At 62.8% G+C, this 57,282-nt stretch carries 49 protein-coding genes and 4 pseudogenes (2 of these 53 running past the window's edge); 39 read left to right on the top strand and 14 right to left on the bottom strand.

What is annotated here, in order from left to right; all coding sequences use genetic code 11:
* Positions 1-1,008: the 3' portion of a cytochrome bc complex cytochrome b subunit gene (locus AB4Y35_RS36215; protein WP_368708182.1), read on the top strand. It extends 378 nt beyond the left edge of the window; only the last 1,008 of its 1,386 coding nucleotides appear in the window; the start codon falls outside the window, past its left edge; it ends in the stop codon at positions 1,006-1,008.
* A 75-nt stretch (positions 1,009-1,083) separates the two neighbouring features.
* Positions 1,084-1,809 (top strand): cytochrome c1, encoded by a 726-nt coding sequence (locus tag AB4Y35_RS36210; protein ID WP_368708217.1) that lies wholly within the window; start codon positions 1,084-1,086, stop codon positions 1,807-1,809.
* A 71-nt stretch (positions 1,810-1,880) separates the two neighbouring features.
* On the opposite strand, the gene AB4Y35_RS36205 is transcribed toward AB4Y35_RS36210, so the two are convergent.
* Positions 1,881-2,351 carry an Rrf2 family transcriptional regulator gene (locus tag AB4Y35_RS36205; RefSeq protein ID WP_368696793.1) on the bottom strand — a complete coding sequence of 157 codons (471 nt, stop codon included), beginning with the start codon at positions 2,349-2,351 and terminating at the stop codon, positions 1,881-1,883.
* Positions 2,352-2,778: 427 nt separating this feature from the next.
* Between AB4Y35_RS36205 and AB4Y35_RS36200 the strand changes: the two genes are divergently transcribed.
* Positions 2,779-3,459, top strand: a complete 681-nt coding sequence (locus AB4Y35_RS36200; RefSeq protein ID WP_368696844.1) for a Crp/Fnr family transcriptional regulator — start codon at positions 2,779-2,781, stop codon at positions 3,457-3,459.
* 35 nt (positions 3,460-3,494) lie between these two features.
* On the opposite strand, the gene AB4Y35_RS36195 is transcribed toward AB4Y35_RS36200, so the two are convergent.
* Together AB4Y35_RS36195 and AB4Y35_RS36190 are read right to left on the bottom strand one after the other, a co-directional pair.
* The gene (locus AB4Y35_RS36195) at positions 3,495-4,073 is read right to left on the bottom strand and encodes an SCO family protein (protein ID WP_368696794.1); all 579 of its coding nucleotides are present in this window, start codon (positions 4,071-4,073) and stop codon (positions 3,495-3,497) included.
* Positions 4,070-4,870: a formylglycine-generating enzyme family protein gene (locus AB4Y35_RS36190; protein ID WP_368708181.1), complete on the bottom strand. Its 801-nt coding sequence runs from the start codon at positions 4,868-4,870 to the stop codon at positions 4,070-4,072. Before AB4Y35_RS36190 ends, AB4Y35_RS36195 begins: the two co-directional genes overlap by 4 nt.
* A 370-nt stretch (positions 4,871-5,240) precedes the next feature.
* Between AB4Y35_RS36190 and AB4Y35_RS36185 the strand changes: the two genes are divergently transcribed.
* Positions 5,241-6,437, top strand: a complete 1,197-nt coding sequence (locus AB4Y35_RS36185; protein ID WP_368696796.1) for an NnrS family protein — start codon at positions 5,241-5,243, stop codon at positions 6,435-6,437.
* Positions 6,438-6,472: 35 nt separating this feature from the next.
* Here the strand turns inward: AB4Y35_RS36185 and AB4Y35_RS36180 are convergent, their stop codons facing one another.
* Positions 6,473-7,780: a hypothetical protein gene (locus AB4Y35_RS36180; protein ID WP_368708180.1), complete on the bottom strand. Its 1,308-nt coding sequence runs from the start codon at positions 7,778-7,780 to the stop codon at positions 6,473-6,475.
* Positions 7,780-8,013, bottom strand: a complete 234-nt coding sequence (locus AB4Y35_RS36175) for a DUF2249 domain-containing protein (protein ID WP_368696798.1) — start codon at positions 8,011-8,013, stop codon at positions 7,780-7,782. The genes AB4Y35_RS36180 and AB4Y35_RS36175 overlap by 1 nt, the downstream gene beginning before the upstream one ends.
* Before the next feature lie 471 nt (positions 8,014-8,484).
* Here AB4Y35_RS36175 and AB4Y35_RS36170 point away from each other — a divergent pair, with 471 nt between their 5' ends.
* Genes AB4Y35_RS36170 through AB4Y35_RS36155 form a run of 4 tightly spaced genes read left to right on the top strand, consistent with a single transcriptional unit; the run spans position 8,485 to position 11,368 of the window.
* A complete protein-coding gene (locus AB4Y35_RS36170) occupies positions 8,485-9,513 on the top strand; it encodes a peptidase U32 family protein (protein ID WP_368708216.1) in 1,029 nt (342 codons plus the stop codon).
* A gap of 40 nt (positions 9,514-9,553) precedes the next feature.
* Entirely contained in the window at positions 9,554-10,441 is an 888-nt protein-coding gene (locus AB4Y35_RS36165; protein WP_368696799.1) for a U32 family peptidase, read from the top strand.
* Positions 10,442-10,472: 31 nt separating this feature from the next.
* Positions 10,473-10,952 carry an SCP2 domain-containing protein gene (locus AB4Y35_RS36160; RefSeq protein ID WP_368696800.1) on the top strand — a complete coding sequence of 160 codons (480 nt, stop codon included), beginning with the start codon at positions 10,473-10,475 and terminating at the stop codon, positions 10,950-10,952.
* A gap of 23 nt (positions 10,953-10,975) precedes the next feature.
* Entirely contained in the window at positions 10,976-11,368 is a 393-nt protein-coding gene (locus tag AB4Y35_RS36155; protein ID WP_368696846.1) for a putative zinc-binding protein, read from the top strand.
* A gap of 19 nt (positions 11,369-11,387) precedes the next feature.
* Here the strand turns inward: AB4Y35_RS36155 and AB4Y35_RS36150 are convergent, their stop codons facing one another.
* The 5 genes from AB4Y35_RS36150 to AB4Y35_RS36130 form a co-directional block, all read right to left on the bottom strand.
* Positions 11,388-12,122 carry an anaerobic ribonucleoside-triphosphate reductase activating protein gene (locus AB4Y35_RS36150; protein WP_368708215.1) on the bottom strand — a complete coding sequence of 245 codons (735 nt, stop codon included), beginning with the start codon at positions 12,120-12,122 and terminating at the stop codon, positions 11,388-11,390.
* Position 12,123: 1 nt separating this feature from the next.
* Positions 12,124-12,321: an anaerobic ribonucleoside-triphosphate reductase gene (gene nrdD, locus AB4Y35_RS36145; RefSeq protein ID WP_368696801.1), complete on the bottom strand. Its 198-nt coding sequence runs from the start codon at positions 12,319-12,321 to the stop codon at positions 12,124-12,126.
* Positions 12,322-12,324: 3 nt separating this feature from the next.
* Positions 12,325-14,070, bottom strand: coding sequence for a ribonucleoside triphosphate reductase (locus AB4Y35_RS36140; protein WP_368708214.1), 1,746 nt, complete (start codon positions 14,068-14,070; stop codon positions 12,325-12,327).
* A 358-nt stretch (positions 14,071-14,428) separates the two neighbouring features.
* Entirely contained in the window at positions 14,429-14,761 is a 333-nt protein-coding gene (locus tag AB4Y35_RS36135) for a DUF2249 domain-containing protein (RefSeq protein WP_368696802.1), read from the bottom strand.
* A gap of 90 nt (positions 14,762-14,851) precedes the next feature.
* Positions 14,852-17,146 (bottom strand): nitric-oxide reductase large subunit, encoded by a 2,295-nt coding sequence (locus tag AB4Y35_RS36130; protein WP_368708179.1) that lies wholly within the window; start codon positions 17,144-17,146, stop codon positions 14,852-14,854.
* A 311-nt stretch (positions 17,147-17,457) separates the two neighbouring features.
* On the opposite strand from AB4Y35_RS36130, the gene AB4Y35_RS36125 reads away from it, so the two are divergent.
* Positions 17,458-18,123: a Crp/Fnr family transcriptional regulator gene (locus tag AB4Y35_RS36125; protein WP_368708178.1), complete on the top strand. Its 666-nt coding sequence runs from the start codon at positions 17,458-17,460 to the stop codon at positions 18,121-18,123.
* 566 nt (positions 18,124-18,689) lie between these two features.
* Positions 18,690-19,679, top strand: a pseudogene (nirK, locus tag AB4Y35_RS36120) (copper-containing nitrite reductase); the annotation flags it as partial.
* A 57-nt stretch (positions 19,680-19,736) separates the two neighbouring features.
* Here nirK and AB4Y35_RS36115 read toward each other — a convergent pair.
* Positions 19,737-21,035 carry a TAXI family TRAP transporter solute-binding subunit gene (locus tag AB4Y35_RS36115; protein WP_368708177.1) on the bottom strand — a complete coding sequence of 433 codons (1,299 nt, stop codon included), beginning with the start codon at positions 21,033-21,035 and terminating at the stop codon, positions 19,737-19,739.
* Positions 21,036-21,897: 862 nt separating this feature from the next.
* Between AB4Y35_RS36115 and AB4Y35_RS36110 the strand changes: the two genes are divergently transcribed.
* The gene (locus AB4Y35_RS36110; protein ID WP_368708176.1) at positions 21,898-23,256 is read left to right on the top strand and encodes an MFS transporter; all 1,359 of its coding nucleotides are present in this window, start codon (positions 21,898-21,900) and stop codon (positions 23,254-23,256) included.
* 81 nt (positions 23,257-23,337) lie between these two features.
* Positions 23,338-24,486, top strand: coding sequence for a porin (locus tag AB4Y35_RS36105; RefSeq protein WP_368708175.1), 1,149 nt, complete (start codon positions 23,338-23,340; stop codon positions 24,484-24,486).
* Between the two features lie 781 nt (positions 24,487-25,267).
* On the opposite strand, the pseudogene AB4Y35_RS36100 reads toward AB4Y35_RS36105, so the two are convergent.
* Positions 25,268-25,375 (bottom strand): annotated as a pseudogene (locus AB4Y35_RS36100) (type VI secretion system contractile sheath small subunit); the annotation flags it as partial.
* On the opposite strand from AB4Y35_RS36100, the pseudogene AB4Y35_RS36095 reads away from it, so the two are divergent.
* The 10 genes and pseudogenes from AB4Y35_RS36095 to AB4Y35_RS36050 all read left to right on the top strand — a co-directional run.
* A pseudogene (locus tag AB4Y35_RS36095) lies at positions 25,375-25,665 on the top strand (type VI secretion system contractile sheath large subunit); the annotation flags it as partial. The pseudogenes AB4Y35_RS36100 and AB4Y35_RS36095 sit on opposite strands and share 1 nt — an antisense overlap.
* A 98-nt stretch (positions 25,666-25,763) precedes the next feature.
* Positions 25,764-28,112, top strand: a complete 2,349-nt coding sequence (locus AB4Y35_RS36090) for a type VI secretion system Vgr family protein (RefSeq protein ID WP_368708174.1) — start codon at positions 25,764-25,766, stop codon at positions 28,110-28,112.
* 26 nt (positions 28,113-28,138) lie between these two features.
* Entirely contained in the window at positions 28,139-29,473 is a 1,335-nt protein-coding gene (locus tag AB4Y35_RS36085; protein WP_368708173.1) for a DUF4123 domain-containing protein, read from the top strand.
* Positions 29,474-30,457: 984 nt separating this feature from the next.
* The gene (locus AB4Y35_RS36080) at positions 30,458-30,919 is read left to right on the top strand and encodes a DUF3304 domain-containing protein (RefSeq protein ID WP_368708213.1); all 462 of its coding nucleotides are present in this window, start codon (positions 30,458-30,460) and stop codon (positions 30,917-30,919) included.
* A gap of 145 nt (positions 30,920-31,064) precedes the next feature.
* Positions 31,065-31,571, top strand: a complete 507-nt coding sequence (locus tag AB4Y35_RS36075; RefSeq protein ID WP_368708172.1) for a DUF3304 domain-containing protein — start codon at positions 31,065-31,067, stop codon at positions 31,569-31,571.
* A 2-nt stretch (positions 31,572-31,573) separates the two neighbouring features.
* A complete protein-coding gene (locus AB4Y35_RS36070) occupies positions 31,574-33,079 on the top strand; it encodes a DUF2235 domain-containing protein (RefSeq protein ID WP_368708171.1) in 1,506 nt (501 codons plus the stop codon).
* A gap of 25 nt (positions 33,080-33,104) precedes the next feature.
* Positions 33,105-34,352 carry a hypothetical protein gene (locus tag AB4Y35_RS36065; protein ID WP_368708170.1) on the top strand — a complete coding sequence of 416 codons (1,248 nt, stop codon included), beginning with the start codon at positions 33,105-33,107 and terminating at the stop codon, positions 34,350-34,352.
* Between the two features lie 88 nt (positions 34,353-34,440).
* Positions 34,441-34,731 carry a PAAR domain-containing protein gene (locus AB4Y35_RS36060; RefSeq protein WP_368708169.1) on the top strand — a complete coding sequence of 97 codons (291 nt, stop codon included), beginning with the start codon at positions 34,441-34,443 and terminating at the stop codon, positions 34,729-34,731.
* A gap of 96 nt (positions 34,732-34,827) precedes the next feature.
* Positions 34,828-38,364, top strand: coding sequence for an ImcF-related family protein (locus tag AB4Y35_RS36055; RefSeq protein WP_368708168.1), 3,537 nt, complete (start codon positions 34,828-34,830; stop codon positions 38,362-38,364).
* A 423-nt stretch (positions 38,365-38,787) separates the two neighbouring features.
* A pseudogene (locus AB4Y35_RS36050) lies at positions 38,788-39,258 on the top strand (porin); the annotation flags it as partial.
* 35 nt (positions 39,259-39,293) lie between these two features.
* Here AB4Y35_RS36050 and AB4Y35_RS36045 read toward each other — a convergent pair.
* Positions 39,294-40,241, bottom strand: coding sequence for a LysR family transcriptional regulator (locus AB4Y35_RS36045; protein ID WP_324159610.1), 948 nt, complete (start codon positions 40,239-40,241; stop codon positions 39,294-39,296).
* A 172-nt stretch (positions 40,242-40,413) separates the two neighbouring features.
* Between AB4Y35_RS36045 and AB4Y35_RS36040 the strand changes: the two genes are divergently transcribed.
* From AB4Y35_RS36040 to AB4Y35_RS36015, 6 genes are all read left to right on the top strand, one after another.
* Positions 40,414-41,460 (top strand): 4-hydroxythreonine-4-phosphate dehydrogenase PdxA, encoded by a 1,047-nt coding sequence (locus AB4Y35_RS36040; RefSeq protein WP_368708167.1) that lies wholly within the window; start codon positions 40,414-40,416, stop codon positions 41,458-41,460.
* Between the two features lie 82 nt (positions 41,461-41,542).
* Complete coding sequence (locus tag AB4Y35_RS36035) at positions 41,543-42,715, top strand: L-rhamnonate dehydratase (RefSeq protein ID WP_368708166.1); 1,173 nt, start codon at positions 41,543-41,545, stop codon at positions 42,713-42,715.
* A 2-nt stretch (positions 42,716-42,717) separates the two neighbouring features.
* Positions 42,718-43,635 carry a dihydrodipicolinate synthase family protein gene (locus tag AB4Y35_RS36030; RefSeq protein ID WP_368708165.1) on the top strand — a complete coding sequence of 306 codons (918 nt, stop codon included), beginning with the start codon at positions 42,718-42,720 and terminating at the stop codon, positions 43,633-43,635.
* Between the two features lie 101 nt (positions 43,636-43,736).
* Positions 43,737-45,029, top strand: coding sequence for an MFS transporter (locus AB4Y35_RS36025; RefSeq protein ID WP_368708212.1), 1,293 nt, complete (start codon positions 43,737-43,739; stop codon positions 45,027-45,029).
* A gap of 80 nt (positions 45,030-45,109) precedes the next feature.
* Positions 45,110-46,057, top strand: coding sequence for a YncE family protein (locus AB4Y35_RS36020; RefSeq protein WP_368708164.1), 948 nt, complete (start codon positions 45,110-45,112; stop codon positions 46,055-46,057).
* Positions 46,026-47,000 (top strand): amidohydrolase, encoded by a 975-nt coding sequence (locus AB4Y35_RS36015; protein WP_368708163.1) that lies wholly within the window; start codon positions 46,026-46,028, stop codon positions 46,998-47,000. The genes AB4Y35_RS36020 and AB4Y35_RS36015 overlap by 32 nt, the downstream gene beginning before the upstream one ends.
* Positions 47,001-47,040: 40 nt before the next feature.
* Here the strand turns inward: AB4Y35_RS36015 and AB4Y35_RS36010 are convergent, their stop codons facing one another.
* Positions 47,041-47,550 (bottom strand): MarR family winged helix-turn-helix transcriptional regulator, encoded by a 510-nt coding sequence (locus tag AB4Y35_RS36010; RefSeq protein WP_368708162.1) that lies wholly within the window; start codon positions 47,548-47,550, stop codon positions 47,041-47,043.
* A 140-nt stretch (positions 47,551-47,690) separates the two neighbouring features.
* Here AB4Y35_RS36010 and AB4Y35_RS36005 point away from each other — a divergent pair, with 140 nt between their 5' ends.
* The 11 genes from AB4Y35_RS36005 to AB4Y35_RS35955 form a co-directional block, all read left to right on the top strand.
* Positions 47,691-49,391, top strand: coding sequence for an AMP-binding protein (locus AB4Y35_RS36005; protein ID WP_368708161.1), 1,701 nt, complete (start codon positions 47,691-47,693; stop codon positions 49,389-49,391).
* A 19-nt stretch (positions 49,392-49,410) separates the two neighbouring features.
* Positions 49,411-50,583 (top strand): thiolase family protein, encoded by a 1,173-nt coding sequence (locus AB4Y35_RS36000; protein ID WP_368708160.1) that lies wholly within the window; start codon positions 49,411-49,413, stop codon positions 50,581-50,583.
* A complete protein-coding gene (locus tag AB4Y35_RS35995; protein WP_368708159.1) occupies positions 50,580-51,005 on the top strand; it encodes a Zn-ribbon domain-containing OB-fold protein in 426 nt (141 codons plus the stop codon). The genes AB4Y35_RS36000 and AB4Y35_RS35995 overlap by 4 nt, the downstream gene beginning before the upstream one ends.
* A complete protein-coding gene (locus tag AB4Y35_RS35990; protein WP_368708158.1) occupies positions 51,002-51,757 on the top strand; it encodes an SDR family NAD(P)-dependent oxidoreductase in 756 nt (251 codons plus the stop codon). The genes AB4Y35_RS35995 and AB4Y35_RS35990 overlap by 4 nt, the downstream gene beginning before the upstream one ends.
* 54 nt (positions 51,758-51,811) lie before the next feature.
* Positions 51,812-52,219 (top strand): cupin domain-containing protein, encoded by a 408-nt coding sequence (locus tag AB4Y35_RS35985; RefSeq protein WP_368708157.1) that lies wholly within the window; start codon positions 51,812-51,814, stop codon positions 52,217-52,219.
* Between the two features lie 16 nt (positions 52,220-52,235).
* Entirely contained in the window at positions 52,236-53,342 is a 1,107-nt protein-coding gene (locus AB4Y35_RS35980) for an Ldh family oxidoreductase (RefSeq protein ID WP_368708156.1), read from the top strand.
* Positions 53,339-53,737 carry a RidA family protein gene (locus AB4Y35_RS35975; protein ID WP_368708155.1) on the top strand — a complete coding sequence of 133 codons (399 nt, stop codon included), beginning with the start codon at positions 53,339-53,341 and terminating at the stop codon, positions 53,735-53,737. Before AB4Y35_RS35980 ends, AB4Y35_RS35975 begins: the two co-directional genes overlap by 4 nt.
* Positions 53,738-53,804: 67 nt before the next feature.
* On the top strand, positions 53,805-54,677 hold the full coding sequence (locus AB4Y35_RS35970; protein WP_368708154.1) for a fumarylacetoacetate hydrolase family protein: 873 nt from the start codon (positions 53,805-53,807) through the stop codon (positions 54,675-54,677).
* Complete coding sequence (locus tag AB4Y35_RS35965; protein ID WP_368708153.1) at positions 54,674-55,429, top strand: SDR family NAD(P)-dependent oxidoreductase; 756 nt, start codon at positions 54,674-54,676, stop codon at positions 55,427-55,429. The genes AB4Y35_RS35970 and AB4Y35_RS35965 overlap by 4 nt, the downstream gene beginning before the upstream one ends.
* A 22-nt stretch (positions 55,430-55,451) precedes the next feature.
* The gene (locus AB4Y35_RS35960) at positions 55,452-57,032 is read left to right on the top strand and encodes an FAD-dependent monooxygenase (protein WP_368708152.1); all 1,581 of its coding nucleotides are present in this window, start codon (positions 55,452-55,454) and stop codon (positions 57,030-57,032) included.
* Positions 57,029-57,282: the beginning of a VOC family protein gene (locus AB4Y35_RS35955; protein WP_368708151.1), read on the top strand. 673 nt of this gene lie beyond the right edge of the window; the window shows 254 of its 927 coding nt (coding positions 1-254); its start codon is at positions 57,029-57,031; the stop codon falls past the right edge of the window. The genes AB4Y35_RS35960 and AB4Y35_RS35955 overlap by 4 nt, the downstream gene beginning before the upstream one ends.

Below are 57,282 nucleotides of genomic sequence, written 5' to 3'. Positions count from 1 at the left end.
CTCGTGTGGATCTTCGGCTGCGCGATCTTCCTGTGCCTGATGGCCGAAGCGTTCTTCGGCTACCTGCTGCCTTGGGGCCAGATGTCGTTCTGGGGCGCCCAGGTGATCGTGAACCTGTTCTCGGCGATTCCCTTCGTTGGCCCGGACCTCTCGCTATGGATTCGCGGCGATTACGTTATCTCCGACGTTACGCTCAACCGCTTTTTCGCGTTCCATGTGGTTGCCATTCCGCTCGTGCTCATCGGGCTCGTGGTCGCGCACATCATCGCGCTGCACGAGGTGGGCTCGAACAACCCGGACGGCATCGAGATCAAGGAGAGGAAGGACGCGAATGGCGTGCCGCTCGACGGCATTCCGTTCCACCCGTATTACTCAGTGCATGATTTCCTCGGCGTGTGCATCTTCCTGATTGTCTTCGCGGCGATCGTGTTCTTCGCGCCGGAGATGGGCGGCTACTTCCTCGAGGCGAACAACTTCGTGCCGGCCAACCCGCTGCAAACACCGCCCGAAATCGCGCCGGTCTGGTACTTCACGGCGTTCTACGCGATGCTGCGCGCCACCACCGACCCGTTCAAGATCGTGCTGATGATCGTGATCGCGCTGCTCGGGCTGCTCGCGCTCGTGCGCGCCCGCGGCAAATGGCGCGCCGGGCTGCCGGTGCTGGCAGTGCTCGTGATCCTCGCGATGTACTTCACCGAGTCGAAGTTCTGGGGCGTGGTGGTGATGGGCACGGCGGTGATCTCGCTCTTCTTCCTGCCGTGGCTCGACCGCTCGCCGGTGAAGTCGATCCGCTACCGGCCGCTGTTCCACAAGGTGTTTCTCGGCATCTTCGTGGTGGCGTTCTTCATTCTGGCGTTCCTCGGCACGCGACCGCCATCGCCCATGGGCACGCTGATCGCCCAGATCTGCGCGCTCGTCTATTTCGCTTTCTTCCTCGGCATGCCGTTCTGGACGCCGCTTGGCACTTTCAAGCAGCCGCCCGAGCGCGTGCGATTCAAGTCCCATTGACCAACGAGCGAAGAGAACATGAATATGAAAAGGAAACTGCTTTCTAAACTGACGCGTAGCGTGGCTGCTTCGGCCATGTTCGCACTCGCTTTAGGTGCTGCGGGTGCGCCGGCGACGGCACAAGAGACGATTGCGCTCGATCACGCCCCCGAAAAGGCGAATGATCTTGCCTCGCTCCAGCATGGTGCGCAGCTGTTCGTGAACTATTGCCTGAACTGCCACAGTGCGAACCTGATGCGCTACAGCCGGCTGCAGGATCTCGGCATTTCACAGAAACAGATCGAGGCGAATCTGCTGTTTTCGGCCGACAAGGTGGGCAGCACGATGAGCGTCGCCATGCGAGCGGACGATGCCAGAAACTGGTTCGGCGCCGTGCCACCGGATCTTTCGGTGGAGGCACGTTCGCGCGGGAGCGACTGGCTCTATACGTACCTGCGCAGTTTCTACCGCGACGACACGCGGCCCACCGGCTGGAACAATCTGGTATACGAAAATGTGAGCATGCCGCACGCGCTGTGGCAGTTGCAGGGCGTTCGAACCGCGAAGTTCGAAGATACGATCGACAAGGACAGCGGGGAAAAGGCCCACCGCTTCACGGGTTACCAGCAGGTGACACAGGGAAAACGCTCGCCGGCGGATTACGATGCCGACGTGGCCGATCTGGTGGCCTATCTCGGCTGGATGTCCGAGCCGGAGCAGCGCACACGCAAGCAACTCGGCGTGTGGGTGTTGCTCTTCCTGGGCGGCATGACTTTCGTGGCGTGGCGGCTAAACGCCGCGTACTGGAAGGACATCAAATAACGAAAAGGCAGTTTTCTTTGCCTCGAACCGGCGCTGATCAGGCTATGAACGATAGCGGTGATCAGCGCCCGTCACGTCGACGGTTGCCGCATTGGCGAGTGATTGACTGGACGGCCGATGAGAAGGTGCGCCAACTCGCCCTGGTCGGACGCGAGGTCGGCGAGCGTGCAGCGATCGAGCACGTCGAAATACGCGCGCGTGGCAGCCCAGAATGTCGAACGAAGTCCGCAGGCCGCAGTGGTCGCGCTCGTGCCGTGCTCCGTGCCGAAGCGTTCGGCCAGGTCGAAATCCTGCTCCATCGTGCGCACGACTTCGCCTACCGTAATCAGCACCGCAGGGCGGCCAAGGCGCAAGCCGCCCGCGCGGCCTCGTGACGTGCGGAGATAGCCGGCCCTGCCGAGCGTATGGACGATCTTCGTCAGATGATTGCGTGAGATGCCGAATGCCACGGAAATCTGGTTGACCGTGAGGAGTTCGTCACGGTGAACGGTGGCGTAGACCAGCACCAACAGACCATATTTGGTGAAGCCTGTAAGCCGCATAATGATTTTCTAACGTTGATTGGCGATAAAGGCGCAGTTTCTTTCAGCCGCAATGTGGTGAATCGCTTCCGGATGAAAGGTTGGTGCATAGATAGTATGGCTGCATCGACCACAGAGAAAATGCTACGGCTCAATGTTTCCGCGAGTTGATTCAATTGAGCATTGGCATGACGGCCGCACTGGCGCGAGGGCTTCGGTGAGAGCGCATGCAGGTGCATGCATACCGTTCGAAGTGAGGGATAGCTGTTTGATGGCGGACAAATATAGCCACACTCGCACGCGCGACAATACAAAAGTTACCCCAAAGCATTGATCGACTGCCATGTCTTTGATTACCGATTCCCCTACGTGCGCCCAATTGGCGAAAGCAGCGGCTGAAACAGATAGCCAATTGCAATCCAAAGCTGCGACTGGCCGGAGTAGCCCGGTGAGGGTAGGCAAGATTCGCATCCAGGACTTCCTTTCGAAGATGCCGCTGTTCAATGAAATGTCGGCGGAAGAACTCGATGTGCTGGCACTGGGCACCACCGAGCTGCGGGTGGCGCGCGGCGCGACGATATTTCGCCGCGGCGATCCCTGTCTGGGTTTTCATACGGTCGTCTATGGGCTGATCAAGCTGAGTTTCAGCTCTCCCGTCGGCGAGGAGAAGATCGTTCGTCTCGTCGGGCCGGGCGACGGCTTTGGGGAGGCGCTGATGTTCATGGACAAGCCCTATATCGTGTCCGCGCAGGCGTTAGCCGACACCTTGCTCCTGTATGTGAAGAAGTCGGTGGTCGTATCGGAGCTCGAGCAGGATCCGGCCTTTGCACGCAAGATGCTGGCTGGTCTCAGCATGCGTCTTCACAACCTGATGCGCGACGTGGAGGCGTACTCGCTCCAGTCCGGAACGCAGCGCGTAGTCGGCTATCTCCTGAATCTCGTGGACGACACCTGCGAGAGCGCGCAGCAAGTGCGGCTCGAAACGGGCAAGCGAACGATCGCTTCGCGGCTCAACATCACGCCCGAGCATTTTTCGCGCATCTTGCGTGACCTGAGCGTGCGGGAACTGATTGAAATAAAGGGCCGGGAAATCACCATTCCCGATGTCGCGCGTTTGAGGAAGGGATGACCGAGCGCGCGTGCGCCGTCGCGCGCGTAGCGGCCCTAGTGACCCGTGGAGCGCGCACGCACTGCGGAAACAAACGCCGGGTCGACTTTGCCGATGACCGACGTCCGCGCAACGATACGTCCGTTCTCGTCCAGAAGCGCAATCACGGCATTGTGGCTGAAGTCGCTGTTCGTGCGCTGCCGGTAAGCGACACCGAGCGCCGCGGCAAACGCCATCAAGTCTCCCGCCGTCGAGCGCGTCAGGCGCCAGGACGCCGCGTCCAGCCCGTGCGCCTTTGCCATCGCTGCGAGGTTCACGACGTCGTCGTGTTGCGGATCGATGCTGACCAGCAGCACGGAAGGAACGCCTCGATCCTGCGCGCTTGCCGCGCGGCGAACCTGGTCGATGGTGTCGATCGTCAAGGGGCAAGCCGCCGAGCACGCCGTATAGAACATGCTGACGATGACCGGCTGGCCGCGCATCGACGCGAGGTCGAATTGCCGCCCTTGCTGATCCTGTAGTGTGAGCGACGTCTGGTACAGCGAATCTCCAGGCAGCGAGAGCGATGACGTGGCTGCGAAGGCCGCCGGCGTACTCAAAAGAATTGCGCAAAGCAAAAGAATGAAGCGCTTCATGATCCACCCTTGTCGTCGATGTTCATATCCTTGACGCAGCGGAAACCTACGCTGCGACTGCTGTCGGCCGGTTTCAGTGCCGAGAGGGCAGCGACGCGCATCATCAGCGTGTAGTCGCTGCGGTCGAGGAACGCGAGCGCTGCGCCGCCACAGAGCCGGAGTTCGCTGTTGTCGCCTGAATTGCGCGAGTCCGCGTTCGCGAATAGCGCGGCATAGTCGTCCACCCATTCGCCGGTCAGCGCATGCATGCCGTGCAGCCCATAGACATTTGGGCGTTGATGAACGGGCGTCATGTGCGGCGAACCGAAAGTCGCCATCAGGTTCGCGAGCAGCCGCGCTTGCCGGTCGGTGTCGTGGCGTGCGTCGCGAAGCTTTGCGTCTGCCGCTGCCGCGTATTCCCATTCGATCCACTGCGGCAGCCGTGCCTGCTCCGATGCGCAGTAGGCACGCGCCGCAAACCAGCTAACCCCTGTTACGGCTTCATCGGCTGGAGCGTCGGGGCCGGGATTCAAAGGTCCGGACCAGTGCGAAAGATATCCGGGGGTGGCAAACAGGACGGCGACGCGGTCGCGACGCCAACGCGGTTCGCCGCTGACAAAGGCGAGGAAATCCGCATTCGTCACGAGCCTTTCCCGCATGCGAAACGGTGCGACGACGCGTTTGTCACGGGTGTCGTCGGCTAGTTTGATAGCACTACGGAATGATCCACCCGGCACTTCGACATAGCGCGTGTCGGCCAGTGCGCACGAAGCGGCGAGGGAGAGCGTCACGGCGAGAAGGAGCAACCGGAACCGCATGAACAGCTTTCCTCCGAACAAAAAGCTCAGCGACAACGGATCACGGCGTTATTGCGCCGAAGTGCTGCAATGTCGTCAATCGCCTGAATGCAACTGTGCCCGGCGGTGGCAGTGAATGGCATCCATCACGGAGCAAAGGATGAATCATACTTTCGGCAGCCGTATACCCCGCGTCAAGCGGGATAAAGAAAATACTTAACACCGCTTCAGGAATACACGTCGCGTGTTCGCCGGTTGTTGCAGACGATCGCACGAAACGCAGGCACAGGGGGTTGCGCGGCAGCAAATGCAGCTTCGGTGCGAGGGGACATCATGTATCGCGGCCGTTAAAGCAACGAATCATCTCGGGCTTCATGTGGGAGAGTTTTCCGTGGTTCAATTTCTCAAGATCGAAGAGCCGCCGCGCACACCCGTGGCCGTGCAAGGCTTCGCACTCTGGCGACTGGGTTTCCGTCCCTTCTATCTGTTCGCGAGCGGTTTTGCCGCCGTGTCGATTGCACTCTGGGCGCTGCAGTTTGCCGGCTTTCTCAAGGGCGCCTATTTGCGCGGGCCGATCTGGCATGCGCATGAAATGCTCTTCGGCTTCACGCTTGCCGTGGTCGTGGGCTTCCTGCTGACCGCCGGGCGCAACTGGAGCAACCGGCCAACGCTTTCCGGTCCGCCGCTCGCTGCCTTGGCCGCGCTTTGGCTTGCCGGCCGGGTGCTGGTGCTGACGCCCTGGGGCTGGGCGGCGGCAATGGTCAACGTGGCCTTTCCGCTCGCTGCCGCGGTTGCGTTGGGCGTTCCGTTCTTCGCGTCGCGCAATCGCCGCAACTATTTCTTCGTCGGCCTGCTCGTGCTGCTGGCGCTGGCGCAATTGGTCGTGCACCTTGGCGAACTGGGCGTGCTGCGGCTGCCGGGCTGGGCCGGTGTTCAGCTCGGGCTCGATGTAGTCCTCTTCATCATGTCCGTGATGGGAGGGCGCGTCATTCCGATGTTCACCAACAACGGCGTGCCGGGCACGAGGGCAATGCGCAGGTCCTGGCTCGAGAAGGCCGCGCTGGGCTCGGTGCTGGCGCTGCTGGCTGCGGACGCGTTCCAGCTCGGCGGCATCGCGCTGGCGTTGCTGTGCGCATGTTGCGCGGGTGTGCAACTGGCTCGCTGGTGGCTTTGGCAGCCGTTCAGGACCTGGCGCGTACCGCTGGTCTGGGTACTGCACCTCGCGTACCTGTGGATACCCGTGCATCTGCTGTTACGCAGCTTTGCGGCGCTGGGCATGATCGCCCCTTCAGTGGCAACGCATGCCTTGACGGCAGGCGCTATCGGCGGACTCGTGATCGGCATGATGACACGCACTGCGCGCGGGCATACTGGCCGCCCGTTGCGTGCGGGCCGCGCCGACATCGCCTGCTACGTCATGATTGCGCTCGCAGCGCTCGTGCGAGTGGCACTGCCGATGGTGGTGCCAGCGCTGACGGTCCATGCGGTGTTGTGCGCCGGGTTGCTATGGTCTGCCGGTTTCGCGCTGTATGCGATCGCCTATTGGCCCGCACTGACGCGTCCACGCATCGACGGACGTCCGGGTTGAACCATGGCCTTGATGGCCCGACCTGCGCCCAGCTCTCAGGACGCACGGATCTGCGTTGAGGAAGCCTTGCGCGCTACGCCCAGATAGATCCGGATCGCGCCGAGCATGTTCAGCCCGAGCCACGCCGCCGAAACGCCGACACCCAGGCCGCTCACGCGCGCAAAGACCATGGGCTTCAAACTGGCCGCGAGCAACAACGCAAGGGCGGCCAGGTGCGCCCGGAATTGCATTGAAGCCGCGCGGTCCGGGATCATGTCCTTGACTTTCGGTGCGAAGCGCATGGCGGCGCCAGTGAGTGTACGTTGAGCGTGATACCAGAGCAGAAACGGGACGATCTTGTAGAGCATGCCGTTGACCAGCGACCACGCCACCCCAAAGAGCAGCAAGACGCCGAACGCAACGGCGCAGGCGGGATTACCCGTTTTGACCTGAATGGCCCACAGCGGCCCGCATCCGGCAAGGCATAGCATGGCCATGCGCCAGAACAGTGTGGTGGCGTCGGCGGCGGGACGCTTGCGTGTCCACAGCTGACGGAGCGTGACAACGGCGAACGCGGCAAAGGCAACGAGCAGAAGCGCACCGAGCGGTGTTTCGATGCGGGGAATCATTGCGGCGCTGAGCGAAATCAGCGCGAGCAACGCGAACGCACCAGGTGCAAGCGCAACGGCGAAAACACGCGGATAAGGCTCCGTCACGACGAACATCGGAATCAGCTGATATGCCATCCCGATGGTGAGCAAACCCACCCAGCCCGACAAACCCCACATGGCATGAAGGTTGGTGAGCGCGACGATCGGCAGCGCCATGCCAAAGGCTTGCGCGCCCGTCAGTAGCAAGCCGAGTGCGATGGTCACGAGCAAGGCGACGAGCGCGAGCCGGCTCGCTCCCAGCACGTCCGCGACACCGTTACGCGCTTCGTGGTGATATCGCCAGAAGCCGATCGCGCACGCCGCGAGGAGCCAGGCAAACGCGGCTGCGAGCAAGAGCAGCGCGATGGCATAGAGCGCTCGCGTGCCGGCCATGAAAGCGGAAGAGAGCGCCAGCGTGCCTGCTGTAAGCAGCGTATGCACGACGACCGCGCTCGCGCCGGTTCCCGCAACGCGAACGCCGGTCGCGACGGGAAGGATCTGCATGAGCGCGCCCACCATGACGCTCGTGAGAATGCCCAGTGTGAACAGATGCGTGAGCGCGAGCGAGACCGGGGACCAGCGCGATGCCAACGCGTCCGGTCCCTCCCACACAAGGAGACCGGCGGCCAGCAACGCGAAAACGGGGGCATTGAGGAAGAACCGAAACGGTACCGAAAGCGCGGGCGAACTGTCGAGCGAAAGTGCGCGGCGCATTAGTGTCTGCGCCAGACTCGGACCTCATGATGCCTGGGTGCGATCCTTTCACCGATGAATTCGAAGCCCTTCTCGATGAGCAGTCCATATAGGGGAAACGGTTCCCGATCGATCACGACTAGCAGCTGGTGATCCGGCTCCAGCATGCCCAATGCGTGCATCACCCGCTCCAGCGGTTCAGGCGGCGGAAGGCCGCGCACGTCGAGGTTGACTTCGTGTTCTGGAAAGTTCATGAGTAATCCTCTTTAAGTCCAGCCTGAAGAGATGTGCCGATGCAGGCGCCGCCATGACATAACACTACCTGAAAGCAGGCACGTTCTGGCAATAACCCCGTTGATGGCGCATGTTCCGGGTGCGATGGGGGCAATATTCTTGATAGACATTAAGGCGATCAAGACACTGCGGTTACAGACTGTCGATCTCCACTTATTCGCTCTCTGCGTGGGCGGTCCGGCGATCGGCTGACTTATTTGACTCATGCGTCGGTACCGGCGGCTGCGCAGCGCACGTTTTATGTATTCATTCCTGTTTCGGCCCGACGGTCTGCTGCTGCAACTCTGCCTGACGCTCACGGCGCTGGACTGCATGCAGTCTTCATTGCGAGTGCCATTGAGGATAGGCCTCGTGCTGCTCGTGCTGGTGTTCTGCGGACTGAATTTCGACCCCCGTTTTCTCACAACCTCGATCGGTTATCTTCCATGAGTCTGGCCAACACAAGTCACGATGGGTCGCCGCCGCTGGAACTGGTCTGCCCGGCCGGCAGTCTGCCGGCGCTCAAGGCCGCGGTCGACAACGGCGCCGATTGCGTCTATCTCGGCTTTCGCGATGCGACAAATGCCAGGAACTTCGCCGGCCTGAACTTCGACAAGGACGCGATTCGCGCGGGCATAGCGTACGCGCACGCAAGGGGGCGAAAAGTCTTCCTCGCCCTGAATACCTATCCGCAGCCAACGGGCTGGGCAGCATGGCGCGAAGCCGTGGACGAAGCAGCCCGATGCGCGATCGACGCAATCATCGTCGCCGACGCGGGATTGATGCGCTACGCCGCCGGGCGGTATCCGCAATTGCGTCTGCATCTGTCCGTGCAGGGGTCCGCGACCAACTACGAAGCAATCAACTTCTACCGCGAGCATTTCGGCGTCGTGCGTGCGGTTTTGCCGCGGGTTCTGTCCGTGACGCAGGTCGAACAGGTCATCGAGAAAACGCCAGTGGAAATCGAAGTATTCGGGTTTGGCAGCCTGTGCGTGATGGTGGAGGGGCGCTGTGCGCTTTCCTCGTATGCCACCGGCGAATCGCCCAATACGCAAGGGGTGTGCTCGCCCGCGAGATCGGTGCGATGGCAGCAAACGGCGCATGGTCTCGAATCCAGACTGAACGGCGTGCTGATCGACCGCTACGCCGATGGCGAAAACGCGGGCTATCCCACGTTGTGCAAAGGGCGCTTCGAGGTGTCGGGCGAGCGTTACTACACGATCGAAGAGCCGACCAGTTTGAATACGCTCGAGATATTGCCTCGCCTCGCGCAGATCGGCGTACGCGCGATCAAGATCGAAGGCCGGCAACGCAGTCCCGCCTATGTTGCACAGGTCACCCGCGTATGGCGCGACGCCATCGACCAGTGCCTCGCCAATGGACCTCGATATAGCGTGAAGCCCACGTGGATGGCGGAACTCAACAAGGTCGCCGAGGGGCAGCAGCACACGCTGGGCGCATATCACCGCCCGTGGAAGTGACGGAAATGACGCATTTTTTCAGCATTCGGGGGTAGGCACTGTGAAGATTGCCTTGGGGCCGGTCCAGTACTACTGGTCGCGCACAGCAATGATGCAATTCTATGAATCGGTCACGGATGCGCCGGTCGACGTGGTGTACCTGGGCGAAGTGATCTGCTCGCGACGCCATGAACTTCGATTCAACGACTGGCTCGATATTGCCGACATGCTAGCCGACGCCGGCAAGGAGGTCGTGCTCTCTACGCAGATTCTTCTCGAGTCGGGCAAAGACATGACGACGCTGCGGGAAATTGCCCACAATGGCCGCTACAGCGTCGAGGCTAACGACATGGGCGCGGTGCATTGCATCGAAAATACGCCGTTCGTCGCGGGGCCCTGGCTGAACGTGTACAACCCGCCAACTCGAGACCTGCTGGCCGGACTGGGGGCGCGGCGCTGGGTGATGCCGCTGGAAATGGCGAAGGACGGCCTCGCGCGGATGCAGGCGGAACGGCCGCCCTCGATGCAAACGGAGGTGTTTGCGTATGGCCGCATGCCGCTTGCGTTTTCAGCGCGATGCTTTTCGGCTCGGCATCGCAACTTCCCTAAAGACAATTGCCAGTATGTCTGCATGGATCATCCGGATGGCCTGATGATGGAAACCCAGGAAGGCAAGCCGTTCCTGGTGCTGAATGGCATTTCGACGCAATCGGCGCTCGTGTACAACCTGATTCAGGAAGTGGAGGCGTTACGTGCGCTGCACGTCGACGTATTGCGTTTGAGCCCCCAGTCGCAACACACGGTGGAAATCGCGGGTTTCTTTCGTGACGTGATAGACGGCCGCCTGGACAAAGGCGACGCGCTTGCCAACATGCTCCCCCTGATGGCCGGACAGCCCTGTGACGGCTACTGGTACGGCCTGCCTGGGCTGGAACGGACAGCCGTTTGAATTCGTTCTCCGCTCTTAAAAGAAATACGCAATGAGTTCCGCTACCTATCAACTGCCCTCGGTATTGAAGAAGGCGCTTTCCCTGCTGCCGGCCTATCCCGGCTCCGTGTTGTTCGCGGGCGCGCTCAACGCGGTGCTGGCGCGGCACCTGCCCGCCGACACGCTGGATCGGCTCGACGGCCGCGCGCTGCGCATCGAGGCAAGAGACGCCGGCATCGCTTTCGATTTCGTTTGCCGTGGGGGCCGTTTCTCCGCCGTGCGGTCTCAGAGCGAAGTCGCATTGACGATCAGTGCGAGCACGCACGATTTCATGCTGCTCGCGCAACGCAAGGAAGATCCCGATACGCTGTTCTTCAGCCGCCGCCTGACGATGGAGGGCGATACCGAATTGGGCCTGCTGGTGAAGAACGCGCTGGATGCGACGGATCTGGCGACGTACTTTTCGCTCGGCCGCTTCGCACCGGAACGCTGGCTTCGACGCGTCCGCGAAATGAAAGGTCCGTGGATGTGAACCCGTATCGAACGAGGTCTTCGATGACTGTTGACAGAAAAGCGTTGCCGCTCGTGTACTCCTGCTCGGGCTGTTCAAGCGCGGCGCAGATGGCCAATCATGTCGCCCTGCAGCTCGATCGCCGTGGCGCAGCGGAAATGTCCTGCATCGCGGGCGTGGGCGGCGACGTTCCTGCGCTGCTGAAGATTGCCGGATCGGGACGGCCCATCGTCGTGATCGATGGCTGTCCTCTGGCGTGCGCGCAAAAGTGTCTGGAGCGACACGGCATCGCTCCCGATCAGCACGTTCAGCTGGCCGACTGTGGTGTGAAAAAGCGCTTCCATGAAGACTTCGATCGCGAGGAAGCCGAGCAGGTCATCAGTCGCGTGCTTGATTCCATAGTGGCGCTCGGCGCGCTCCACGCCAAGATACGGTGAGGCCGTCTGCATGTTCGCTTTATCCGCGGCGCAGCGTGAAGGCGGGAAACAGTGCGGCTATCCTGCCGACAAGTTCCTGATCCGGATAGCCCGCCATCGATGCGGCGTTCAAACCGTCGTCGTCACAACGTTGAGTGCGAAAGACCTGCAGTGCGTAGTTCGTTACGTTCATGGCCGAAAGTGTTTGCGCAAGGCTCAGGATTTTGCTTTCTGGCAGTAGCTCGGGATGCAACGTGGTTCGGCATTCGTATTGCACGCCGCTGGCCAGCACGGCCTCAAGACTGGCCAGCGCATGCTTTCCACTTGAGGGCACGCAAGTGACGCTCCCATAGTCGCCAAACGCCGCCTTGACGTCCAGTCCAACCCAATCTAACAGCGGCAAGACTTCCTTGAGACGTCGCGGATGCGTACCGGCAGTATGCAGGCCAACCTTGAAACCTAGCGTTCTCACATCGCGAATGGCCTGCCCGAGCGCCGGATCGCCTGTCGGCTCGCCGCCGCTAAAGACCACGGCGTCGAGCAAGCCCACGCGGCGCGTCAACAGGTTCAGTACGGCTTGCCACTCGAGCGCACCATTGCGGGTGCGCGGCTGCAAATGCGGATTATGGCAATACGCGCAGCGCCATGGGCATCCCTGCACGAATACGACCGCCGCAATCTGGCCTGGATAATCGGTTGCGGTGAAAGGGACCACCCCGCCCACGCGCAGCGAGCGGGGTGCTTGCGGGCCGAAGTCCGGCCCGCGCGATTTCATCTCAATGGGCAAGCCGTGCCTCGCGTTCGCTGAAATATTTGCGCTCGTGGAATTCGCCCTTCTTGCCGGTGTTGAACGAAGAGACCGGCCGGTGATAACCCATGACGCGGGTCCAGATCTCGCAGGGCTGGCGCTCTTCGTCGGAGAGCGTGACGCCAGCGTGGTTAGCCTTCGCGGATTGAGAGAGTACGGTGCTCATGGTTCAGACCTCAGCGGGTTCGAGTTGAGAAAGCTTGCGTTGAAGGATTTCTTCGTCGCAACGTGGGCAAAACTTGTGGCTGCCGCCCAGGTAGCCGTGCTTCGGGCAAATCGAGAAGGTGGGCGTGACGGTGATATAGGGCAGCGAGAATCGGTTCAGCGCGCGTTGCACCAGTGTCCGGCACGCGTTGGCCGAGGAAAGCGGCTCGGTCATATACAGGTGCAATACCGTACCGCCTGTGTATTTGCGCTGTAGATCGTCCTGGCGCTCCAGCGCTTCGAACGGATCGTCGGTGAAGCCAACGGGCAACTGCGACGAATTCGTGTAGTAGGGCATATCCGGCGTGCCGGCCTGCAAGATGCCCGGAAAGCGTTTGCGATCTTCCTTGGCGAAGCGGTAGGTCGTTCCTTCGGCCGGCGTGGCTTCGAGGTTGTACATGTGGCCGGTTTCCTCCTGATACTCGAGCATGCGCGCGCGCACATGATCGAGCACGCGGATCGCCATGGCATGTCCCCATTCGCTGGAGATATCGTGTTCGTCGGTCGTGAAATTGCGGATCATTTCGTTGATGCCGTTCACGCCCAGCGTGGAGAAGTGGTTGCGCAGCGTGCCGAGGTAACGCCGCGTGTACGGGAACAGCCCGTTGTCCATGTGGTGCTGGATGACTTCGCGCTTGATCTCGAGACTCGTCTTGCCGAGCTCGAGTAATTCGTCGAGGCGCCGGAGCAGCCCGGCTTCGTCGCCGGCATGGAGGTGGCCCAGACGCGCGCAGTTGATGGTGACGACGCCAAGGGACCCGGTCTGTTCGGCGGAACCGAACAAGCCGTTGCCGCGTTTGAGCAGCTCGCGCAGATCCAGCTGCAGCCGGCAGCACATCGAGCGGATCATGTTCGGCTTGAGTTCAGAATTGATGAAATTCTGGAAATAGGGCAGTCCGTAGCGGGCGGTCATTTCGAACAGGCGGTCGGCATTCGGGCTGTGCCAGTCGAAATCGGGCGTGATGTTGTAGGTTGGAATCGGAAACGTGAAGGCGCGGCCTTTCGCGTCGCCGGCCATCATGACTTCGATATACGCCTGATTGATCATGTCCATCTCGGCCTGCAGATCGCCGTAGGTGAAGGACATTTCTCGCCCGCCGATCAGCGGCACCTGCTCGCGTAGATCTTCAGGGCAAACCCAGTCGAATGTGAGATTCGTGAAGGGCGTTTGCGTACCCCAGCGCGAAGGCACATTGAGGTTGTAGATCAATTCCTGAATGTATTGGCGAACCTCCGCGTAAGACAGATCGTCGTGACGCACGAAGGGGGCCATGTACGTGTCGAACGAACTGAACGCCTGCGCGCCCGCCCATTCGTTTTGCAGCGTGCCGAGAAAATTGACGATCTGGCCAATGGCGCTCGACATGTGTTTCGGCGGCGAGGCTTCGACTTTTCCCGGTACACCGTTCAGGCCTTCGTTGAGGAGCGTGCGCAGCGACCAGCCTGCGCAATATCCCGAGAGCATGTCCAGGTCGTGAATATGCAGATCCGCATTGCGGTGGGCCTGGCCAACCGCCGCCGGGTACACATGACTGAGCCAGTAGTTGGCAATGACCTTGCCCGAGACGTTCAGGATCAGGCCGCCGAGCGAATAACCCTGATTGGCGTTGGCGTTGACCCGCCAGTCCTGTTGCTCGAGATACTCGTCGATCGAAGAGCGGACTTCGATCAACGGCTTGTCCTGCTGGGTCTTGCCCGGCGCGCCTGGCAGCGCGGGGGCGTGGCCGGCAATCGAGGCGGGAAGCGCAAGGGGCACGGTGAACCCTCCTTTGAATACTAGATATTGTTGGTGAGGCGATCTTATTGACTACATGTAGTGCGTGTCAACGACACTCGACGACGCATTTGGCGGGACTTGATCCGTGCTAATTTCGCGGGATTCGTGCTGCGGAGGCGACGCTTTGGCGGCGTCACGCGGGACACGACGCGGCGATTACACGCACGCGTCGATGGCGATTGGCGACGATCGAGGGAGAGAGGCCGGCACAGCGCGCGAATGCGGCTTGCGCGTGCCGGCCTTGCAGGAGGGAGGGATGCCGTTTGAGGAGGGAGCCAGTGCGAGGCGCGCGTTAGCCGCCGCTGCACCCGCAGGTGCCGCCGGAGCTGCCGCAGCCGCCCGCAGCCCGCTCCTGAGTGCCAGCGGTGTTCGAATCGGGGCTTGCGAGCACGAAGTCGATCACGACCTGCTCCGGCTGGCGCGCCACGTATTCGATACGAACCGGACGCGGATAGTACTGGGCGATTTGCTGCAAGAGGGGAATGGGATCGTGGTCGTTCACGAAGCGCATCGTCTCGCCGTCGTCGAGCGCTTCCAGCGCACCGAAAATCGCTGCATGACGGAATCGTTTGGCAATGCCGCGCGCGTCGAATACATAGGTACGGCTGTCGAGAATATCGGCCATATCAGGCTCCTGGTGAAAATAGTGGAAGTGTGAAAAGCATGTCCTGAAGGTAGCCGGCCACCGATCGTGGCCGGCTTGTCAGTGCGGCGTTCAAACGCGTTGAGCCGCCTTGTGTGTCGCCTTGGCTTCGACGGGGACAGCCGGTTCGGGGCGGCGGAACAGCAGCCGCGCGGCGAACCAGCAGAGGTACAGCACGCCTGCCGCGAACACCACGTCACCGGGCACGCGCAGCCACACCAGCGTTTGCATCAGCGACGAATGAATGACTTCCGGCGAGCGCGCATACCAGAGTCCCTTGCTCACGCTGGCCCATGCCTGGTAGATGCCGGAAGGGAGGATCGAGATGAACACCATCATGAAGAGGCCGATGTTGAGCATCCAGAACGCCATCTTGAGCAGCGAGTCGTCCCAGGCCTCGCGCGACGACATGCCGCGCAGACAGAACAGCATCAGCCCGATCCCGAGCATGCCGTACACGCCGAACAGCGCTGCGTGACCGTGTGCCGGCGTCATGTTCAGGCCTTGCACGTAGTAGAGCGAGATGGGCGGGTTGATCGAAAAGCCCAGCAGGCCCGCGCCGACGGTATTCCACACGCCCACGGCGACGAAACAGAGGATGGCCCACTTATAGGTCTGCACCCACGGTGCGGCCTGCGTCCTGCGATACGTTTGCCAGCCTTCGAGCCCGATCAGTGCGAGCGGCACGACTTCGAACGCGGAGAACACGGCGCCGACCGCGATGACGGCCGTGGACGCCCCCGTGAAGTACAGGTGATGCAGCGTGCCGAGAATCCCGCCGAACATGAACACGATGGTTTCGAACACGATGGCGCGATTCGCCGTCGACATGCGGATCAGGCCGAGGCGCGAGAAGATCAGTGCGATCACGGCGGTGGCGAACACTTCGAAGAAGCCTTCGACCCACAGGTGCACGAGCCACCATCTCCAGTATTCGATCATCGAGTAATGGGTGTGCTGACCCCACGCGAGCGACGACGCGTAGAAGAGCCCAATGCAGGTCGCCGAGAGGAACACCATGCCGATCAACCCGCGGCCTTCGGTCTTGCGATTCTTCAACGCCGGCATCAGGGCGCGCCCCATCAGGAACAGCCAGATCATCAAGCCGACGAATAGCAGGATCTGCCAGACGCGGCCCATGCTGGTGTACGCCAGGCCCTGGTTGCCGATCCAGAAGCTGAAGCCGGTGCCGAGGTGCTTGAGCGAGCCCAGCCAGCCCGTCACGGTCGATCCCACGACGATGAAGAGCAGCGCCCAGAACAGCACATCGACACCGAGCTTCTGCAGCGGCGGCTCCTGGCCCGAAAGCAGCGGCGAGATATAGAGGCCGGTCGCGAGCCAGGCCGTGGCAATCCACAGGACACCGAACTGGGTGTGGATGGTGCGGCTCACCACCCACGGCAACACTTCGGCGATCGGAATGCCAAAGAAGCTGTGTCCTTCGACCGCGTAGTGCGCGGTCAGGGAGCCCATGACCACCTGGGCCAGCAGCAGGCCGATCACCACATAGAAGTACTTCTTGGTGGCGCGCATCGACGGCGTGGGCTTGACGTTGAAGAGCGGATCGGCGGCAGGTGCAGCCACCGACTCGTCTTCGTCGCTGTGCGCAGTGTGATACCACAGCATCGCGGCAATGCCGCCGAGCAGCAGGATCACGCTGGCGATGGACCACATGCCGTTGGCGACCGTCGGCGTGTTGTCGACGAGCGGCTCGTGCGGCCAGTTGTTCGTGTAGGTGATGCCGGTCTGACCGGGGCGGTCCGTGGTGGCCGACCACGCCGACCAGAAGAAGAACGCAGCCAGCGCCGTGCGGTCGTCCGCGCCGGGAACGCTCCCAGCCGTCATGGCGTATTGGTCGCGCAACGTGTTGAGCGCCGGGTCGGCGCCGAAGAGCGCCTCATAGTGCGTCGCCACCTCGCGCATCGCCTGGGCGCGCTGCTCCGATACCGTGACGCGATCCGTCTGCGGATCGTAGCGGTTGGCGCGCATCTCGCGCTTCAGGCGCGCGTCGAGCGCGCCTTGCTGTTCGACGGGAAGATCCTTGTAGGCCTTGCCGAAGTCCCGCTGCGCCCAAATGTCGCGCAGTTGCAGCGCTTCGCGGTGCAGCCAGTCGGCCGACCAGTCGGGGGCGACGTAGCTGCCGTGGCCCCAGACCGTACCCAGCTGCTGGCCGCCGGCCGACAGCCAGACCTGCTGACCGCGTTTGATCTGGTCGCCCGTAAATACCGTGGCGCCGTTTTCGGTGACGACCGCGGCGGGAATAGGGGGCGCCGCGAGATAGATCTCGCGCCCGAGGTAGAGTAGAGCGGCGAATGACAGCAGGCACACCAGCCCGAGCCATTTCCATAGACGACTTGTTGACTGCATATCCTCTCTCCTTTTATCCGGAGGTGTAATGCACGGGGAAAAGTGCCGGCGATCACCGCTCGTCGGCATGAGCGGTTTAAAAGTCAGAATCGGTTCATGTTCAAGGGCTGTGCCAATTAGTCACGGGTTTGCCGGCTTCGGTAGCCTGTCGCTAGGCTAAGCTGCCCACAGGAGAACTACGTTTGCGCTTGCACAAAGCCCTACCTGGCCAAGGGGTGTCGATAAAAGACGCTGAATACGGGGCGGCGCGCTTTTGGTGACGAAACGAAATGAATGCTCAATCGCTGGTCAGATCTGACGTGCTCGCATCCATGGAGCTTTTTCAAGGGCTCTCGCCCGTCGCATTGGCGGATACGCTGATCTGCGCGCGCACGCACGAGTTGCGTACGGAGGCCCGCATCTTCTATCAGGGCGATGGGGCGGGAAGGGCCTACGCGTTGATCGAAGGAGGCGTTCGCATCTCCCAGTCGGGAAGCGACGGCGAGCAAGTGGTGATCCGTTTCGTCGCACCAGGTGAAATGTTCGGCACCGTCGCGCTGTTCACCGACCGCCGCTATCCGGCGGAAGCGGTCACGCTCACCCAGTCGGTGGCCCTGAGCTGGAGCGAGGCCGACATGTTCGAACTGATGACGCGTTACCCGCGCATCGCAGTCAACCTGGTCGGCATTCTTGGCAGGCGCTTGCAGGAAGTGCAGGAGCGCTTTCGCGAGATCGCCACCCAAAGTGTCGAGCGCCGTATTGCACATGCCTTGCTGCGGCTTGCCGAGAAGGCGGGCGAGAACACGGGGCAGGGCACGGAGATCGATTTCCCGTTGACCCGCAAGCACGTCGCCGAAATGTCGGGGACGACGCTATATACGGTGAGCCGCATTCTCACGCGCTGGGAAAAGTCCGGCTGGATCGTCACGAACAGTCAGCGCGTGACGCTCTGCGACTTCACGCGCATCATCCGCATCGCCGAAGACGGCGTGGATTGAGGCGGTCGCGGCGACCACCTGCCGCGCATCACGAAGCGAATCCATTCTTGCGTCCGGATCGAGGTATCGGCCGAACGACGCTCTGCGCACGTTCCCCGAGTGCGCGGAGTGGCTCTTTCCTCGCTGCACGCTGATCCTTGAGCATTAACTCCGAATTTTGACGACACTAGTTTGCGCGTAATACGATTGCTTGAATCGCATGCGACGTTGTGTCGATAAGAGAGATTGAATAATTAATTCAAGTTAAGGGATTCGCCCGATTTAAGCGTTAGCCTGTTTCACGTTTATGGTCGTTATATATGGACGTGTAGAACGAGTTTTTATTTCAAGTAATTTATCTCGAATTTATGAGTGTGTCAATGAGACGCGCAGAATAATTTTTTAACTGATGCATCGCAAAAGAGAGAGGGGAAACTCGAATGGGAGGTGATGTTTTTTAATTGGGGAATATCAAGTTTTATCCGCCCGGCGCGTTGCGTATGACCTCGGGAGCCGGGCGGCGGGAACCTGTAAGGAGAATAATCATGACAGGAAGGTTATGTACTGCACTTGCCGCTCTCGGCCTGCTGGCGAGTCTTGCTTATCCGGTCGCGGGGCTGTCCGCGACCGTCCAGCCCGGCGCCACGCCCGGTGATTTTGGGCCGCCACAAGGGCAGCCGATTCACGCTGTGCTGACCAGTCCGCCGAACGTGCCGCCGCCGATCGAGCGAAACTATCCCGCGCTGGTCATCGTCGATCTCGAAGTCAAGGAAGTGAAGCGGGAGATCGCAGACGGCGTCAGCTATGACTTCTGGACCTTTGGCGGCACAGTACCGGGCAGCTTCATCCGCGTGCGTCAGGGCGACACGGTGCAACTCCGCTTGAAGAACCCGTCGGATTCGCACATGCCGCACAACATCGACCTGCACGCGGTGACCGGGCCGGGAGGGGGCGCCGCAGTGACACTGGCGTCGCCGGGCCACGATGCCACGTTCACGTTCAAGGCGCTCAATGCGGGTCTTTTTGTTTATCACTGCGCGGCGGCCCCGGTCGGCATGCACATCGCCAATGGCATGTATGGCTTGATTCAGGTCGATCCACCCGAAGGCTTGCCGAAAGTCGACCGCGAATACTACGTGATGCAGGGTGACTTCTACACGAATGGCAAATATCACGATCAAGGCATGCAGACCTTCGATATGGAGAAGGCGGTCGACGAACAGCCGACTTACGTATTGTTCAACGGAAGGGAAGGCGCACTCACTGGCGATAACGCCTTAAAAGCGAAAGTGGGAGAAACGGTCCGGCTGTTCGTGGGTAATGGCGGTCCGAATCTGGTGTCGAGTTTCCACGTAATCGGCGAGATTTTCGATCGGGTTTGGGACGGCTCGGATAAACACTACGAGGAAAGCGTGCAAACCACGCTGATTCCGGCTGGCGGCGCGAAGGTCGTCCAGTTCCGCACGGAGGTGCCCGGTACGTTCCTGCTCGTCGACCATTCGATCTTCCGCACCTTCAACAAGGGTGCGCTGGGCATGCTCAAGGTCGAGGGTCAAGCCGCGCCGGCGATCTATTCGTCTGCTGCAGCCGCGCGATAGTGGGGTGTCGGCTGCGAAGCCGACGCTGCCGCGCCGCTATTCCTGGGTTCGCTGCGCAACGTGGGCTATCCGGTCCCGCACGACACCGATCGCCTGCTTGAGCGCGTAGACATCCTGGAAATAGCGGTACGGAATGCGGATCCGGCTCGCGTTCGCGTCGATGTCCTCGATTTCTTCGCTCCATTGCGCAATCTGCGAGCGGGTCGGCTCACTGCTGCTCCACACTTCGTCTTCAAGTGCCTTGATTTCGCGGTACCAGACCACGAGCCGTTTTTTCATCCGCGCCTCGAGCAGGCGCGGCAACGCCTGAAGCAAGCCAATCAGGAGCGCCGCGAACGGCACGAGGATCAACAGCCGTCGTTCGATCACGCTCGCGAGCCAGAACGGCAGATAGCGATACAGGAATGGCTGGCCGGATTTGAAGTAGCGGACGCTTTCGTCGGAGATCGGGAATTCTTCGGTCTTCAGGTTTGGGAACGTGCCGAGCGGTGTGAAGTAATCTTCGCCGCCGTGAACGGTGTGAGCCGCGTCGAGCAGCAGATAGACGAGTGCCGGATGCAGCGTGTCTTTCGAGACCAGCAGCGCCGTTGCCGCGAGCAGCGTGACGTCGGCGCGCGGCAGGTCATCGGCGACACTCGTCGACGCGCGCGGCAAGACGATCTTTGAAAGCGACGGGAACTTCTGAACCAGTGCGTCTGCCTGCGCGAAACTCATCAGCTTGAGGTCGCTGTTCAGCAGGGTCTTCTGCATTTCGGCGTCGGGCCTGCCGATGAAGAAAGCCGCGTCGATCCGGCCGCTTTCGAGCCCCTGGTAAGCTGCCGGGGCATCCATTTGCAGCAGGGTGGAGTTCTGGCTCGTGATGCCGCTGTAGCTGAGCAATACCTGTGCGACGTTGAGCAGACCGCTGCCGGGCACGCCCGTCGAAATCTTCTTGCCGCGGAGTTGCGACAGCCGGTCGACCGTCGTGTCGCCGCGATAGAACACCCAGATCGGTTCGTACGACACGGCAGCGATTGTCTGCAGACCGTCGGTCTCCTTCGGGCTGGTGGTCCCCGACTGGATGAAACCGACTTCGTAGGCGCTGTTCCGGTCTCTCAACCGCTCATAATTTTCCACCGCGCCGGAAGAACTGCGGATATCGAGCTTGATGCCCGCACGCTTCAGGATGGGCGCATAGCGATCCGCAAAGCCGCGATAGATGCCGTTGTCCGCGCCGCTGGTCATGACGATGGTGCGCTGGAACGCGGGTGCGACCACGATCCCCACCACCCAGCCAAACACAGCCAACAGAATGATTACGCCGACGATCAGGAAGCGCCGGTTCGCCCTGGTCATGGGGGCTTTCTGGCTGCGATGCAGTGGCGGATTGTGTCGGGGCATCGTTATGTACGCCTCCAGGATGTAACGCAGCAGGGATCGCGGTGCTTCGTGATGCGCATGTGATCGCTGAGCATACTGCCGTTGCCGCTCGTGGTGAGTATGCCACGGCGAGGGAATCCACCGTCGCATCGAGGACGCATTGTTCGCTGGCAGGTTTGCCGGCGTACCGTCCTGTCTAGTGATGAGTAATCGCAGATCAAAGATATATGTCGTAGTGCAAATTAATATTCGACTCGACCATAAGGCAGGAACGGCCACGCCAACGGGCGATGCATCCGCGAAACGTCTTCCCGATTCAGCTATACGAAAAAACATATGGAAGATATGAATTTGTCATTTTACTTGACATACCTCCATGGCGTTTAATGGGCTCCGTCACATCGACCCATAGAGCCAGGGCGCCACGCCAAAGGCTCAAAAAGACAGGAGACAACGATGTCAGCAACAACGCTGCGCACGCGGCAACTGGCGCTTGCGGACGCACCGCACGCCGGCCGTCCCGCCAGACTCGCGCAGTCCCCGAATCGTCGTCCTGACCATCGGCACGTTGCTGCGCACGTACGCCACGCCGCACGCTGCCCAGCGCGATAAACCGGCGCGCGTCCCAAGACCTTTCAGCGCTGCGCGTCGCGCTCAGCCTGGCAAGGCCCCCAATTCCCGAACGACCCCGACGCGGCGCGCATCCGGCGCGCACCGCGCGGGATGGGCATGCGCGCCGACAGGCGGCGCCAGGCCTCGACGTACCACCCCAGCCAGCTCGCAACGTAGTGCCCGAAGCGGTACGCATGACGCGCAACCGCAACTTGAGGAGACAACCATGGCAATCTCAAGCACCGTCGACGTGACGGCCTTCATCGATCGGCATCGCGTCTCGCGGTTTCAGACGCTGATCGTCACGCTATGCTTCCTGATCGTTGCCATTGACGGCTTCGATACCGCCGCGATCGGCTTCATCGCACCCGTGCTGCATCTGCAGTGGCAACTGCAGCCCGCGCAGCTCGCGCCCTTGTTCGGTGCGGGGCTGGCGGGGCTGATGGTCGGTGCGCTCGTGTTCGGCCCGTTTGGCGACAGGGTGGGGCGCAAGCGGTTATTGGTCGTTTGCGTGGGCGCATTCGGATTGGCGAGTCTGGTTTCGGCGTTCGCGCCGTCGATCGGCGTGCTGATCGCGCTGCGCTTTCTGACCGGTCTGGGCCTTGGCGGCGCCATGCCGAACGCAATTACGCTCACGTCGGAATTCTGCCCGTCGGCACGCCGCTCGTTTCTCGTCACAACGATGTTCTGCGGCTTCACGATCGGCTCCGCGCTCGGCGGATTCGCAGCCGCCGCGCTCATCGAGCACTTCGGCTGGCGCTCGGTGCTGTTCGTGGGCGGCATCATGCCGATCGCACTCGTGCCGATCCTCGCGTGGCGGCTGCCGGAATCGGTGCGCTATCTCGCCAGCCGCGGCGCACATCGCGAGCGCATCGAACGCACGCTCGCGCGCATCGCCCCCGATGCCGACCTCGCAGACGCGACGTTCACGACGTCCGGCGCGAAAGCGGGCGGTTCGCCCGTGGCTCACCTGTTCCGTCCCGAACTGCTGCGCGGCACGCTCTTCATGTGGCTGGCCTTCTTCATGAGCCTGCTCGTGATCTACCTGCTGTCGAGCTGGCTGCCAACGCTGCTGCGCACGACCGGCGCCTCGCTGCGCACGGCGGCGCTCGTCACGGCGATGTTCCAGGTCGGCGGCACGCTCGGCGCGATCGTGCTCGGCTGGCTCATGGACCGGCTCAACCCCTGCTATGTGCTCGGTGCGAGCTACGCGGCGGCCGGCGTGTTCACGGCCGCCATCGGCTCACTCACGGCGACGCCCTGGCTCGCGGCGGTTGCGGTGTTCTTCGCCGGTTTTTGCGTATCAGGCTCGCAGGTGGGCGCCAATGCGTTCTCAGCGGCGTTCTATCCGACCGATTGCCGCGCAACCGGCGTGAGCTGGGCCAACGGCATTGGCCGGCTTGGCTCGGTGGTCGGCTCGGTCGCGGGCGGCGCGATGCTCTCGATGGGGCTGACGTTGCCTTCGGTCTTCGTGATCGTCGGCGTGCCTGCGGTCGTTGCGGGCATCGCGATGGCGGCACTCGGACGCTGGCGCACGCAGGCATCCCTGGCGCCGCGCGACGACTTGCTGCTGAGCGGGGATTGAACGCGGCGCACGCGCCGCAGGAAGTAACACAAATAAAACGACGAACGCACGAGCGACGTCGACACGACTGGAGATCGTTCAATGAAAAAGATCATCGCCGCGACCTGCGCGGCGTCATTCGGCATGGCCGCAAGCAGCGTGGCCCATGCCCAGGGCAGTGTGACGCTCTACGGCATTCTCGATACCGGCATCGAATATCTGACGCATGCAAATCGCGCGGGCGACAGCCTCGTGCGCATGCCCGGCATCACGGGCGAGATGCCATCGCGCTGGGGCCTGCGCGGCGCCGAACCGCTCGGCGGCGGCCTGTCCACGGTATTCGTGCTCGAAAGCGGCTTCAACGTGCGCGGCGGCGACAGTGGGCAGGGCGGACGCCTTTTCGGGCGCCAGGCGTGGCTCGGCCTTGAAGGGCCATTCGGCGTGCTGAGCTTCGGGCGTCAGTACACAATGACGTTCTGGGCGCTGCAGGATTCGGATCTGCTCGGGCCGGACATCTATGGCGGCACCGGTACGTTCGACAACTACGTGCCCAACGCCCGCAGCGACAATACCGTCGCATGGAAGGGCAAGTGGCACGGCGTAACGGCGGGTGCGACCTGGTCGTTCGGCCGCGACGCCGCCGGCACGGGCAACTCGCCCGGACAGGGCACCTGTGCCGGGCAGATACCGGGCGACTCGCGGGCATGCCGTCAGTGGTCGGCGATGCTGCGCTACGACGCACCGGCAGGCTTCGGCGTCGCCGCCGCGTACGACCAGCAACGCGGCGGCCCCGGCGCAGCTGCGAACTTCTTCGACGGCGTGACGCCAATACCGCTTACCAACTCAGGCGACACCGACTCGCGCATCCAGCTGAACGGCTATGCCCAGCTCGGGCCGGTGAAGGTGGGCGGCGGCTGGCTCGGGCGTCGGGTCGACACGGTCTCGGGCGCGCTGCCTGACGTGCAATCGAACCTCTACTACATGACTGCCTCGTGGTACGCGACGCCGGCATGGCTGATCGACGGCGGCGTATATCGCATGATCAACAGCGACCAGAACGCGCGTGGCACGCTCGTCACGCTGCGCAGCACCTACCTGCTTTCCAAGCGCTCGGCGGTCTATTTGCAGGGCGGCTACCTCGCCAACAGCGCACATGCGGCCTACACGATAAGCCAGGGCGGCGCGGGCGCGTCGCCGGGGGCGGGCATGTCGCAGCTTGGCGTGATGGCCGGCATCCGGCAGATGTTCTGACGCCTCGAAAGCGGCTCGCAATCCGGTTATGTTTTCTGTGCCGGCACCGGCTCCCGGCTAGCCGCCTGCAGCGCGGCGTTACGAACTGCTGCAGGGCGGACCCGGTCCACCGCTCCTGCTGCTGGAAGTGCTGCTGCGTGAGGATAAGTCCGTCGTGGAAGAGCGGTTTTTGGATCCGCATGGCGTGGTCTGCCGCTATTTTCGTTTATTGAACGCAGGATTCTGAACGCGGCATTTGACTTTTGTATACGGTCAATATCATTCGGTATACGAATTATGGAAATAATACATTTTATTCTTTAAATATGCGGATCGACTATCTTGAATTGATTGAATTCCTGTCGTGAATTTATTGACGATCGTCACAACTCTTCAGAATTCACCACCACATACGGGCGTATCCTCGGTCACTATGTCCGTAGAATGATCGATGAGTTTGTGTGATATGCCGTCTGCCTGTCCTTATTTATTTCATAATTAACACTATTTCACATGTTAAAGGCGTTAGCGATGACGGGCAGGCTTTGACTTAATTCGGGCAAACCGTTTTAATGTGCGGCACAGGATGCATTGGAAAGCGGAAACCACATCATGGAATGTCGTCACGATCATCATCGCTGAATCGCGCACGTGCATTGCTAAGCACGGTAGCGTGTTGCGATGCCAAATCTGGGGTGCAATAAGGGCTTCCAGAACTCATACACTCAGGAATACTGATGGACGGCTTTCAGAGGAAAACTCCGAAATCTCGCATTTCGATCACACTGGATCTGCATACGGTCTTGTCGATATTGATCTTCCTGCGCTCGGCCAGCGGCGCTTGCTCGCGGCCTGCACTGAAGTCGCCCGCGACCAGCAGCTTGAGCGGCAGTTCGACCTTCTGGACCCCGCATTGCACACTACCTGAAGCTGATCTAGCGCGAGAACATCGGCACGACCAAGGACCGGCGTCTGCTCGAGCTGAACAACTGGATCAAGGGGCTCGTGACCGAGATGAAGGGCCCGGGCGATGAGTTGCAAGCATCGCACCCGCTGCGCGAGGCGAAGGTGACGGTCGAGGACATCGAGGACAACCCAGGCTGCTTCCGCATCAAGCTGTTCACTATTCCGCACTTCCAGGTGGAAGGCATGGACATCGGCCTGTCGCTGGTGTCGCAGATGCCCACGGCCAAGGGTTGATCACGGCGCTCAGCTGACGTTTTCTGTGCAAGCCGCCGGGGTACCCGTGATTGCCCCGCCGGTGCTTTTTCCGTTTTTGCGTATCCAGGAGGTTTTCGATGTCGTGGCTCATGCCGTTACAGGCTTATGAATTGAAGCTGGCGCCGCATCCGGCGCCGTTCTCGATCATGAAATTTGCTGGCAATGACCGGATCAGCCAGCTCTACGAGTACGAGATTGAATTCACAAGCCCGATGGCGGGTATTCCGATGGATCAGGTGCTCGGACGTCCAGCCCGGTTCATCATCGATCCGGTCGACCCGAACATGGGTCACCTGCAGCGCATGTTTGGCGAGAACGCCGGGAAGTTCAGCAAGAAGCCGCCCGCGCAGACCGTCCACGGCATCATCACGAAGTTCGATGAGCACGAGACCTCCGCAGACGAGACGCGTTACCGCGTCAGGCTCGAGCCTGCGATGGCGGACCTCAACAGGGGCAGGACAAGCCGGCTGTTCCAGAAGCAGTCGGTCGAAGAGATCATTACCGACACGCTGCGGCACTATGGTTATCGGGCCGGTGTCGACTTCAGGTTCAACCTGCGTGGCCAGTACAAGCGGCACGAGTACATCACCCAGTACCACGAGACAACGTTCGCGTTTATCCAGCGCATCTGTGCGGAAGAGGGGATCTGGTTTCGCTGGGAGCAGAAAAAGGACTACGCGGTGATGGTGTTTGGTGACGATCTCGATGCGTACGCCCGCAAGCAGCGTACGGTACCGTATCGTCGTGATTCGGGGCTCGAGAGCGTTGGAGCGGACGCCATCAAGTCGCTGCGGCGGCGCACCCGGCGCGTGCCGCAATCAGTGCGCCTGCATGACTACAATCACCGCCAGGCTGACGTGTCGTTGCTGGTCGAGGAAAACACGGCGCGCGGCGACAAGACCACTAACGCCGTCGATTATCACTGGGGTGAGCACTACGAGACGCCGGAGGAGGGCCAGCGTATTGCCCGTCTGCGGCACGAGGCTTACCTCGCGAGTCAGGTGACGTTCATCGGAACCGGCAATCCGTTCTGGCTGGAAGCCGGGGAGGTCATGCTGGTCGACCCGATTCAGGTCGATGCGAAGCACGGGATCTTCATTACGTCGGTACGCTCGCACGGCGGACGCAACAAGTCGTACCGGGTGACGTTTGAGGGGATTCCCTCTGACCGGGTGTGGCGCACATCGATGGAATCGATCGTGAAACCGGAGATCAGGGGTGTCCTGCCGGCCCGGATTACGTCACCTGGAAACTACAAATACGCCTATCTGACGGAAGAAGGCTGGTATGTCATCAAGCTGCCGTTCGATCTGGACGAGTGGAGTCCGGGCGGCACGAGCCGGCCGGTGCGCTTTGCCAAGCCCTACAGCGGCGACAACTACGGTCATCACTTCCCGTTGATCGATTCCGCGGAAGTGGCGCTCGAATTTACGGCCGCGGATCCAAATCGGCCCATCATGATCGGTGCGATGCATGACAGCCTGCATCCCGATCTCGTCAACAACCTCAACAATACGCGCAATCTCATTCGCACGGCAGCGCAGAATGAGATGCGCATGGAGGACAAGGAAGGCGTCGAGCATATTCACCTGACGACGCCGTTTCAGACCAGCGAGCTCAATCTCGGGCATATGGTCGACGGCAATCGCAAGGAGCGGGGAAAAGGTGCGGAGTTGCGTACGGACGAGCACGTTGCAGTGCGAGGAGCTAAAGGCGTCCTGATCTCGGCGCACTCTCAACCTGCAGCGCGGGGCGCGCAACTAGACATGCAACCCGCCCAGGCATTACTTGAGCAGGCCCTTCAGCAAATGCAGGCACTCGGTCAGGCTGCGATCGCCGCGCAAGCGGTGGCAGCAGACTACGAACGTCAGCGCGAGTTGCTGAATGGAACGCTCAAGGACCTGAAACGCGCGGGCGTTCTTGTGAGCGCACCTGACGGGATGGGACTGGCTTCCGGGACGGATCTCCAGCTGAGCGCGGACAACCATCTGATTGCGACCGCTGGTGGGAACGCCGATATCGGCGTCGTGAAGCGCTTTACGGTCGCAGCCGGTGAGCTCGTGTCGATTTTCGCGCGCAAGCTCGGGCTGAAACTCTATGCCGCGCGCGGCAAAGTCGAGGTTCAGGCACAGAGCGATGAAATGCACCTTACGTCGGACAAGGACATGTGGATGACCAGTGCCAATGGTCGAGTCACAATTGAAGCGAAAAGCGAGCTTCTCCTCAAATGCGGCGGATCCTATGTCCGGATTTCGTCTACAGGCATTGAAGATGGCACGCAGGGTAAACGGAAGATCAAATCGGCCGCCTTCAGCCGGCAGGGCCCAGCCAGCCTCCCTGGCGACCTGCCCGTGTTGCCCGTACCCGCTGAGACGGAATGCGCGCAGCGCGCGAGTCGCGCCGGCATGCCTTTCGCACGCATGTAATTCTGTTGCCACCGACTTGATCCGGTATGCCACTTACCGAAATTGAACTTGTGCTGGACCGCTTTCGGACCCAGTACGCCGCGTATAAAGCAATTCATCCGCGGTTGCATCTCTATGCGCTGATCGATTTCGCCACGATATCTGATAACAGGCAGTGTGCCTTGTCCGACATCATCGAGACGATGCCGCGCGTATCGCTGTACGCTAATACCGGTCTTGACAACCTGGCGGAGACGGGGCCCGTGTTGGTCCCATGTCCCGAGCCGGAAGGCGTTGAACCGTTGCGCCTGATCCGCGCGCTTCTAGGGCTGGCCAGACGCGATAGCCGGCTCGTGTCGTGGTTGTGGGTCACGCATGAGGTTGAACCACTCGTGGACCACCTGCAGACGCTGCTGCACGCACGGCTTGAATCGGACGGCAAGGAATCGTGGTTCTTCTTTCATCAGCCGGCTTACCTGCCGGTGCTGTATCGGACGCTGCCTGACGACATCCGGCGGTACATGTTTGGCCCGTGCATCTCATGGTGGTGTCTGGACTTCCATGGCGCAATGGTCGAACTGCCCGGCGAGAATCTGCCGATCCCCACGGCGTGGGGGGCTTTTCCCGTCTCAGAAGATGTCGAAGAGGAAATTTACCGCGTTGGCGCTCCCGCCCAAGTGCTGGCATGGCTTCAACGCGCTCGTCCCGATGTGCTCGACAACACGCTTAACGCCAATGAGCGATTGCAGCGGATCACGCCATTCGTCGGGTGTGCATTCGGATATGGCCTGACCGGCAAGGTCGATCAGGGTGTGTATGCCGCAACGGGCCTGTTGTATGGACGAAGGTACGACGAGCATCCTGCGCTGCAGGCTGTCCTCACGCGTTTGCAGGAAAACGGGCAGACGCTGATCGATGCCTACATGGCGGTAGGCGACACGGTCTGGCGAGAGGTGAGCGAGGCGGCCCGCCTGCGAGCTGCGGAAGCCGCGGCGCAGGAATACCACGCAAGGCTGATGGAACGCGGTTACACGTTCGTGCGCGTCCAAATCTTGAACGACACCGATATCCCCAGGCGAAAGATCGAACTGCTGTCATCCGGTGAAAGCTATCTGGGCGGCGCGATGCTGGGCGACGTTGACGCTAGAGGGTTTGAGGCTGCCACGATCGAGATCGCATCCGCGCGGGTGCCGGTTCCGGGCACCCGTGTCACTGTGAAGTGGATCGGGCCAACGGGAGCGTCATCGGATGAGGTTGTGGTGACTGGGGACCTGCCCCGTGCCGATGGAGAAGGGATAGCGGTCGTGAGGTTTGCGCGCAACTGGCGAATCTACGTGAGCATGCATGCCGATGCACCGAAGGGGGCCGCTCGGCAGTGGTAAGGAAGCTCCAACGTCAACTGCGACGTCGAGCGGAAACACGTCTGCGACGTTAGATAAAGATAGGGAGAGGAACATTTCGACTTTTGGTTATTTTTCTTACGACTACATCACTCACAGGATGCATGTCTACTGCATTCACAATCTGGTGCGAGAAGTAGCGCATGTCTGACCCCCCACTTCAATTGTTGGAAGTAGTAGCCGAAGGTTGAAGAAGAAGGTCTCTTAACGGTATGTGACTGTACGCATAGAACGGGCAACCACGTGGCTACGTCGATGCATCGGCATGGAGTGCGAACTACACCGAGGACTATATTCCTGAGTTCCACCTTGAAACAACGTCCGGTAAGAATCTGCTCTTGAGTGGAATTCGGGTCAAGGAATTCTCTAAGGGGGGACGGGATCTTCCGAATGTTGTTCGCCAAATCCACGCGTCGGGAAAACGATCAGGGTGGTGTGGCGCGTTGGCGCACGGCAAGACGATGAGTCCAAGTGGAAGACATACACCAGGGACGTGGCGATCACTGGCGCGACGTCGAGCATGCCAGACGCGATGAACTTTCTAATCGTACGTTTTTTCCCCGGCCGCAATGTAGAGGCGGAATTTGTTTCTGAATCAGCCAATCCCGATGGTAAACCAAGGGATCAGTTGTTCCATGGTCGTCGAGTAATGGGAGAATAGGAATACAGGACTGGATAACCGACAATCCGATGCACTTCCTGCAGTCGATGAAGACCGCCACGCAGCAGAATGCGGAAGAATTCATGACCTGTACCACGTGCGAGCAGCAGCCGTGGTTCGGTTTCTTCTTCGATAGCACTGAAGATAGTCGAGATCTCGACTTGCCGTTGGAGAAGTAATCCTTGGAAGCTGTCGCGAGTCAATAGAGAAGGCGCTACGACGGCGTGGTGGTGGTAGTCGATGAAGCTAACGAAAGGTGGGCGATGAGGCGAGCGATATGTGGATTCTTAGTACTGTTGTTGATCATGCTGACCGGCTGCGCCGTCGGTCAGCCGAGTGGCTACGTCGATGCGTCGGCGTGGGGCGCGAACTATACCGAAGACTATATCCATGACTTCTGGATCCAAACGGCTTCGGGGAAAGACACCGGAGTGGGAGGGGTTCAGTTGGCGGAATTTTCGCGAGGTGGGAAGTCTGGAAGCATCTGTTGCTCATTAATGCCGGGCGTCGGCCAGTCGATCAAAGTGGTGTGGAGCGTTGGTGGGCGTCAAGAACCCAGGTCAGAGTGGAAGACATACAGTCGCGACGCCGTGGTGAAAGGAACAATGCCCAGACAACCACAATCGCATAGCTATCTGGTTGTTCGGTTCTTTCCTAACCATGAAGTTGAAGCGGAGCTATTTCCTTCTGCCGAGCTGTATCCAGAGAATCCCCGAGTCGACAAGCTGTTTTCCAGCCAACGCGTGATGCGCCATATAGGGGAATAAAAATGCAGGACTGGATAACCGACAAGCTGATGCACTTTTTGCAGTCGATGAAGACCGCTACTCAGCAGCATGCGGAAGAGTTCATGACGTGCACTACGTGTGAGCAGTAGCCGTGGTAACCGTGGTCGTAAAGGAGAAGCAGGCAATGAGATGGATTGCAGGCGTGTTCTTCGTGATGATGTTTGGCGTGCTCGGCGGGTGCACCCTCGGTCAATCAAGTGGCTATGTCGACGCGTCGGCCTGGAGTGCGAACTACACGGAGGATTACATCCACGACTTCTGGATCCAGACTGTTGAAGGTAAGGACACCGGCCTGGAAGGCATTCAGGTCAAAGAGTTTTCGAAGGGAGGAACAGGCGGCTCTGAATGTTGCTCTTTAATTCCCGGAGTCGGGCAGACGATCAAGGTGATGTGGCGCATCGGTGGGCGTCAAGACGATAGGTCCGAGTGGAAGACGTACAGCAAGGATGTCGTGGTCATCGGCGCGATGCCAAAGAAAAAAGACTCCTACAACATCTTGATGGTTCGATTCTTTGATGGCCGTCAGGTAGAAGCGGAGTTAATACCGGACCGGGGAGAAACCGGCTTGCCGAGTCCACGGGTCGACAAAGTGTTTTCGGGGCGGCGGGTAATGCGCCACTTGGGAGAATAACGATGCAGGACTGGCTAACTGACGATCCGATGCACTTCTTGCAGTCGATGAAAACCGCCACGCAACTGCATGCGGAAGAATTCATGACTTGCATCACTTGCGAGCAGCAGCCGTGGTTCAGTTTCTTCTTCGACGGCACGGAAAACAATCGTCGGCTCGATGAGCCAAAGCAGAAACTATCAAACATTGCGAGGCTGTTCGATGGTCACCTTGAGGAGCGACCACTAATCTGGAGGTTCTACTACCCCGGCGTGGGCACGCCTCTCGATGCGAGCGATCCTGGTTGGTGGGAAAAAATTCGTGACAGTGAAACGTTAGGTGGTGGTGCGGGAATGGGCAGCGACGTGCGCCTGGCGAAGGCCGAGAAGGAATTTGTTGAAAGCTTGGCGAACAATCACAAAGTCAACCGCATCGACATCGCCGTGTTCGGTTTCTCGCGTGGCGCGACGCTCGCCCGGGCGTTCGTGAACCGGCTGCTGAAGAAGTGCACGCTGAAAGACGGCGTGCCGCACTGGCCGTGTCCGACGGCGGTGGACGGCCAGTCGGCACCGCTGCACTTCCGCTTTCTCGGTGTGTTCGATACGGTCGAGTCGGTCGGGCTGCCAGCCCATAACCTTTCCGACATGCGCATGATGGTGCCCGAGCAGGTCGAGCGGTGTGTGCACTTCGTCGCCGGTCACGAACTGCGCGCGTGCTTTCCATCGACGCCCGTGCGCGGCACGCAGGCATTCTACGAAGAACTCGTGTTGCCGGGCGTGCATTCCGATGTGGGCGGCGGCTATCGGCCCGAGGAACAGGCCCGTTCCGATCTGCTCGCACGCATAGCGCTGAACCGCATGCGACTTGAGGGAGCAATAAGTGGCGTGCCGTTCACCGCGCCAAAGCTCGCCGAAAAGGACGTGTTCGACCTGTTTGAATACGACGAGGACGTCAAGGCGCTGTTCGATGAGTACATGGGCGCCGTGAATGCAAACGGGACTCTGGAGCGGCAGATCTTCGCGCACATGCGCCTCTACTACGGCTGGTTGAAGGTGCGTTTCAACGAGCGGCCGTGTGACGTCTACAAAGGGGTGTGCTCGGCCGATCCGGAAATCCAGGCGCAGCTTGGGCGGATCCAGCAGTTCCACGAGCAAATGAAGATCGACGTGGACACGATGAACTGGCGGGCATATCTGACGCAGTTGTGGAAGACAGATCGAGGCGAATACGATCGCGTGATCGAAACGGTCGGTGGTAATCGCCCCGCCAACAAGCCGCTGTCCGAAGAGCAACTGGCCTACTGGGACGCGTGGCTGAACCCACCGACCCTGTCTCCCAACATGATCCGCTTCTTCGATCAATACGTGCACGATTCACGCGCTGGATTCCTCCGTATCGACGGCAGTGGGTACCTCAAACCGCGCCAGATCATCGACGTTAAGGGGGCGAGTGCTAGTACGGCCCAATCGGGGTCAACGCGAGCGTCCGGTCAGACGGCGGAAACCTTGCCAGAGGCTACGACTTCTTAATTGCGATTTCTGAAGGTAATCGGGTATGGCTGTTGACTTCGCGAAGCTTCCGTCAGTGGAACCGGTGCCCGAGAATCCGCCGTCGAGGATTGTCTGGACCATTGTGTTTTTCGTCGTTGTGATCGCCGGAATTTTCCTGGTATTGCTCCTCTGGCCCAAGGGTGAGCCGACCCAGACGCCCTGGTTCTGGATATGCATTACGGTGTATCCGCTGGGTATCGCAACCTTCGTTGTCCTTCGGCGCTATAGCGTCTACGAGGGGCGTCGGCTGGACGCCATCGCGTGGAACGACGCACGTGAAATATACGTGAACGACGTGTTTGACCTGGCCAGCCGGCCGCTCGGCATTCTTGTCGCGAACTGCAGGTTTGCCAGTGAGGCGAAGGACGATGACTTTGGCAAATTGCTGGATGGTTCCGTCAAGCTCGAACCGCGGACGGCTCTGAAGCCAGGCACGCCTCCGGTTAATGGGCGCTGGTTCGAGAGGCCGGACCGAAACGAGGATGGGATGCGCTTCAGGAGCGACAGCGAACGCCGACGTTTTGTCCTGACGTGGGCATTCAGCACGGTGACAAATGCGGTTGCGGAAGCGGTACGTTCGTTGCCACCAGATTTGAGGTTGAAGGTCCAGTTATTGCTGTCGGGCATGGCGGACATGGACGAAGCACTGGCAATCTGGAACAGGCAATGGGCGCGGGCGGATCTACGCCCGGTTCAGGTCAGGCTCATGCCAGAGCCATCGGACCTGATGTACGCCGACATGTGGCTTGACCGGGTCAGCCGCAGGCTCGACGAGGAAGCGCGGCTTCTCGTTTGCGTGAGACTGAACGCAGTTCATGAGGCGCTTCCGCCTGACGGAAGTGCCGAGGCGGTGGCCACCCTTCTCGTTGCGCCCGCGTCGGTATGTCAGCAATTCAAGCTTGCGTCGATCGCGATGTTGCATCGGCCGAACGGGACAGACGACTGTGGCATAGACGATGCCCTCGGGCGTTCCCTGCGTTGGGGGTGTGGCGAGCCGGCGGAGATCACACGGGTCTGGCAAGCCGGGCTTGATGGTGTCGACGCCAATGCGGTAGCCAAAGCTGTGGTCAAGGCAGGTATTGACGCAAAGGTGGCGGATATCGACTGCATGGTTGGCCATGCCGGAAGTGTGGCGCCGTGGTTTGCCGTGGCGTGCGCGGCCAAAGGCGCGGTGCACGATGGTGCGCACCAGCTAGTAGCGACGGCAGGGAAGACCGGCGCCTGTTTTTCGGTTGTTCGAAACACGGGTTGACGAGAAAGCGTCCGCGAGATTTCAGGTGTCTGGTCCAGTAACGACCCGGCGCACATCGCAATTTACCCCATCAATCCGGAATCACATCATGGTCAGGCGGTACGACATTCTGAAGGGCGACAGGACGACAGCGGATGGCACCGTAGTGGGTGGCGATCTCAACGACAGGGTTAGCGAGCGCGAGCAGGCCTACGAGAGGGACGAAGTATGGTGTCCTGAATGTCGGTCGACAGGTTACATCGTGTGTGACGGTCCGCGCCCGTCAATGACAGGACCCGATGGCAGGGAAGGCGCACTGAGCGATGACCTGTGCGCGTGCAGGTGTGATCCTCCTCCGCGTCTGCTTCCATCGCAATACTCATCTCACGTGGATGTTTGAGCGTAGGCCAAAACTGCCGCGGCAGCTTCACTTCCGAGGGCAGGCCACCGGCTTTGCCATCTGGCATTGCAACTTCACCTTCGACTGTAACGACATATGCTACGCAAGTTCCGGACCGACATTCTGAGCGTCGTCATACTGGTTGTGCTGCCCGGATTGCTGATCTGGTTCAGGGGCGACTCGTGGTTGGATCTGCATTCAGCCGAGAGTCGGGCAGGGTGGATCGTCGCTCTTTGTGTCGTGTTCGTCGTGCTGTTCCTGTGGTTCAGCTTCGATGAGTCTTCCCGTCCAGCGATAGCCGCACGGCGTATCCGGTATTGGGTAGCGAAGCAGTTCAGCTCGTCATCTGCACAGACCGGTAGCGCGGCGGTGGGTTCGCGCGCTGCAGACTTGCGTAACAGTCTTCGCGATCGGCACGGCTGGCGCTGGCGTTACCGCGAGCGTTGGGTGCTGGTGGCCGGTGACGAACCGCTCGTCAAACGTCTCGCTCCAGGCCTTGTCGACACCGGCTACCTGATCACCGGCGATACCGTCCTGCTCTATGCGAAGCAGACTACCGACAGGCTCGACACCGAATGGCTTGAACAGATTCGACGCCTGCGCGCGTGCCGGCCGATCGATGCGATCGTGGCGGTGACCCGCAACCGCACGTCGGCGAGAACTGCGTTCGACGCCGACGAGCTTGCCCAGCGCCTGGCGCGCCACGCCCGCGCACTGCGCTGGGCGGCGCCGACTTATCTGGTCAACGTAACGGATTTTGGCACCGAGCCGACGGGACCGGACGAGGCCATCGGCTTTACCTGGTCGAACGCACGTGTGAACGCGGACGAGGTCAGCACATCCCTGAACGGCCTGGTCCGTAATCTCGCCGATACTGGGGTTGCACGCATCGCCGGGGACAATCACGACCGCTACCCGGCGGAACTTTCGCAGCACATTGAAATGCTGGGCAGCTCGCTGTCGGGACTCGTCCTGCAGACGGCCCGCTCGCGCTACTGGCGCCACGCCGTTCACGGCCTGCTTTTCGCACCGCTATTCAGGGAGCGGGAACTGGCCCCACCTGGGGCCACGGGTAAAGCCATTGAAGAGGGGGAAGGCAATCCGGTCGCCCTGCAGCACCGCTCGATCTGGCAGACCGTAGCAGACCACAGCCGCCGGGTCCAAGGCCGCCGCGTGGGTTTTTCGCCTTCGATCATCGCCGCGTGGATTACGACAGGCGTGGTCGGCCTCTGGATCGTTGGCACGATGGTGTCGGGCTTTTCGAACCGCGCAACGATTGCCGCAGCGCAGGAAACGCTCGCGAAAGTGTCAGGAACCCTGAGCCCGGCGCAGGGCATGCAAACGCTGGACAGCCTCGACAAACAGATCGACACGCTTGAAATTCGCCAGCGCGATGGTGCGCCCTGGACAACGCGCTTCGGGCTGAATCGTGACAGCGCCCTGCTCGCCGCGCTGTGGCCCGGCTATGAGGACGCTGCAGGCCGTATCCTCGTTGGGCCGATCCGCCAGAATCTGGAGGATCGCCTGCGCCAACTTGCCGCTACGTCCGACGCCGAGATCGCCAGCGGCGGTAACGCCCAGGCACAGGCCGCGTACGATACGCTCAAGGCCTACCTGATGCTCGCGAAGCCCAAGCGGGCCATCCCGTCGTTCCTCACGTCCGAGCTCCTGGCAACGCAGGCGCCTGCACGCCCGCCCAACTCTGCGCTTTCGGCCGGCACGTGGGAGGACCTTCGCCAGCACGCGATCGGATTCTTCGCGGACCATCTGGGTCATCGACCTTCGACGAATGGATCGTCGCTCGCGATCGTCCCGGACAGTGGCCTGGTCGCCGCCACGCGCCAGACGGTCATTGGCGTGCGCGGAATCCAGAATTCGACCGAAGCAATCTACGAGCAGATCCTCGACGACGCGAAGCCGAAATATCCGCCGCTCTCGCTGGCCACCCTGCTGGGTGACACCACCGGGCGCGGCCTGTTCAACACCACCCAGACCCTCCCGGGCGTCTTCACGCGCGACGCGTGGGAGCAGCGCATCTCGAACGCGATCGACGACGCGAGTAAGCAGGGGGACGTCGGCGGCGACTGGGTGCTCTCGGACGCGAAAACGTCAAACGCCACGTCGTCGACGCTGAAAGCGGAACTGCATCAACGCTACTTCGACGATTACGCGCGCGCATGGGAGCAGTTCCTCAACAGCCTGCGCTGGCAGAGCGCCTCGACACTGTCGGCCACCGCCGACCAGCTCTCACTGCTGGGCGACCCGCAGCGCTCGCCGCTGGTCGCGCTCATGAATGCCATCGTGTATCAGGCCGGCGCGGGCGTCACGGCACAATCGCTCTCGGATACGCTGATCAGCAAGGCGCAGCACCTTGTTGGCGCCAACGAGAAAGATCCGGCGAAACAGGTACAGCCTCAGCTCGCACCGCTCGCGAATGCATTCGGGCCGATCCTACGGCTCAGTGGCAGCGATCTCGTACCCGCCGCGCCGGCGCAGAGCGGCAAGGCGGCTGCACAGGTGGCGACGACCGGTGACCTGAGCCTTGCCCGCTATCTCGAGCGGGTTACGGCAATGCGCCTGAAGCTGGAGCAGATGGTGAACAGCCCGGATACGGATGCGATGTCGCGCGTAGCCGCGCAGGCTGTGCTGCAGGGCAAGACATCGGACATTGCGGACAGCCGCGACTACGTGAGCCGTGTCGCGGCAAGCCTCGGCCAGCAATGGGCCGGTTTCGGCCAGTTGTTCCAGGCGCCGCTCGACCAGACCTGGCAGGCGGTGGTGCAGCCCGCGGCAGCCAGCCTGAACGACATCTGGCGCAGTTCGATCGTCGCTGACTGGAGCAACGCCTTCGGAGGCCGCTATCCGTTCGCCGATTCGGACAACGATGCGTCGTTGCCAGAGATGGCCCGCTTCATGCGGCCGGACAACGGCGTGATCACCCGGTTCGTCACGACGCAGCTGGCCGGCATCGCCGAGCGCCAGGGCGACCGCTGGGTGGTCGCGCAGGGTGGGGGCACGCAACAGGATGCCCTGCGCCTCGATCCAGGCTTCCTTGAGGGGCTGAACCGGTTGATGCGGGTCTCGACTGTACTGTTTCCGTCCGGCGACGCGCATATCCGGTTTGACCTGCGCGGTGTCGCAACGCCTGGCGTGACCGACATGAAGGTCGTGCTGTCGGGGCGTGAGCTCGACTACTTCAACCAGAAAGAGGAATGGGTCCCATTCGAATGGCCAGGCCAGTCGCTGGAGAACCTGTCGCATATCGAATGGCAGACGGAGTTGGGCGGCCTGCGCTCGGCGCTCGATGCTCAGGGCAGGTTTGGACTGATCCGGCTACTGGAGCGGGCGAAGGTTTCCCAGCAGGACAATGCGCGTTATCTGCTCACGTGGACGCCGGATTCGAGCCTGGGCATTCCGCTGAAGGTCCGGCTGAGCAGCGACGTGGGAGCCGGCCCACTTGATGTCTTGCAGCTGCGGCACTTTGCGTTGCCCGCGCGCATCTTTCTGACGGGCAGCGCAAAGCCGGGGCCGAGGGCCACTGCCAGCAGTCCACCGCCTTTGCCGGCGGCCATTGCTGCGGCGAAACATGCGGCGATGCCCCTGCCGCATGGCACGGTGCCGGAGGCGGAATGAAGTTAGGCGAGCTGTTCAGGAGCCTCTTTCCGGCGCGCGAAGATGCGGGCGAACTTGCGCGCACGCCTCGATACGTGGGCGCCGTGGGTGCTGCCGTTTGCGGGCGAAGCCGGCGTCGGCCGTGATCCGGGCTACGAGGACCATCGCGCAGTGCGAAGAACGCAGCAAGGACGTAGACAAGTCGGATTGCAGCGCGCTGAAAGATGGAATCATGGGTGGACAGGTTTACGTTGCCAGTATGCCCCCAAGTTATCGACGCATAGAAAAACGTCAATCGACTCGGTCTTCCACGACCTTATATTCTGTTCCCACGCAATCGCTTCGGACCGCCACGAGCCAGGCAAGATGACCGGGGAGCCCTATGAAAATGGGTGCGACCTATAAGTCACGTCGATAGAAATAGCCTCGCACATGAAACCACAGAAGACGCAAGCGCAGGCTCAACAACGCGTCGCAGTCACGGGTGGATGGCGCTTCAATCCGACATGGGATATCTCGACGTCGTATTCGGATGTGCAGTACATCCCCGGTGTCGGGTCGAAATTCTCTGATACGGCGATCTTCAACATCGTTGGCGGGGTACTTCACTGGAAGGCCTCGCCTGTCTGGGACCTGGCCGGCGGCTACAGCTATACGTGGGCCTCGAAAGCCAACGGGATCGCGAACGCAGCGCAATACCATCAGTTCAGTCTTGCGCAGTTCTATGCACTCTCCAAACGTACCGGTATCTACCTGATCGAGGCGTATCAGCGGGCGAATGGAAAGATGCTGGGCACGAGCGGGGCAGGCAACATGATCACTGCTACCGCAAGCATCGGCGACGGCATGAACGGCGCGCCGTCGTCTTCGCCAAGCCAGCTTGCAGGTGCGATCGGGGTTGTCCACCGTTTCTAGCCGGATGCCCAATCGCGCCGACGACCCGCATCGAATTACGCCGCATCCGTGTACTCGTCGGCGTCTCTATGAAACAGCCCGAGAAATTGCCTGGCCGCGATGCTCAGAGGCCGGTCGCGCCGCACCACGCTCCCGTACGACGGTAGCTTTTGCGCGAACACGTAGTCGATGATCGCGACGATCCCGTGTTCTGCGTTGCGCTGGGCCACCGTCAGCGGGATCACGCCGAGCATCGGCGAGCGGTCGATGAGGTTCATCGTCGTCAGGATCGAGCCGGTTTCGATCAGCCCGCGCGGCATCGGCTGGTGGTGCATGCGGAACTCGCGTTCGACGACTTCGCGTGCAGGGCTTCCCGCCGGCTGCAGGATCCACGTGTAGTCGAGCAGTGCGCGGAAGGTGACGGGCCCGGTGCCCGCGAGCGGGTGGCCGCAGCCCGCAACGACGGCGAGCGCCTCGTCGTCGACCGCGCGGAACGTGCAGTCGGTCCCGACGTTGCGGCCGATCACGACCTCGAGCACGCCGTCGTGCAGCTGCGGCATCAGCCGGTCGCTGGTGTCGACCGCGATCTCAATGGCAAGCAGCGGGTAGCGTTCCTTCAGTTTCACGAGCGCGTCGGTGAGCCGCCCCGGCGCCGCCGCCATGATGCTGCCGATCGCGAGCCGGCCGGCGCTGCCGAGCTGCAGCTCCGCGAGTTCGCGGTTCAGCGCCTCGACACTGCCGCGAATGCCGCGGAAATAGCCGAGCACCCGCGCGCCCGCCGGATTGAGCACGAGCCCGCGGCCCACGCGGTCGAACAGCGGCTGGCCAAGCGCGCTCTCGAGTTCGGCCAGCATCTTCGTCGCCGCGGGCTGCGTCAGGCTGAGCCGGTCGGCCGCCGCGCGCAGCGTCGAGCACTCGTCGACCGCCAGCATCAACGCGATCTGGCGCATCCGCAGCCGGTTCAGCAATTGTGAAGTCGAGTCGCGTCGGTCGATCGAGCCCATTCTGATTACCCCTGGTTATCAATTCATCAAGAGTTTTCAATTTACCGACTCAATCCGTCTACCTAGTATGAACCCCACATGACGCATGGCCGGACCCCGGCCTCTACAGGAGACGCAACATGCAGAGCATTGCAACGGCCGCGCGGCGTACCGCGTACGCGGGAGGGGCGGCATGACAGTCGAGGCGAACCTGCCCGTCGTCGCGTTGACGCTCGGGGACCCGGCCGGAATCGGCCCCGAACTGATCGCGAAGCTGCTCGCCCAGCCGAACGTGGGCGCGCGTGCCAACCTCGTGCTGATCGGCGATCGCTGGCTCTGGGAAGCCGGGCAGCGCGTTGCCGGCGTCGAGGTCGAAACGGATCGGCTCGCGTCGCTCGCCGATGTGCGCAGCCGGCAAGCGACGGGCCGTCCCGCGTTCGTCGAGATCGACACGGTCGAGCCGGCGCAGGTCCGGGTCGGTCAGGTCTGTGCCGAAGGCGGCCGCTCGGTCCTGAGCGTGCTGGACCGCTGCATGGACGCGGCGCTCGCGGGCGATGTCGACGCGATCTGCTTCGCGCCATTGAACAAGCACGCGATGAAGCTCGGCGGCCTGCGCCACGAGGACGAGTTGCATCACTTCGCCGAATATCTCGGCGTCACCGGCTACTTTTGTGAGTTCAATACGCTCGGGGAACTGTGGACCGCGCGTATTTCCTCGCACATTCCGCTCAAGGATGCAGCGAGCTACCTGAGCGTCGAGCGGATCGGGCAGGCGGCCGAGCTGATTTACCAGTCACTGCTTGCGAACGGCGTGGCGCTGCCGAAGGTCGCGATCGCCGCGTTCAATCCGCACGGCGGCGACGGCGGCAGCTGCGGCCGCGAGGAAGTCGACATCATCGCGCCCGCGGTGCGAGCGCTGCAGTCGCGCCACTGGCCTACTGCCGAGCCGTTCCACGGTCCGTTCCCCGCAGACACGATCTTCCTGAAGGCCCAGGCAGGCGAGTATCACGCGATCGTCACGATGTATCACGACCAGGGGCAGATTGCGATCAAGCTGCTTGGCTTTTCGCGCGGCGTGACCGTGCAGGGCGGGCTGCCGGTGCCGATCACGACGCCCGCGCATGGCACCGCTTACGACATCGCGGGCCGCGGGGTCGCCGACGTAGGCGCGACGTGGCAGGCGCTGCAGATCGCCTGCCGGATGGGCGCCGCGCACCGCCAGCAGGCGATTTCCGTCTGACGCCCCGTTCGGTCACGCACGACCGCGCAGTTTCCGAATCCCATCGCCGATCGAATTAGACGAAATCAGACGAGACACAGCAATGAAGATCAAATCCGTACGAGCCCGCGTATTTCAATGGAAGGGCAAGACCGTGCCGCCGCAGGGCAACTTTTGCTCCAACGCCATGGACCTCCTCTATGCGCCGCAGGAGACGATGAGCACCTTCCGCTTCCATTCATGGACGGTGGTCGAAGTCGAAACCGACGACGGCATCGTCGGCCTGGGGAACGTGGCGCTGGCGCCTTCCATCGCGAAAGCCATCATCGACCAGTATCTCGCGCCGCTGGTGATCGGCCAGGACCCATGGGACTACGAATACCTGAACCAGCGGATGTACCGGGCGACCCACGCCTGGGGCCGCAAGGGCGTGGCCATGGCCGCCATCTCGGCAGTCGATATCGCCATCTGGGACATTCTCGGCAAGTCGGTGGGCAAGCCTGTGTTCAAGCTGCTGGGCGGCCGTACCAAGGAAAAGATTCCCTGCTACTACAGCAAGCTCTACCGCAGCGACCTCAAGGAAATGCAGAACGAGGCGCAGAAGTTCCTCGACCAGGGCTTCACTGCGTTCAAGATGCGCTTCGGCTACGGCCCCGCCCACCTGCAGCACGGCGTGAAGGAAAACCTCAAGTCGGTCGAGGCGATCCGCGAGGTGATCGGCTATGACAACGACCTGATGCTCGAGTGCTACATGGGCTGGAACGTCGAGTACGCAAAGCGCATCCTGCCGAAGCTCGAGAAGTTCGAGCCGCGCTGGCTCGAGGAGCCGGTGATCGCCGACGACATCGACGGCTACGCCGAGCTGAACCGTCTGACCAGCATCCCGATCTCGGGCGGCGAGCACGAGTTCTCGCTGTACGGCTTCCGGCAGCTGCTCGACCGCAAGGCGGTATCGGTCGTCCAGTACGACACGAACCGGGTCGGCGGGATCACGATGGCGCACAAGATCAACGCGCTGTGCGAGGCGTACTCGGTGCCGGTGATCCCGCACGCGGGGCAGATGCACAACTATCACCTGACGATGAGCACGCTCGCTTCGCCGATGAGCGAATACTTCCCGATGTTCGACGTCGAGGTCGGCAACGAGCTGTTCTATTACATCTTCGACGGCGAGCCGGTGGCCGAAAACGGCTTCCTGCAACTGCGCGACGACGTGCCGGGCCTAGGCCTCACGCTCAAGACCGAATTCCTCGACCAGTTCGAGATCGTGGAGTGATCATGGCGGCACGTTACCAGGGCGTATTTCCCGTCGCCCCAACGATCTTCACCGAGGATGGGGCGCTCGATCTCGATGGCCAGCGTCGCTGCCTCGACTTCATGATCGACGCGGGTTCGCATGGCCTCTGCATCCACGCGAACTATTCGGAGCAGTTCGCGCTCAGCGACGACGAACGCGAAACGCTCACGCGAGCGACCCTCGAGCATGTCGCCGGGCGCGTGCCCGTGATCGTTACGACCTCGCATTTCAGCGCGCGCATCTGTGCCGAACGCAATCGGCGGGCGCAGGCGCTCGGCGCAGCGATGGTCATGGTGATGCCGCCGTACCACGGCGCGACATTTCGCGTGCCCGAAGCGCAGATCCACACGTTCTTCGCCGAGGTGAGCGCCGGCCTGCAGATCCCGTTGATGATTCAGGACGCGCCGGCGAGCGGCACGACGTTGTCCGTGCCGCTGCTCGTGAAACTCGCCCGGGAGATCGACGCGGTGTCGTACTTCAAGATCGAGACGGCAGGTGCTGCGTCGAAGCTGCGCGAGCTGATCGCCCTGGGCGGCGATGCGATCGAGGGCCCTTGGGACGGCGAAGAGGGCATCACGCTGCTCGCCGACCTCGATGCCGGCGCGACAGGCGCGATGACGGGCGGTGGCTATCCGGACGGCATCCGCCAGATCACCGACGCGCACTTCGCGGGGCGCCGCGACGAGGCGGTCGAGCGGTACGCGCGCTGGTTGCCGCTCATCAACTACGAGAACCGGCAAGCGGGCTTCCTGACTGCGAAGGCGTTGTTGAAGGCGGGCGGCGTAATCGCGTGCGACAAGCCGCGCGCGCCGTGGCCCGAGTTGCACCCGCAGGTCCGCGCCGGCCTGCTCGACGCGGCGCGGCGGCTCGATCCGCTCGTGCTGCGCTGGGGGCGCTGACGAGGCGGGCGCAGCACACAGGCCGGCTTGCGCCGGTCCGGACTGGCCTCGACAAGCCGTCGGCGAAAAGACCGACGTGGCCAAACAATATTGGAGACACCATGACCATTCTGAACCCGGCAACCCCGGCATACGAAGCGGATGACACCATTCCTCGCCGCCGGTGGGTGCGCGTGATCGTGCCGCTGCTGCTCGCCTGCATCATCTCCTACATGGATCGCGTCAACATCGCGTTTGCCATGCCGGGCGGCATGAACGCCGACCTGGGACTGAGCGCATCGATGGCAGGACTCGCGGGGGGCATCTTCTTCTTCGGTTACCTGTTCCTGCAGATCCCGGGCGGCCGGCGCGCGGCGCTTGGCAGCGGCAAGAAGTTCATCGCGTGGTCGCTCGTGAGCTGGGCGGTTCTGTCGGGGCTCACGGGCCTCGTTACCCAGACCTGGGAGTTGCTCACGCTGCGCTTCCTGCTCGGCGTTGCGGAGGGCGGCATGCTGCCGGTCGTGCTGACGATGGTCAGCCACTGGTTCCCGGATCGCGAGCGCGGCCGGGCAAACGCGATGGTGATCATGTTCGTGCCGCTCGCGGGAATGATCACGGCGCCGCTGTCGGGCTTCGTGCTCGCCGCCTATGACTGGCGCCACTTGTTCTACTGCACGTCGGTCCTTTCCCTTCTGTTTCTCGGTGTCTGGCTCCTGTTTGCCGATGACGGCCCACAGACCGCGCGCTGGGTGTCGCCGCGGGAGAAGGCGTACATCCTTGACGCGCTGCGTGCGGAGCGTGAGCGCAAAGCGGCCGCGGGCGCGCCGACCGCCACGTCGCTGGGTGCGCTCTTGCGCAACCCGACGATCTGGCTGCTGATTGCGATCAATTTTTGCTACCAGGCCGGGATCTATGGCTACACGATGTGGCTGCCCACGTTGCTCAAGAACCTGACTCATACGGGCATGGGCAAAATCGGCCTGCTAGCGATGATTCCGTACGTCGCCATGGTCATTGGCATGTTCGCGACATCGTACCTGTCGGATCGTTCAGGCAAACGACGCCTCTTTGTGTTGCTGCCGCTCGTCGGCTTTGCCGCCTGCCTCGCGCTATCGGTGCTGACGCACGCGACGATGGCCGTCTCCTTCGCATTCCTGATCGGCTGCGGCTTCTTCCTGCAGGCGGCGGCGGGCGTCTTCTGGGCGATTCCGCCGAAGCTTTGCAGCGTCGAGGCGGCCGGCAGCGCGCGCGGCCTGATCAACGCGCTTGGCAATCTAGGTGGCTTTTGCGGCCCGTACGCGGTGGGGGTACTGACGCAGCACGTCAGCTCGGCGGCCGGTGTCTACAGCCTTGCCGTCGTGCTGGCGGTCTCCGGGCTGCTGGCGCTCACACTGCCGAAGCGTTGCGAGGACTGACGCGCAATCGGCCAAACCGGACAGATCGACGTGCCAGCGGCGTGCCGTTGCACAATACCGAAAACAAGGAGATGGGTTCGATGAATGACATCCTGCTGCTAGTGCAAAAATGCGCTCACACTTTCAGCTTCTACGACCTCGAGACGAAGATGGCGCTCAAGCACATCGTATTGCCGAGCTTTCCGCACGAATTCACCGTCGATGCGGAAGGTCGTTATGCGTATGTCGGCATCTTTGGGATCGAGACGGCCTGGACGCGCGGGCAGGACGGCGACCATCGCGTGGCCGAGATCGACCTGCATGAACGCCGACTGACACGCATGCTCGACTTGTGGCCGTACTACCGTCCGCACGGGATGGCGAGCGATGCATCTGGCCGACTCTATGCAATGAGCGAGGCCAACGACATGCTGCTCGTGTTCGACCGCCCGCGCGAGCAGGACGTGCCGAACATGGCGGTGCCGTCGGGCGGAGTCAAAACACACCTTGTCACGTTGACGCGCGACGCCAGCCGCGCTTACGGCGTGCATCTGCTGTCGAATACGGTCACGCAGTTCCATCCGCGCGATGCGACGATCGCGCCGCGCGCGGTGATGCCCGGCCCGCGCCCGGAGGGCAATGCGCTATCGAGCGACGAAAAGATCCTGTATGTCGCGAACCGCGGCGACGACACACTTGTTGCAATCGACACCGAAACGATGACGTGCGGCCGCCGCGTGAAGACCCGCAGCGACCCGAACCGCATCTACCGCACGAGCGCCCCGAACGGCCGCGATCTGCTCTTGCTGACGAACTCCGGCGAGCAGTCGATCTCGGTGTTCGACGCGGCGCAGCTCGAGGAAATCGAGCGCATCGCGCTGCCGGCGAACCCCACGGCGCTGTCGTTCCATCCGTTGCGTTGCGCAGCGTACGTGTCGTTCCAGGATGACCACGTGCGCGAACTCGATCTGGGTTCATGGCGCTTCGTCAACGACATCGCCACGCTGCGCGAACCGGATGCGTCCCATGTGGTCCCCGGTGGCAACTGAGCCGGGCGCGGCGGATCGCACGCTCACGCTGCCGGACGCGATCGTCGACGCGCATCATCATCTCTGGCTTCTCGACGGCCCGCTGCGCTATCCATGGCTTCAGGACGCGTACGATCCGGCGCATTTCATTCTTGGCGACTACGCCTCGTTATGCCGTGATTTCGATGTCGACGAATACCGCCGCGTCGCGGATGGCGCACCCGTCGTCGCGAGCGTGCATGTCGAGGCCGAGTGTGCGCGCGATGATGCGCTCGCGGAGACCCGCTGGCTGCACGAAGTCGCGGCGCGCGCGCCGCTGCCGTCGGCGGTGGTCGCGTGGGTCGATCTCCTGGCCGGCGACGCGGAGGAACGGCTCGGCGAACAGGCTGCGTATCCGCTGGTGCGCGGCGTACGGTTCAAGCCGCGCACGTCTGCGGGGCCGGGCTGCGCGCTCGACGGCCCCGGCACGCTCGACGATCCGCGCTGGCCGCGAGCGCTCGAACGGCTCGCGTCCCACGGCCTGAGCTGGGATTTGCGGGTGCCGTTCTGGCATCTCGGCGAGGTCGCGCGACTTCTGGCCGATGCGCCGCCAGTCGATGTCGTGCTCGAGCACGCCGGCCTGCCATGGGATCGCTCCGAAGCCGGTCTCGCGGCCTGGCGGCAGGGCATGGAGGCGCTCGCCGCGCTGCCGCGCGTTGCCGTGAAGTTATCGGAGTTCGGGCTGCGGGATGTCGCGTGGAACGAGGCGGAGAACAGGCGGATCATCGCAGACGCGCTCGCGATCTTCGGCGCAGGGCGCTGCATGTTTGCGAGTAATTTTCCGGTAGCCGGTCTGCGGGTCAGCTATCCGGCGCTCGTGCGCACGTTCGCGCAGGCTCTCGATACCCGCGGCTGGAGTGCGGCCGCGCAGCGCGCTGTCTGGCATGACAACGCGATCCGCATCTACCGGATCGAGACGCGCTGAAATTTCCCGCGCGGCGCCTGAGCCGGCACCCCTTTACCGATCAGTCGCCGCTGTCGCCTGAAGCGTCGATCGCGTTCAACAAATGGCGCAGTGCATGGCCTGCTGCGACGGACTCTTCCGGATCGAGCATCGCCGTCAGCGCGTTCAGCCGGCCGACCCGCTCGTCCAGTGCACGATCGATGCACGCCAGGCCTTCTTCCGTCAGTTCCACTTCCAGCCGCCGGCGGTCATTGGGATCGGGCAGACGGCGCACCAGGCCTTTGTCCTCCAGCCGGTCCAGCAGCACGGTCATCGTGCCCGTCGTGAGGATGGCGATGCGGCTCAGATCCGACGGCGATGCCGTTTGGGGGTAGCGCCGACGCAGCGCCGCCAGCACCTGGAACTGGCCCGATGTGATGCCGTGCGCCTGGGAAAGCTTGATCAACTCTCGCTCCAGCACGCCGCCCAGACGGATCACCCTGATCAGCATGTCGGCGTGTTGCAGATCCAGGTCGGGGCGCGCCGTACGCCATTCGGCGAGAAATTGGTCCACATAGTCAAGGGTAGTCATACACCAATTTTACTTGGCTCCAAATAACTTTGCAATTGATTGCTTGACATCAAGATACTCGACAACTAGTATTCGCTCATGGTCTGACCGGGGACAACAACCGGCCGACATCAGAAAGACAATGAAATGGGCGAGACAACATGGCTTTTGATTCCTCATGCGAGTTTCCGACGCAACTGGGCGATAGCGCCGCAATCTCCGGTGAGTCAGTTCGGTCGGCCTTTGACGCAACGTCGCATCGCTATCCGGAGCGTCCTTTTCTCCATATTCCCGCGCAGGCAGCGGTGGGGTATGGAGGCCAGCCGGTGGATTGGCAATACCGCGAGGCAGCCGTTCGCGTGCAGGCGCTGGAGGCCGATTTCCGCGAAGCTGGTCTGACGTACGGTCATCGCGTTGCCTTGATGCTCGATAACCGCGCCGAGTTCTTCCTGTGCTGGCTGGCGCTCAACGGCATCGGAGTGTCGATCGTGCCGCTCAACGCGGAGCACAGCGCAACTGAGATGGCGCATGTGCTGCGCGACAGTGCAGCCGTGATGGTGGTCACGCTGGAAGGACGAAAGGCGGCGCTGGAACCCGCGCTGAACCTCGCACTGGCCGGCACCGACGGGCCGTTGCCGCCAGTTTGGTGCCTTGGCGATGCCGCGTCCCAGGTGCCGGTGCCGCCCGGCACCTTCGCAGCCAGCGAGGACGAGTGTGCATTGGTCTATACCTCGGGCAGCACGGGTTTGCCGAAGGGCTGCATGCTGTCGAATGCCTACATGCTGGCTTTCGGCCGCTGGTACTTGTCGCTCGGCGGCCTGTGCGCAATCGAGCCCGGTGCCGAACGCCTGATCACGCCGTTGCCGCTGGTGCATATGAACGCGCTGGCCTGCTCGTCGATGGCCATGATCCTGAGCGGCGGTTGCATCGTTCAGCTGGACCGTTTCCACCCGGGCACCTGGGGGCAGACCGTTGCCGAGAGCGGGGCCACCATCGTGCATTACCTCGGCGTGATGCCGGCCATCCTGCTGCAATTCCCGCCCCAGACCGGCGACCGCGCGCACGCCGTGAAGTTCGGCTTTGGCGCCGGCGTGCATCCCAAACACCAGGCGGCGTTCGAGGAACGCTTCGGCTTTCCGCTGGTGGAGTCCTGGTCGATGACCGAAGTCGGCGCGGGAGCAGCGGTGGCGGCCAATGACGAGCCGCGCCATGCCGGCAGCCGTTGCTTCGGCCGACCGGCGGGGCACATGGAATACCGGATCGTCGACGACGCGGGTGTTGACGTGCCGCCCGGCAGCTCCGGCGAACTTTGGGTGCGCGCCGCCGGTCCGGACGCGCGGGCGGGATTCTTCTCCGGGTACGCCAACCAGCCAGAGTTGACCGAAGCCGCATGGGCGGACGGGTACTTCCACACCGGGGACATCGTGCGCGCGGCTAGCGATGGCGCCCTGCATTTCGTCGACCGCAAGAAGAGCATCATTCGGCGCAGCGGCGAGAACATCGCCTCGCTCGAAGTCGAGGCCGTGCTCAACCAGTTGCCCGTTGTGCGCAACGTCGGCGTGGGACCCGTCGAAGACGAGACGCGGGGCGAGGAGGTCATGGCGTGCATCGAGCTTGCCGCCGGCCACGCGCCTTCGCACGAGGTGGCGCTGCAAATATTCGAGGCTGCGGCCCAGCGGCTCGCTTACTACAAGCTCCCTGGCTACATCGCGTTCGTGTCCGCGCTTCCGCTGACTGCTTCCCAGAAGCTGCAGCGCGGGGTGCTGCGCGAAATCATGGGCCACCTGGCCGGCGAGGGCGCGGCATTCGACCTGCGCGCCCTGAAGAAACGCTCCGCCGCGCATCCGACGGGCAACGCCTGAGTGGCCGCCGGAGACTCCTATGGCAATCCAATCAGAAGACGCGCAAGCCGTGCTCGCGGTGCCAGTCACGACAGGCTACGCGCGCTACAGCACCGAGGCGGCAGACTGGTATGTCGCGCAATGTCTGCGTGAGCTGCTGGCTGGCGCCGGCTTGTCGAAAGACAGTATCGACGGCCTCGCCGTGTCCAGCTTCACGCTGGCGCCCGACCCTGTGGCCAGCCTGTCGCGCTCGCTGGGGCTGTCGTTGCGTTGGCTGGAATCCGTGCCTTTCGGCGGCGCCAGCGGCGTCATCGCGCTGCGCCGCGCGGCACGCGCAGTGGAGGCTGGCGACGCGGAGGTCGTGGCCTGCATAGGCGCCGACGCCAACCCACGCGGTGGTTTTGCCGGGCTGGCCAGTCGCTTCTCGTGGGCGGCCATCGACGCGGTGTATCCCTACGGAGCGGCGGGTCCGAACATGCCGTTCGCACACCTGACCCAGCGCTATATGGACGCTACCGGCGCCACGCGAGCCGACTTCGGCCGCCTTTGCGTGTCGCAGCGCGCCAATGCCAGCGCCGTCGCGCATGCGCTGTTGCGCGATCCCATCTCGCTCGAGGCGTACCTCGAAGCCCGGCCAATCGCCGAGCCGCTCCACAAGCTGGATGTCGTGATGCCGTGCGCGGGTGCGGAGGGTTTTCTGGTGATGCCGCGGCGGCGGGCCCTCCGTCTCGGCGTGCCGTACGCGCGTATCCGGTCGGTGGTCGAGCGCCACAACGCCTATGCCGACGATGAAGCCATCTTGCGAGGCGGCTGGGCCCAGGAGTGCAGCCGCTTATACCGCGAGGCCGGCGTCGGCTGCGGGGACATCGATGTGCTGGCCACCTACGACGACTACCCCGCGGTAGTGTTCCTGCAACTCGAAGGTCTCGGTTTTTGCCCGCCTCGCGCCGCTGCCGCTTTTATTCAGTCACACGATCTGAGTTTCCGCGGCGACTTTCCGCACAACACAAGCGGCGGCCAGCTCGGCTGCGGACAGGCCGGTGCGGCCGGCGGCTATCTGGGGCTGGTGGAAGTCTTGCGGCAGGTCACTGCGCAGGCCGGCGCCAATCAGGTACGCGCTGCCCGCCTCGGGCTCGCCAGCGGCTACGGCATGGCCGTGTACGACCGCTGCCTCGCGACCGGTGCGGCGATCATCGAGGGAGTCACGCCATGAGCCACGATGCTTCTTTTGCGCAATGCCGCTCGCTTGCCTGGCACAGCATGGCGGAGTCCACGCCGTCGGGCGGCCTCGCACTGCCATGCTGCGCGCAGTGCGGCCACCAGTTCTATCCGCCGCAACGCTATTGCCCGCGCTGCCTGCATGGACGCATCGACTACGTGGCGGACAGCGGCGCGGCCGTGGTGCTGTCGGTGACGCGCCTGCACCACACGCTCGAGCCTGCCTTCGTCAGTTTGCTGCCTTTACATGTGGCGGCCGTTCGCACGGATTCCGATGTCACGCTCTTCGCGCTGGCGGACGACATGCTGGCCCCGGGTACCCGCGTGAGGGTCAGCCTGAGCCGTAACGGATCGGCGCCGGTTGGTGTGCTGCGCGTCCGCGCGCTGCCATTGCCTGAACACGGAGGTGCGGTATGAGCCAGTTCCATCATGAAACCCAGCGTTTCGCGGGACGTACGGCCGTCGTGACCGGAGGCAACGCGGGCATCGGACTGGCCGTCAGCGAGGCGCTGCTCGCGCAAGGCGCGCGCGTGATTGCCGCGGGGCTCGAGCCGTCCGCCAGCGCGCATCCGTGTCTCGTCTCCTGCGTCGTGGACCTGACGACGCCCGATGGCATCCGCACGCTGGCGACGCTCGCCCAGACGGAGCGGGCCGACATCCTCGTCAACAACGCCGGCGTGGTGCGCAACACCCTGCTGGAAGACGTGGACGATGCCGAGTTCGACCTGATGATGACGCTGCACGTGCGCTGCGCCATGAAGCTGGCGCAGGCCTGCCTGCCGCACATGAAGGCGCAGCGCTTCGGCCGCATCGTCAACCTGGCGTCGCGCGCCATCGTGGGCCTGGCCGGACGCACCGCCTATGGCGCGAGCAAGGCCGCGCTGGCCGCGATGACCCGCACCTGGGCGCTGGAATCCGGCCCGTCCGGCATCACGGTCAATACGGTGTCGCCGGGGCCCATCGTCACCGGCATGCTGACTCGCGACATCCCGGAGCATGGCGAACGCGCGCGCGCCCTGGCCGCTTCTCTGCCGCTCCAGCGCCTCGGCCGCCCGGACGACGTAGCACGCGCGGTCCTCTTCTTTGCCGATCCCGCAAACGGCTGGATCACGGGGCAGAACCTCTTCGTCTGTGGCGGGGGGAGCCTGGCCGCTTCTCTGGCGCTCTGAGGCCTCTTAACCGTACTTCATCCAAACCACCAGAAACAAACCGGAGACAACATCGTGAACCCGTCGAGTTCTACCTCGTCCATCCCCCCGCTAGAAGAAGTACTCCTAAATAGCGAAGACATGCCGTGGCGCCCCAAATCCCTGCCGGGTCTCCACGAAAAGATGCTGTGGCGCGACGACGCCACTGGCGCCTCCATCGCACTGATCCGCTTCGAGAAGGGCGTGTCGATTCCCGTGCCGCACTCGCATGCATCGAACCAGTTCATGTTCTGCCTGCAGGGGCGCTACGAATACACGGCCACGAATGTGGTGTTGATGCCGGGTAGCTTCTACTGGAATCCCAAGGGTCACGTCCACGGCCCGACGCTCGCGCACGAAGACACCATCGTGGTGGAGATCTACGACGGTCCGCACTATCCGCAGCAGCCGGGCTGGTACACGGATGAGCGCGATGCCCACTGACCGCGAAAGTGCCGCCATGTCCGGCATCCCCACGCCTTCCAGTCATTGCGAGACCGATCCGCAGGACCTGTGCGCGGCGGTCGGTGCGATCTTCGAGCGTTGCGGCGTAGCTGCTGCCGATGCCGCGTACGTTGCCGAGTCGCTGGTCGATGCCGATATGGAAGGCGTCCCCTCGCACGGCGTCATGCTGGTCCACATGTATGCGCAGCGCCTGCGCAGCGGATCCGTGACCGCGGCATCGCGGGCCGCCGTGACCCATGACCACGGCGCCTGCGTGGTGCTCGACGCCGCAAACATGCTGGGCCAGCTTTCCGCGCGACAGGCGGTCGCGATCGCGAGGGAGCGGGCCGCCGAGCACGGCATCGGCGCCGTGGCGGTACGCAACGCCTTTCACTTCGGCGCGGCGGGACGGTATGCGCGGGCCCTGGCAAGCGATGGCTGCGTCGGCATCGCGATGTCCAACACACGTCCGCTGATGCCCGCGCCAGGTGGCGCCCAGAGCGTCGTCGGCAACAACCCGCTGGCTATCGCGGTACCCGGTGACGACGGCATTCCGGTGGAACTCGATATGGCGATGAGCGCTAGCGCGATGGGCAAGATCCGGCTGGCCGCCGCCGCCGGCCGCGAGATTCCGGCTGGCTGGGCCACCGACGCGCAAGGCGTGCCCACCACGGACGCGGCCGCCGCCATCGCCGGCATGCTGCTTCCGGCCGCCGGCCCCAAGGGCTTCGGCCTCGCCTTCATGGTCGATCTGCTGTGCGGCGGCCTGTCCGGCGGCGCCACCGGCGCGGCGGTGCAACCGCTCTATGGCGACAGCGCCATTCCCTACAACTGCGCGCACTTTTTCCTCGCGATCGATGTGGCGCATTTCCGCGACGCCGGCGCGTTCGCGCGCACCGTCGGCGACGCGGCGGCCGCGGTGCGCACGTCACGGCGCGCGCCCGGCACGGAACGTCTTTACACCCCCGGCGAGATCGGCTGGGCGAGGCGTGCCGAATCCGGCGGCGTCTGCCGCGTCGAGCGGCCGGTGCTGATCGAACTCGCCGCCCTGGCGCGCGCGCTCACGGCCGCGCTGCCTTCTTCGATTGCCAACCTTGTGAACGATACGGACCTGACAGCATGAAAACGCAAATTCTCACCGGCGAACTGCGCAAACCCAACGGCCACTTCTCGCAGGCCACCACCATCGAGGCCAGCGGCAAGCTGGTCTTCATCTCCGGCATGACGGCGCGCCGGCCCGACGGCTCGATCGCCGGCATCGGCGACGTCGTAACCCAGACCCGGCAAGTCTGCGAGAACCTGAGCGCCGCCGTGAAAGCCGCCGGCGGCTCGCTCGACGACATCTGTCGCGTCGATGTGTACGTGCGCAACATCGAGCATTTCGATCGCATCCACGACGTGCGCCGCGAGTTTTTCAAGGCGCCGCTGCCGGCTTCGACCATGGTCGAGGTCAGCAAGCTGGTCTCGCCGGAGTACCTGATCGAGATCAGCGCGATCGCGGTTCTGCCGCACGCCTGAGCCACGTATCGGAGTCCGAATCATGCGATTTGCAAGTTTCATCTACGAGGGCCGGGCGCGCATCGGGGTGGTCGAAGGCGAGCAGGTGGCTCCGTTGCCGCTGTCTATGGGCGACCTGCGCGATGTGATCGCCGGTGGCCAGGATGCGCTGTGCAGCATCGCCAGCGCGTTGTGCGACGGCACGCTGGAGTGCATCGCACTCGATGGCCTGCGCCTGCTGCCGCCGCTGCAGCGCTTCCAGCGCGATGTGCTTTGTGTCGGCTGGAACTACTGGGACCATTTTCTGGAAGGCGAGGGCAAGCGTGAGGGGCAGGACGTGCCGCGTCCCGAAGCCCCGACCTTCTTCACCAAGAGCCCGCACACCCTCATCGGACCGCGCGACGACATCGCTTTCGATCCGCGCATCTCGGCCAAATGGGACTACGAGGCCGAACTGGCGCTGATCATTGGCGCCGACGGCCGCAGCATCGACGCGAGAGACGCTATGCGGCACGTCTGGGGCTATTGCCTCGCGAACGACATTTCGCAGCGCGACCTGCAACGCCGTCACGGCGGCCAGTGGCTGAAGGGCAAGAGCATCGACAGCACCATGCCGGTGGGGCCGTTCCTGGTGACGGCCGACGAGATCGATCCGCGCGAAGTGCGGCTGCAATGCCTGGTGAACGGCGAGTTGCTGCAGGACGCCTCGGTGTCGCAGATGGCTTTCGCCATTCCCGAGCTGATCGCCGAGTTGTCGTTCGGAATGACGCTGCATGCGGGCGATCTCGTCCTGACCGGCACGCCGGCGGGCGTGGGCAACGCACGCGAGCCGCAGGTGTTCCTGCAAGCCGGCGACGTCGTGACCGTGCGCGGTACGGGCCTGGGCGAACTGGTCAACCGCGTGGTCGAGACCGACCTGTACGGGCAATCGAGTGTCATGGACATGCGGAGGCGCCCATGAAAGCCAGTTTCGATGCAAGCGGCGACGTGATCGTCATCACGGGCGGCGCGAACGGCATCGGCGCGGCGCTCGCGCGTGCCTGCGCGGGGGCGGGCGCAACGGTGATCGTCTGCGACGTGGACGAGCACGCCGCGGCGGCGTTGCTGGCCGCCGAGCCGCGGCTGCAGTTTGTCCGCCTCGATGTCAGCGACCGCGACGCCGTGATGGCCGCCATGCAGTCCATCGAGAACGAACATGGCCACATCGACGGTCTGGTCTGCGGTGCGGCGGTGCAGCCGCGTCGGGCTGTGCATGACACGGCGCCGGGGGACTGGCAGCGCACGCTCGGCATTAACCTCAACGGCGTGGTGTGGTGCTACCAGGCGGCGATGCCCGGCATGATCCGCCGCCGGCGTGGCAGCGTGCTGGCGTTCTCGTCGGGGCTGGCGCATAGCGGCTGGGCCGAGTCCGCCGCCTATGCCGCCAGCAAAGCCGCACTGGTGGCGTTCATCAAGAGTGCGGCGAAGGAGGTGGCCCGGCACCGGGTGCGGGTCAACCTGATCGCCCCCGGCGTCATCGACACGCCCCAGTACCGCCATGCCAATGCCGGAAGCGACGACGCGCACTGGGCTGCCACGCTCGGGGTCGGCCAGCCGGAAGACGTCACGGGGCCGCTGATGTTCCTGCTATCCGATGCCGCCACCATGACCGCGTCGGTGCTCAGCCGGGACTATGCCTGGCAGGCCAGCGAACCCGCGGGGCGCGAGCAATGACACTCACCGGAGAACAACAATCATGCAGCCTGTACTGATCGTTGGCGCGGGGCCGATCGGGCTGACCACGGCGCTCGGCCTCGCCTACTATCGCATTCCCTTTCTGCTGTTCGAGGAAGACGGCAGCCTGTCGCTCGACACCAAGGCCGGCACGCTGCTGACGCGCACGCTGGAAGCCTTTCGCCGCTATGGCGTCGCCGATGCCGTGCTGGAGCGTGCGCTTCGGGTCGAAGAGATCGGCGAGATCGAACGGGAGAGCAATCTCTCGCAATCGTCCGTGCGTACGGCCGTGCTGCGCGACGAGACCCGTTACCCGTTCGTGGTCAACCTGCCGCAACACCATCTCGAGCCGATCCTGCGCGACGCGGTGGAGCGTGTGCCGCAAGGCCGCTTGCTGATGCAGCACCGTCTGGTGTCTTTTGACTCCGGCGCCAGCGGTGTGCAAGCGGTCTTCGACACGCCGGATGGCCCGCAGCGTTTCGAGGGCAGCTACCTGCTGGCGTGCGACGGCGGCCGCAGCACGGTGCGCGCGCAATGCGGCGTTCCGGTGGTCGGCACGTCGCTCGATGTGCGCTACATGCTGGTGGATCTGAAGGTCGACCTCGATGTGGCCAATCCGCGCGACTATCCCTATCTCGCGTACTTCTCGGACGCGCAGGAGTGGATGATCCTGGTGCGGCAGCCTCACTGCTGGCGCTTCCTCTATCCGCTCGCCAAGGACGCGGACGAACCGACCGACGAGGCACTGCGCAGCAAAGTGCTGCGCTTCATCGGCAAGGTCGACAAGGTCGAGTTGCTGGGGCGGGTGAGCTACCGCGTGCACCACCGCATTGCGAGCCAGTGGCGGCGCGACCGCGTGTTCCTGATGGGCGACGCTGCGCATCTGATTACGCCGATGTGGGCGCTCGGCCTCAATACCGGCGTGCTGGATGCCATCAGCCTGCCATGGCGCCTCGCGTGGGTGCTGCGCGGCTGGGCCGACAGCAGCCTGCTGGACGGCTACGAGCGCGAACAGCGCCCGGTCGCGTCGGAAGGTGCCGGCGAAATGGCCGAGGCCGCGCGCCACCACATGGCCATGCAGGGCGAGGCGAATCCCACCGCAGCGCTGCAGGACTGGGGCAATGCCTATACGCGCACGCTGCTGGGCGTGCGGCTGGATATCAACGGCAGCGGCGACTGGTCGATGATCCGCACGGAAGCCGAGCCGCCGCCGCTGCAGGTAGGCGAGCGCATCCCGGACTTTGTGCTGCATGGCCCCGCCGGCCGTCCAGTCCGGGTCCACGACCTGGTCGACGGCAATTTCCTCGCGCTGTACTTCGACGACGTGCGCCGCCAGCCGCAGATTCCACACAACACGTCCCCCGCGTTGCGTCACTTCGTGGTGTCGCGCTGGGACGCTCCCCTCGACTCCGGCCTGCGCGACCGCGCGCTGCTCGATGTCGGCAACCAGCTGCGCGAGCGCCTCGGCGTGGCGGACGGCACGCTGGTGCTGATTCGCCCCGACGACCATGTCGCCGCCATCGTGCCGATCGCGCCGCAACGTGCCGAAGACCTCTACGCATCGATCGTCGGCGCGCCTGTGCCGCAAGGGAGTTCGCAATGATCCATGGCCCCAGCGTGCTTGGCCTGAACGGATTTGGCCTGGAAGTACCGGACCTGGGCGCCGCCCGGGCCTTCTACGAGACCTTCGGCCTCGAGGCCTCGACGGTGCAGCCCGGCGTGCTGCGCATGCGCTCGCCTGGTCGCAGCAACGACGAACTGGTTTTGGCGGCCGGCGCGGACAAGCGGCTGTATCACGTGTCTTTCTACTTTGATCCGCTGCAGCGCGCGGCCTTCATCGAGAAGCTGACACA

Source organism: Paraburkholderia sp. EG286A (assembly GCF_040965375.1).
Taxonomy (GTDB): Bacteria; Pseudomonadota; Gammaproteobacteria; order Burkholderiales; family Burkholderiaceae; genus Paraburkholderia.
Note: the sequence above shows the minus strand (reverse complement) of the source record. Positions and strands in the feature narration are given on the sequence as shown.

Excerpts from the sequence above, each read along its gene's own strand:
- AB4Y35_RS36175 (WP_368696798.1), bottom strand. The coding sequence starts at position 8,013 with ATGAACTTTCCAGAACACGAAGTCAACCTCGACGTGCGCGGCCTTCCG.
- AB4Y35_RS36080 (WP_368708213.1), top strand. The coding sequence starts at position 30,458 with ATGCTGACCGGCTGCGCCGTCGGTCAGCCGAGTGGCTACGTCGATGCG.
- AB4Y35_RS36090 (WP_368708174.1), top strand. The coding sequence starts at position 25,764 with ATGTCGTGGCTCATGCCGTTACAGGCTTATGAATTGAAGCTGGCGCCG.
- AB4Y35_RS36020 (WP_368708164.1), top strand. The coding sequence starts at position 45,110 with ATGAATGACATCCTGCTGCTAGTGCAAAAATGCGCTCACACTTTCAGC.
- AB4Y35_RS36010 (WP_368708162.1), bottom strand. The coding sequence starts at position 47,550 with ATGACTACCCTTGACTATGTGGACCAATTTCTCGCCGAATGGCGTACG.
- AB4Y35_RS36180 (WP_368708180.1), bottom strand. The coding sequence starts at position 7,780 with ATGCGCCGCGCACTTTCGCTCGACAGTTCGCCCGCGCTTTCGGTACCG.
- AB4Y35_RS36160 (WP_368696800.1), top strand. The coding sequence starts at position 10,473 with ATGAGTTCCGCTACCTATCAACTGCCCTCGGTATTGAAGAAGGCGCTT.
- AB4Y35_RS36130 (WP_368708179.1), bottom strand. The coding sequence starts at position 17,146 with ATGCAGTCAACAAGTCGTCTATGGAAATGGCTCGGGCTGGTGTGCCTG.
- AB4Y35_RS36195 (WP_368696794.1), bottom strand. The coding sequence starts at position 4,073 with ATGAAGCGCTTCATTCTTTTGCTTTGCGCAATTCTTTTGAGTACGCCG.
- AB4Y35_RS35965 (WP_368708153.1), top strand. The coding sequence starts at position 54,674 with ATGAAAGCCAGTTTCGATGCAAGCGGCGACGTGATCGTCATCACGGGC.
- AB4Y35_RS36190 (WP_368708181.1), bottom strand. The coding sequence starts at position 4,870 with ATGCGGTTCCGGTTGCTCCTTCTCGCCGTGACGCTCTCCCTCGCCGCT.
- AB4Y35_RS36060 (WP_368708169.1), top strand. The coding sequence starts at position 34,441 with ATGGTCAGGCGGTACGACATTCTGAAGGGCGACAGGACGACAGCGGAT.
- AB4Y35_RS36115 (WP_368708177.1), bottom strand. The coding sequence starts at position 21,035 with ATGACCAGGGCGAACCGGCGCTTCCTGATCGTCGGCGTAATCATTCTG.
- AB4Y35_RS36110 (WP_368708176.1), top strand. The coding sequence starts at position 21,898 with ATGGCAATCTCAAGCACCGTCGACGTGACGGCCTTCATCGATCGGCAT.
- AB4Y35_RS36085 (WP_368708173.1), top strand. The coding sequence starts at position 28,139 with ATGCCACTTACCGAAATTGAACTTGTGCTGGACCGCTTTCGGACCCAG.
- AB4Y35_RS35960 (WP_368708152.1), top strand. The coding sequence starts at position 55,452 with ATGCAGCCTGTACTGATCGTTGGCGCGGGGCCGATCGGGCTGACCACG.
- AB4Y35_RS36015 (WP_368708163.1), top strand. The coding sequence starts at position 46,026 with ATGCGTCCCATGTGGTCCCCGGTGGCAACTGAGCCGGGCGCGGCGGAT.
- AB4Y35_RS35980 (WP_368708156.1), top strand. The coding sequence starts at position 52,236 with ATGTCCGGCATCCCCACGCCTTCCAGTCATTGCGAGACCGATCCGCAG.
- AB4Y35_RS36035 (WP_368708166.1), top strand. The coding sequence starts at position 41,543 with ATGAAGATCAAATCCGTACGAGCCCGCGTATTTCAATGGAAGGGCAAG.
- AB4Y35_RS36210 (WP_368708217.1), top strand. The coding sequence starts at position 1,084 with ATGTTCGCACTCGCTTTAGGTGCTGCGGGTGCGCCGGCGACGGCACAA.
- nrdD (WP_368696801.1), bottom strand. The coding sequence starts at position 12,321 with ATGAGCACCGTACTCTCTCAATCCGCGAAGGCTAACCACGCTGGCGTC.
- AB4Y35_RS36055 (WP_368708168.1), top strand. The coding sequence starts at position 34,828 with ATGCTACGCAAGTTCCGGACCGACATTCTGAGCGTCGTCATACTGGTT.
- AB4Y35_RS36065 (WP_368708170.1), top strand. The coding sequence starts at position 33,105 with ATGGCTGTTGACTTCGCGAAGCTTCCGTCAGTGGAACCGGTGCCCGAG.
- AB4Y35_RS36000 (WP_368708160.1), top strand. The coding sequence starts at position 49,411 with ATGGCAATCCAATCAGAAGACGCGCAAGCCGTGCTCGCGGTGCCAGTC.
- AB4Y35_RS36135 (WP_368696802.1), bottom strand. The coding sequence starts at position 14,761 with ATGGCCGATATTCTCGACAGCCGTACCTATGTATTCGACGCGCGCGGC.
- AB4Y35_RS36005 (WP_368708161.1), top strand. The coding sequence starts at position 47,691 with ATGGCTTTTGATTCCTCATGCGAGTTTCCGACGCAACTGGGCGATAGC.
- AB4Y35_RS36075 (WP_368708172.1), top strand. The coding sequence starts at position 31,065 with ATGAGATGGATTGCAGGCGTGTTCTTCGTGATGATGTTTGGCGTGCTC.
- AB4Y35_RS36045 (WP_324159610.1), bottom strand. The coding sequence starts at position 40,241 with ATGGGCTCGATCGACCGACGCGACTCGACTTCACAATTGCTGAACCGG.
- AB4Y35_RS36105 (WP_368708175.1), top strand. The coding sequence starts at position 23,338 with ATGAAAAAGATCATCGCCGCGACCTGCGCGGCGTCATTCGGCATGGCC.
- AB4Y35_RS35995 (WP_368708159.1), top strand. The coding sequence starts at position 50,580 with ATGAGCCACGATGCTTCTTTTGCGCAATGCCGCTCGCTTGCCTGGCAC.
- AB4Y35_RS36070 (WP_368708171.1), top strand. The coding sequence starts at position 31,574 with ATGCAGGACTGGCTAACTGACGATCCGATGCACTTCTTGCAGTCGATG.
- AB4Y35_RS36205 (WP_368696793.1), bottom strand. The coding sequence starts at position 2,351 with ATGCGGCTTACAGGCTTCACCAAATATGGTCTGTTGGTGCTGGTCTAC.
- AB4Y35_RS36125 (WP_368708178.1), top strand. The coding sequence starts at position 17,458 with ATGGAGCTTTTTCAAGGGCTCTCGCCCGTCGCATTGGCGGATACGCTG.
- AB4Y35_RS35990 (WP_368708158.1), top strand. The coding sequence starts at position 51,002 with ATGAGCCAGTTCCATCATGAAACCCAGCGTTTCGCGGGACGTACGGCC.
- AB4Y35_RS36040 (WP_368708167.1), top strand. The coding sequence starts at position 40,414 with ATGACAGTCGAGGCGAACCTGCCCGTCGTCGCGTTGACGCTCGGGGAC.
- AB4Y35_RS36150 (WP_368708215.1), bottom strand. The coding sequence starts at position 12,122 with ATGAAATCGCGCGGGCCGGACTTCGGCCCGCAAGCACCCCGCTCGCTG.
- AB4Y35_RS36025 (WP_368708212.1), top strand. The coding sequence starts at position 43,737 with ATGACCATTCTGAACCCGGCAACCCCGGCATACGAAGCGGATGACACC.
- AB4Y35_RS35975 (WP_368708155.1), top strand. The coding sequence starts at position 53,339 with ATGAAAACGCAAATTCTCACCGGCGAACTGCGCAAACCCAACGGCCAC.
- AB4Y35_RS36030 (WP_368708165.1), top strand. The coding sequence starts at position 42,718 with ATGGCGGCACGTTACCAGGGCGTATTTCCCGTCGCCCCAACGATCTTC.
- AB4Y35_RS36155 (WP_368696846.1), top strand. The coding sequence starts at position 10,976 with ATGACTGTTGACAGAAAAGCGTTGCCGCTCGTGTACTCCTGCTCGGGC.